35 protein-coding genes and 1 tRNA gene are annotated in these 48,014 nt (G+C 43.2%); 20 read left to right on the top strand and 16 right to left on the bottom strand.

Features of this window, described 5'->3' with window-relative positions; all coding sequences use genetic code 11:
- Positions 1-16 precede the first annotated feature (16 nt).
- Positions 17-1,516: a sodium/proline symporter PutP gene (gene putP / locus CXF65_RS02240; RefSeq protein WP_101210892.1), complete on the bottom strand. Its 1,500-nt coding sequence runs from the start codon at positions 1,514-1,516 to the stop codon at positions 17-19.
- A 518-nt stretch (positions 1,517-2,034) separates the two neighbouring features.
- The gene (locus CXF65_RS02235) at positions 2,035-2,907 is read right to left on the bottom strand and encodes a LysR family transcriptional regulator (RefSeq protein WP_025651392.1); all 873 of its coding nucleotides are present in this window, start codon (positions 2,905-2,907) and stop codon (positions 2,035-2,037) included.
- A gap of 512 nt (positions 2,908-3,419) precedes the next feature.
- On the opposite strand from CXF65_RS02235, the gene leuC reads away from it, so the two are divergent.
- The 6 genes from leuC to CXF65_RS02205 all read left to right on the top strand — a co-directional run bounded on the left by leuC (position 3,420) and on the right by CXF65_RS02205 (position 9,897).
- Positions 3,420-4,838: a 3-isopropylmalate dehydratase large subunit gene (gene leuC, locus CXF65_RS02230; protein ID WP_101210891.1), complete on the top strand. Its 1,419-nt coding sequence runs from the start codon at positions 3,420-3,422 to the stop codon at positions 4,836-4,838.
- Between the two features lie 24 nt (positions 4,839-4,862).
- Positions 4,863-5,327: a hypothetical protein gene (locus CXF65_RS02225; RefSeq protein WP_101210890.1), complete on the top strand. Its 465-nt coding sequence runs from the start codon at positions 4,863-4,865 to the stop codon at positions 5,325-5,327.
- A gap of 46 nt (positions 5,328-5,373) precedes the next feature.
- Positions 5,374-6,024, top strand: a complete 651-nt coding sequence (gene leuD, locus CXF65_RS02220; RefSeq protein WP_101210889.1) for a 3-isopropylmalate dehydratase small subunit — start codon at positions 5,374-5,376, stop codon at positions 6,022-6,024.
- A gap of 126 nt (positions 6,025-6,150) precedes the next feature.
- A complete protein-coding gene (locus CXF65_RS02215; protein WP_101210888.1) occupies positions 6,151-6,867 on the top strand; it encodes a hypothetical protein in 717 nt (238 codons plus the stop codon).
- A gap of 196 nt (positions 6,868-7,063) precedes the next feature.
- Positions 7,064-8,167, top strand: coding sequence for a 3-isopropylmalate dehydrogenase (gene leuB, locus CXF65_RS02210; protein ID WP_101210887.1), 1,104 nt, complete (start codon positions 7,064-7,066; stop codon positions 8,165-8,167).
- A gap of 458 nt (positions 8,168-8,625) precedes the next feature.
- On the top strand, positions 8,626-9,897 hold the full coding sequence (locus tag CXF65_RS02205; protein ID WP_101210886.1) for a L,D-transpeptidase family protein: 1,272 nt from the start codon (positions 8,626-8,628) through the stop codon (positions 9,895-9,897).
- Positions 9,898-10,300: 403 nt separating this feature from the next.
- On the opposite strand, the gene infA is transcribed toward CXF65_RS02205, so the two are convergent.
- The 7 genes from infA to dinB form a co-directional block, all read right to left on the bottom strand.
- The gene (infA, locus tag CXF65_RS02200; protein WP_010199824.1) at positions 10,301-10,522 is read right to left on the bottom strand and encodes a translation initiation factor IF-1; all 222 of its coding nucleotides are present in this window, start codon (positions 10,520-10,522) and stop codon (positions 10,301-10,303) included.
- Between the two features lie 121 nt (positions 10,523-10,643).
- On the bottom strand, positions 10,644-11,483 hold the full coding sequence (truA, locus tag CXF65_RS02195) for a tRNA pseudouridine(38-40) synthase TruA (RefSeq protein ID WP_101210885.1): 840 nt from the start codon (positions 11,481-11,483) through the stop codon (positions 10,644-10,646).
- A gap of 44 nt (positions 11,484-11,527) precedes the next feature.
- Complete coding sequence (locus tag CXF65_RS02190) at positions 11,528-12,613, bottom strand: asparaginase (RefSeq protein ID WP_025651385.1); 1,086 nt, start codon at positions 12,611-12,613, stop codon at positions 11,528-11,530.
- A 176-nt stretch (positions 12,614-12,789) separates the two neighbouring features.
- Positions 12,790-14,445: a FimV/HubP family polar landmark protein gene (locus tag CXF65_RS02185; RefSeq protein ID WP_101210884.1), complete on the bottom strand. Its 1,656-nt coding sequence runs from the start codon at positions 14,443-14,445 to the stop codon at positions 12,790-12,792.
- A gap of 58 nt (positions 14,446-14,503) precedes the next feature.
- Complete coding sequence (locus CXF65_RS02180) at positions 14,504-16,438, bottom strand: FimV family protein (RefSeq protein WP_101210883.1); 1,935 nt, start codon at positions 16,436-16,438, stop codon at positions 14,504-14,506.
- A 136-nt stretch (positions 16,439-16,574) separates the two neighbouring features.
- On the bottom strand, positions 16,575-17,777 hold the full coding sequence (gene queA, locus CXF65_RS02175) for a tRNA preQ1(34) S-adenosylmethionine ribosyltransferase-isomerase QueA (RefSeq protein WP_101210882.1): 1,203 nt from the start codon (positions 17,775-17,777) through the stop codon (positions 16,575-16,577).
- A gap of 452 nt (positions 17,778-18,229) precedes the next feature.
- A complete protein-coding gene (gene dinB / locus CXF65_RS02170) occupies positions 18,230-19,315 on the bottom strand; it encodes a DNA polymerase IV (RefSeq protein WP_101210894.1) in 1,086 nt (361 codons plus the stop codon).
- Between the two features lie 496 nt (positions 19,316-19,811).
- Between dinB and CXF65_RS02165 the strand changes: the two genes are divergently transcribed.
- Positions 19,812-20,057 carry a hypothetical protein gene (locus CXF65_RS02165; RefSeq protein WP_101210881.1) on the top strand — a complete coding sequence of 82 codons (246 nt, stop codon included), beginning with the start codon at positions 19,812-19,814 and terminating at the stop codon, positions 20,055-20,057.
- 67 nt (positions 20,058-20,124) lie between these two features.
- Here CXF65_RS02165 and CXF65_RS02160 read toward each other — a convergent pair.
- Together CXF65_RS02160 and CXF65_RS02155 are read right to left on the bottom strand one after the other, a co-directional pair.
- Positions 20,125-20,210: transfer RNA gene (locus CXF65_RS02160), tRNA-Leu, on the bottom strand.
- Positions 20,211-20,349: 139 nt separating this feature from the next.
- Positions 20,350-21,123, bottom strand: coding sequence for a ferredoxin--NADP reductase (locus tag CXF65_RS02155; protein WP_101210880.1), 774 nt, complete (start codon positions 21,121-21,123; stop codon positions 20,350-20,352).
- Positions 21,124-21,584: 461 nt separating this feature from the next.
- Here CXF65_RS02155 and CXF65_RS02150 point away from each other — a divergent pair, with 461 nt between their 5' ends.
- Both CXF65_RS02150 and CXF65_RS02145 read left to right on the top strand, forming a co-directional pair.
- A complete protein-coding gene (locus CXF65_RS02150) occupies positions 21,585-22,469 on the top strand; it encodes an SAM-dependent methyltransferase (RefSeq protein ID WP_101210879.1) in 885 nt (294 codons plus the stop codon).
- A gap of 104 nt (positions 22,470-22,573) precedes the next feature.
- Positions 22,574-24,376 (top strand): GspE/PulE family protein, encoded by a 1,803-nt coding sequence (locus CXF65_RS02145; RefSeq protein WP_101210878.1) that lies wholly within the window; start codon positions 22,574-22,576, stop codon positions 24,374-24,376.
- Positions 24,377-24,427: 51 nt separating this feature from the next.
- On the opposite strand, the gene CXF65_RS02140 is transcribed toward CXF65_RS02145, so the two are convergent.
- Complete coding sequence (locus CXF65_RS02140; protein WP_101210877.1) at positions 24,428-25,093, bottom strand: acyltransferase; 666 nt, start codon at positions 25,091-25,093, stop codon at positions 24,428-24,430.
- 222 nt (positions 25,094-25,315) lie between these two features.
- On the opposite strand from CXF65_RS02140, the gene CXF65_RS02135 reads away from it, so the two are divergent.
- From CXF65_RS02135 to gspK, 6 genes are all read left to right on the top strand, one after another.
- The gene (locus CXF65_RS02135; protein ID WP_025650824.1) at positions 25,316-26,104 is read left to right on the top strand and encodes a TatD family hydrolase; all 789 of its coding nucleotides are present in this window, start codon (positions 25,316-25,318) and stop codon (positions 26,102-26,104) included.
- Between the two features lie 233 nt (positions 26,105-26,337).
- The gene (locus CXF65_RS02130; RefSeq protein ID WP_025650823.1) at positions 26,338-27,021 is read left to right on the top strand and encodes a TetR/AcrR family transcriptional regulator; all 684 of its coding nucleotides are present in this window, start codon (positions 26,338-26,340) and stop codon (positions 27,019-27,021) included.
- A gap of 204 nt (positions 27,022-27,225) precedes the next feature.
- Entirely contained in the window at positions 27,226-27,933 is a 708-nt protein-coding gene (locus CXF65_RS02125; RefSeq protein WP_101210876.1) for a prepilin-type N-terminal cleavage/methylation domain-containing protein, read from the top strand.
- Between the two features lie 3 nt (positions 27,934-27,936).
- Entirely contained in the window at positions 27,937-28,452 is a 516-nt protein-coding gene (gene gspI / locus CXF65_RS02120) for a type II secretion system minor pseudopilin GspI (RefSeq protein ID WP_101210875.1), read from the top strand.
- Positions 28,449-29,324 (top strand): type II secretion system minor pseudopilin GspJ, encoded by an 876-nt coding sequence (gspJ, locus tag CXF65_RS02115; protein WP_101210874.1) that lies wholly within the window; start codon positions 28,449-28,451, stop codon positions 29,322-29,324. Before gspI ends, gspJ begins: the two co-directional genes overlap by 4 nt.
- A gap of 18 nt (positions 29,325-29,342) precedes the next feature.
- On the top strand, positions 29,343-30,434 hold the full coding sequence (gene gspK, locus CXF65_RS02110; RefSeq protein ID WP_101210893.1) for a type II secretion system minor pseudopilin GspK: 1,092 nt from the start codon (positions 29,343-29,345) through the stop codon (positions 30,432-30,434).
- A 149-nt stretch (positions 30,435-30,583) separates the two neighbouring features.
- Here gspK and CXF65_RS02105 read toward each other — a convergent pair whose 3' ends face one another.
- The 3 genes from CXF65_RS02105 to ychF form a co-directional block, all read right to left on the bottom strand.
- Entirely contained in the window at positions 30,584-31,267 is a 684-nt protein-coding gene (locus CXF65_RS02105; RefSeq protein WP_025650818.1) for a TetR family transcriptional regulator, read from the bottom strand.
- A gap of 117 nt (positions 31,268-31,384) precedes the next feature.
- Positions 31,385-32,806 carry a deoxyguanosinetriphosphate triphosphohydrolase gene (locus CXF65_RS02100; protein ID WP_101210873.1) on the bottom strand — a complete coding sequence of 474 codons (1,422 nt, stop codon included), beginning with the start codon at positions 32,804-32,806 and terminating at the stop codon, positions 31,385-31,387.
- Between the two features lie 173 nt (positions 32,807-32,979).
- Positions 32,980-34,071, bottom strand: coding sequence for a redox-regulated ATPase YchF (ychF, locus tag CXF65_RS02095; protein WP_101210872.1), 1,092 nt, complete (start codon positions 34,069-34,071; stop codon positions 32,980-32,982).
- Between the two features lie 406 nt (positions 34,072-34,477).
- Here ychF and CXF65_RS02090 point away from each other — a divergent pair, with 406 nt between their 5' ends.
- A complete protein-coding gene (locus tag CXF65_RS02090) occupies positions 34,478-36,658 on the top strand; it encodes an ATP-dependent helicase (protein ID WP_101210871.1) in 2,181 nt (726 codons plus the stop codon).
- 44 nt (positions 36,659-36,702) lie between these two features.
- Complete coding sequence (locus CXF65_RS02085; RefSeq protein ID WP_101210870.1) at positions 36,703-37,659, top strand: WG repeat-containing protein; 957 nt, start codon at positions 36,703-36,705, stop codon at positions 37,657-37,659.
- Between the two features lie 118 nt (positions 37,660-37,777).
- Here the strand turns inward: CXF65_RS02085 and CXF65_RS02080 are convergent, their stop codons facing one another.
- Complete coding sequence (locus CXF65_RS02080) at positions 37,778-42,463, bottom strand: AAA domain-containing protein (protein ID WP_101210869.1); 4,686 nt, start codon at positions 42,461-42,463, stop codon at positions 37,778-37,780.
- A gap of 237 nt (positions 42,464-42,700) precedes the next feature.
- Between CXF65_RS02080 and CXF65_RS02075 the strand changes: the two genes are divergently transcribed.
- The 3 genes from CXF65_RS02075 to CXF65_RS02065 are packed head-to-tail and all read left to right on the top strand — an operon-like array spanning position 42,701 to position 48,004.
- Positions 42,701-45,679, top strand: coding sequence for a contractile injection system protein, VgrG/Pvc8 family (locus tag CXF65_RS02075; RefSeq protein ID WP_198551949.1), 2,979 nt, complete (start codon positions 42,701-42,703; stop codon positions 45,677-45,679).
- Positions 45,680-45,711: 32 nt separating this feature from the next.
- Complete coding sequence (locus CXF65_RS02070; protein WP_101210867.1) at positions 45,712-46,458, top strand: hypothetical protein; 747 nt, start codon at positions 45,712-45,714, stop codon at positions 46,456-46,458.
- A 1-nt stretch (position 46,459) separates the two neighbouring features.
- Positions 46,460-48,004, top strand: coding sequence for a hypothetical protein (locus CXF65_RS02065; protein ID WP_101210866.1), 1,545 nt, complete (start codon positions 46,460-46,462; stop codon positions 48,002-48,004).
- The last annotated feature ends 10 nt before the right edge of the window (positions 48,005-48,014 follow it).

Genomic DNA, 48,014 nt, shown 5'->3' with positions numbered 1-48,014 from the left:
GCTATAAATTGTAAGCTTATTTATTTAAGTTAAGCTCCATTTCTTTGTATTTAGCAGATACTGAAGGTCTTGGGCCCCCAGTCATGATACTAACCGCAAAGATTGCAATGGTACTTAAGATAAAGCCTGGAACGATAGCATATAACCAGCTGTTTAATGGTACGCCATTCATCTGGAATGGACCATAAACCCATAGGATCACAGTCAATGCACCGACAACCATACCAGCGACCGCGCCGTTGCGGTTCATACCGCGCCAGATCAGGCTGAAGATAACCAAGGGTCCGAATGCTGCCCCAAATCCTGCCCAAGCGTTAGAAACTAAGTTCAATACTGAGCTGTCGGGGTCAGAGGCGAGCAAGATAGATACGATAGCTACGGCTACAACCGAGATACGACCGACCAATACTTGGCGGGCTTCAGGAGCATCTCTATCAAAGAATAGCTTATAGACATCTTTAGTCAGCGAGCTTGATACCACCAATAGTTGCGAGGAGATGGTACTCATGATCGCGGCTAAAATAGCGGCTAATAAGAACCCTGAAACCAACGGTGTAAATAAAAACTGTGTAAAGACTAAGAAAATAGTCTCAGGATCATCCAAGGTCATTGCGGTTTTTTGTACATAAGCACGACCAGCAAAACCCGTCATTAAAGAACCAATTAAGCTGATAACCATCCAGCTCATACCGATGTTACGTGCCGTTGGGACGTCTTTGACCGAACGTATCGCCATAAAACGAACAATGATATGCGGCTGACCGAAATAACCTAAGCCCCACGCCAGTAATGAGATAATACCAAAGATAGTCATGCCACTAGTGACATTTAATAAACTTGGATCAATGTTTCTAACGGCTTCAGTCGTTGCTGATATACCGCCAAGATCGGTGAAGGCTACGACAGGTACGATCACCATTGCAAATAACATGATGACACCTTGTACAAAGTCAGTCATCGATACCGCTAAGAAACCACCAAATAAGGTATAGGCAACGACGACACCAGCAGTCACCCAAAGACCCGTACTATATGATAAGTTGAGCGAGCTTTCGAAGAGTTTACCACCACCTACTAGACTTGCGGCGGTATAAACGGTAAAAAATAAGATGATAACGATTGCTGATATGACCCGCAGCATGTGCGACTTATCTTCAAAGCGGTTGGCGAAATAGTCCGGTAAGGTAATGGCGTTGTCAGCGACTTCGGTATAAACGCGAAGGCGAGGTGCCACAATGATATAGTTCAGTAAGGCACCGAGTGTCAAACCAAGTGCGATCCACATACTTACGACGCCATCGGCATACATATAGCCTGGTAGGCCAAGGAGCAACCAACCTGACATGTCCGACGCCCCTGCTGATAATGCAGTGACTGCGGGACCTAAATTACGTCCTCCTAACATATAGCCTTCGGTATCATTGGCTTGCTTAAAATAAGCGTAAACGCCAATCCCAATCATCACTAAGAAGTAGGCGCCCAACGATATCAGCACGCCACTAGAAATCCCATTCATATAAACTGTCCTTAACCAACGTTGTTGGCTGTAATTATTTTTAACTATATAAAATTAAGTCTCACAAGATGATGTTCGCAAACAATATCCAAAGACAAAAAAAGCCATTAAGTAGGACATAATGGCTTTCGACTTTTAGTCAGTATTTTCTGTTAGTTTTATATGATTGATACTGTTTTAAGAATAATATTCATAAAATAGTGATTAGAGGACAACAAGTATTGCTTCGTCGAAATCTTGTCTATAGCCCTTATCTGCTAATTTTTCACAAATGCTACTCACTTATAAAATCAATCATTTAAAACCATTAAACCTACTGTTTACCATCATATATTACTCTAAGCCTTCAATATATGACTATCAGTGCTATTATGGTAAATTTATGTTATAAAAAAGCCACACGTATTATAACGTATGGCTGTTTAAAATGCGAACGGCTGACCTAGAGTTATAAATTAATGACCTTTATAAAGCCCGCTAATTTTAGAAATAACTATTTAACATCTATAAAAAATTATTTAATCAATAGGAGCAAGCAAGTCTAACAATGCGGTTACGCTGCTTGATTGGGTAAGCTTTGGATTAATAACCACCCCCAAATAACGCTGCAATTCAATATTATCCGCCATATCTATACGTTCTAAATCTTGACTGACCATCGTTTGCGGCAGTACTGACCAGCCAAGTCCCACAGAGACCAACATCCGGATAGATTCTAGCGGGTTGGTACTCATCGTCGCGTATGGCTTTAGATTGTGCTTGGCAAATTCCGCTAAGGTGATCTGACTGGTAAAAGTATTGGCAGAGGGCAAGATAGCAGGGTAGCGCGCCAATTGCTCGAGCGTCACATTAGATTTGGTCGCTAAAGGCGATAAAGTGCCGGTCATAAAATAGAGCGGATCTGACCATAAGGTATGATAGGTCAAACGCTTATCGTAGACGGGCGGCAAGGTTAAAAATGCGAGTGATAAATCGCCATCGAGCACGGCCTTATGCGCGGTTTCTGAATCGACAAAATGCACTTCTAGTTGTACCGCAGGATAGGCTTGAATAAAATGCTTGAGCACAGGAGCAAGGTGGTGCAAGCCGATATGGTGGCTGGTGCCAATAACGAGTTTACCCGACACAATATGCTTTGAATGCTGGAGGTTTATTTTAAAGTTTTCATAATCTTCAAGCCAACGTTTGGCGTGCGGCAACATTTCACTGGCGGCTTGAGTCGGTACAATACCGCGCCCGACTGTATCAAATAAGGTGATGTTAAATTCATCTTCTAAGTTTTTGATGCGCTTACTGACCGCAGGCTGAGTGATAAACAGCTTTTCTGCTGCGCCTGAGATGCTGCCTGTGTGCATAACAGTGACGAATGTCGTCAAATTCGTGGTATTCAAACCGGTTTCCTTAGCTACGTAACGAGCTATAAATAAAAGTTGGCTAGCCTAATCATAATGAATTAGAAATAAAAGTTTGTGACTATGCAAAAATCATCAATTATTATTATAGGATTAGCCTGCTATAATCACAAGACATCAAGACGTATTATGACATATTTATTATATTAACTTGGTAATTGACCGTATAACACCTATATTGACGACCAATTTTATTGATTTACCCAAAGACCCCTCAAGTAGTATTGATATAGTTGCGTGAGGGACCAATTTAATAGACAGTGCTTTTTAATGGCTTTCCATAAAAAGTGCCTTTGAAGAACAGGTTTGATAAATAGTCTTGATAGACAGTAAATTGAATTTAAAAGACAGCGGTAATACAATGCCACGTTATCGATAGAGTGATTGATTAGACAAGTATGACAATTAGATAAAAGCCTCTAAAACCTAGCTCGCTGTGGTGTGAGCAGGCGCATAGAGTCAGTAATTAGCAACTAATAAAGGATAGCAACATGGCCGGTCAAACGTTATATGACAAACTTTGGAATGCTCACGAAGTCACCAAGCGTGATGACGGTTCGAGCCTGATTTATATCGACCGCCATCTATTGCATGAAGTGACGAGTCCGCAAGCATTTGAAGGTCTGGAGCTGGCCAATAGAGCGCCATGGCGTCTGTCGGCTAACATCGCTAGTCCCGATCATAATGTACCAACGGTGACCAAAGAGCGTTTAGAAGGCGTGCCTGGTATTAAGGATAAGGTGTCGCGCTTACAAGTACTCACCTTGGATGAGAATTGTGCGAAGTTTGATATCGCTGAGTTTACTATCAATGATGCGCGTCAAGGTATCTTGCACGTGGTCGGTCCTGAACAGGGTTTGGTATTGCCGGGTATGACGGTGGTTTGTGGTGATTCACATACTGCCACCCATGGCGCACTTGGCTGCTTGGCACACGGTATCGGTACCTCAGAAGTTGAGCATGTATTGGCGACTCAGTGCTTGATTCAAAAGAAATCAAAAAATATGCAAATCCGGGTCACCGGTAAGCTTGGCGCTGGCGTGACATCAAAAGATGTGGTACTTGCTATTATCGCCAAAATTGGCACCGCTGGCGGCACGGGGCATGCCATTGAATTTGCTGGACAAGTCTTTGAAGACATGAGCATGGAAGGTCGCATGACCGTTTGTAACATGGCCATCGAAGCAGGTGCACGCGTGGGTATGGTCGCAGTTGATGATACGACTATCGATTACGTCAAAGGTCGTCCTTATGCGCCAACCGCTGAGCAGTGGAAGCAAGCAGAAGCTTACTGGCGCACTTTATACTCAGATGCTGATGCCGTATTTGATACTATTATTGAGATTGATGGTAGCGAGATTGCGCCTCAGGTTTCTTGGGGTACGTCACCTGAAATGGTCGTCGATATCACGCAGTCGGTACCGACACCTGAGCAAGCCGTGGATGAAGCGCAAGAAGAAGGCTGGTTGCGCGCTTATACCTATATGGGTCTAACAGCAGGGCAGAAAATTACTGATATCCAATTGGATCGTATCTTTATTGGTTCGTGTACCAACTCGCGTATCGAAGATTTGCGTGATGCCGCCGCTGTTATCAAGGGTCGTAAGGTGGCGGACAATATTAAAGAAGCCATTGTCGTGGCGGGTTCTGGGCAAGTGAAGTTGCAGGCTGAAGCAGAAGGCTTAGATGCCTTGTTTACTGAGGCTGGATTTGAGTGGCGCGAGCCGGGCTGCTCTATGTGCCTTGCGATGAATGCCGATAAGCTTGAGCCACAAGAGCACTGTGCCTCGACGTCTAATCGTAACTTTGAGGGTCGTCAGGGTAATGGCGGTCGTACGCATTTGGTCAGCCCAGCGATGGCAGCAGCGGCAGCATTAGCGGGTCACTTTGTAGATGTACGGACGTTTTAATTTAGAACGGCTGAGAGAACAGAGATGAAAATACTGCTCTTTTTATTTTGCATACTGAGTAGCTCTCACCTAGCGATGGCTCGTGATTACTGTAATGGAAGATTTGCCTATTGTGTCGATGTGCCAAATCAATTGCAATGGTTGCCTGAAGCAGATAATGGTGACGGTCGTCATTTTAAGTTGCCCAACTCCAATGCCGATATTTTGGTCTTTGGCAGTAATACGCCAAGTGTCTTCTTTTATACAGATAGTGATTATCTGAAAGAAAAGCAGCATCGATATAAAACAGGCATGACAGTTACTTATGAGCGGTTAAAAGATAAAACCTATACAGTAAGTGGTTATAGAGAGGATGGTCAAGTTTTCTATCATGTTATTAAGGTTAATAATGGTCAGGAAGTAGTATTACATCTGAACTATCCTGAGAGTGAAAAAACTAAAATGACAAGTATTGTTAAACAAATGGCACGCTCTTTTAAGCTTCATTAAGCAGCTAGAAAATTTACGTTAGTAATCGATATTTTAAGGAAAAACCATGCAAGCTTATAACACCCAAACCGGTATCGTTTGCCCACTCGATCGCGCGAACGTCGATACCGACCAAATTATCGCCAAACAATTTTTAAAATCCATTAAACGTACGGGCTTTGGCGTCAATTTATTTGATGATTGGCGTTATCTCGACGAAGGCTATCCGGGTCAAGATAACAGCACTCGTGTAATTAACCCAGATTTTGTCTTAAATAAGCCCCGTTATCAAGGCGCTACTATATTGCTGGCACGCAGAAACTTTGGTTGTGGCTCGAGCCGTGAGCATGCACCTTGGGCACTTTCAGAATATGGCTTTCGTACTATCATTGCCCCAAGCTTTGCCGATATTTTTTATAATAACTGCTTTAAAAATGGCATGCTGCCAATTGTCTTAGATGAAGCCATTGTTGATACCCTGATGAAAGCAACGCTTGCCAATGAAGGCTATGAGTTGACCGCCGACCTCGAGCGTCAAGTGGTTATTACCCCAAGCGGTGAAGAGTATGCTTTTGAGGTCGATGAGTTTCGTAAGCATTGCTTGCTAAATGGTCTTGATGATATCGGTCTTACTTTGCAGCAAAGCGATGCGATTAAAGACTATGAGCATAAAATGATGCAAAAAACGCCTTGGATATTTAATGACGTTAGAGCATAGAGCGTGACTGATAGACCAGTGGCTATAAAAAACCGATGAACAATAGTAATGCAGCGTTGAGTTATGCTGATGAACTGGCTAGAATGAAGGGTAACTTATCTTCCATATTAAATAGTAGCCGTCATTATGAATAAACAACGTTATGCTGTCTGGACAAGTATGGCTGTCGCTGCAAGTTTATTGTTAACAGGCTGTCAATCATTGACGGGCTATAAACAAATAGACAAAGCAGATAGTGCTAAGGTGCGTGCAGGGAACATCCAACCTGTTGCGGGTGAGGTGAATATTTCTTGCCTAGGTACTTATCATTGTGAAATTGTGCAGATTGACAAAACTTTAGTCATTGCTCCGGATACCCACGAGCCGGTCAGTCCTGACATGCTGGTTACCATGCCCGTTATCGAAGGCGATAAGTCGGCACAAGAACAGATGAGTATTGATATGGCACCGCTGCTGAATAATAATGCGGTCAAAATCGTTCCACTGTCTAAATCTGGTATGCCAGGATTGACCAATTACTACGCACGGGTCAAACCTGCAAAACGCGAAGTACAGGTTAATTTCTATCCAGAAAATAACGTCGGCTATGTTGAGCGTTTTGCGATTATTCATGATTTCGTCGAACCAGGCACTTATCAGTTGCGAGCTTATCAAAAAAAATCTAGTGACAATTCAGGCAGTCTGTTAGACACAGCATCACCCGAGCCTTTATGCATCGAGCTGTCGCAAGATAAAAGTTTGCAGCGTCGATTCTGTAAGCAGTTGGACGCTGAGCATCAAGGAGAGTTTGTAGAGACCAGCATTGTTGAGCAAAAATCTACGCAAGCAAAAACGGTGGCTTGATAGTGATGGCTAGCCTCTCGATTTGATTATTTTGCAACATTTAGCTAAATAAGAAACAACGACCTCTTGAGTACTGACTACCATTGATAATGGTGGTCTATTATTGCATTTGTCGCTAGAGGTCGTTTTTTATAAAGCGGCAATACAGCTTTAGCACTACCAATCAATAAAAAACTATTTACCCAAAAGGATCTGTATGGCAACGATTTTAACATTAGCGGGCGATGGTATCGGCCCTGAAATCATGACTCAAGCCGTTGATGTGCTTAAGGCTGTCAATAATAAGTTTGAATTAGGCTTAACCCTTGAATCTGGATTAATTGGTGGTGTGGCGTTTGATGCCACGGGTGAACCATTGCCAGAAGAAACGCTACAACGTGCGCGTGCAGCAGATGCGGTGTTATTGGGTGCGGTGGGTGGTCCTAAGTGGGATGGTATTGAGCGTAGCAAACGTCCTGAGCGTGGTTTACTTAAAATTCGTAGTGAGCTGGGTTTATTTGCCAATCTGCGCGTAGCCAAACTTTATCCGCAGCTTGTTAATGCCTCAAGTATCAAGCCTGAGATTATCTCAGGTCTGGATCTACTGATTGTCCGTGAATTGACGGGCGGTATTTATTTCGGTGAGCCACGCGGTATCCGAACCTTAGAGAACGGCGAGCAACAAGGCTATAACACCATGGTGTATAGCACCAGTGAGATTCAGCGTATCGGTAAGGTTGCTTTTGAATTGGCAAAAACACGCGCACAGGCTGCAGGTACGCCAGCCAAGGTTTGCTCAATCGATAAAGCCAATGTCTTAGAAGTCACTGAGCTGTGGAAGCAGACGATGATTGAGATGCAGCAAGCGGATTATAATGACGTAGCGTTATCGCATATGTATGCTGACAATGCTTGTATGCAGCTGATTAAAGATCCTAAGCAGTTTGATGTCATGGTGACGGGCAACATGTTCGGCGATATCTTGTCTGATGAAGCCGCTATGTTAACGGGCTCTATCGGTATGCTACCGTCTGCCAGTCTTGATGCTGCCGGTAAGGGTATGTATGAGCCGTGTCATGGTTCAGCGCCCGATATTGCTGGCCAAGACAAAGCCAATCCCTTGGCAACGATATTGTCTGTGGCGATGATGCTACGCTATACCTTTAAACAAGAACAAGCTGCACAAGCGATTGAGCAAGCGGTCAGTGAAGTGCTCGATGATGGCTTACGTACCCTTGATATCTTGGACAGCACTGAGGCAGGCTTGAAGCAAGTAGGCTGTCAAGAAATGGGTCAAGCGGTATTGGCTAAACTGGTATAAATAAACTGCGCTAATAGCTCCTTTACAATATATTTTAATCGTCTGATTTTTCTACTAAAACCCATAAATTGCTCAGCAGTTTATGGGTTTTTTATGCGCCGACGATTCGACATTACTGATGAGAACAATTCAGTCGTAAAATTCAGGATGCGGCACTTACAATACTGATCAGGCAGGCGTTGCATTAACACAGACACCGTAGGATAAGGCGTTTAGTAACACAAAGCCGTTATATGCTCACAACGGAATATGGCAATATTGGTAACTTCCAAATAAGCAGTAATAATGTTATTCCTCCAAAGACTGCTCATTAGCAATGTAAACGATAGATGTAAATAGTGGGTAAGAATAATAAGTACTAATAACGAAATTTCTAGAGCGTGTCCTCATTTTTAGCCTATTTATTTCAGATTGAGGACACGCTTTAATAAAACAAAAAATAATTTTAGGAGCATTACATGTATCAATTGACAAAAATAAGCACTGCGTTATTGGCGATTGGTTTATCAACCACTGTTTTCATAGGTCAAAGCGTAGCAGCAACCACTGAAAATATGACAGCGACCGATGAAAGCACGGCAGCAACCCCTGAAGATACGCAGGCAACCAATGAGACTACGACGACGAATACTGCTAATGTCCCTAACCAAGTCGCCACCAACAGAGATATCATCAACGGAGCTATTCCCAACAAACCTAACCCGAACATGCTTGGTAAGGCCGTGAGAGATGATGCTACTGATATGAGTCCAGTGACCAATGGGGTTAGCCAAAAGCTGACGGGCAACAGTAAGACCGCCGTATCGCTGAATAAATTTTTACCCACGATTAAGTACAGTACAGAAAATCTGCCAGCGACTGCTCAAAAAGTGAATGCAGCCAATTGGCAGGCGGGGGCAGATATCGATCGTAATACGGGCACAAAGTTGCAAGCATTATTAAATTGGCAGCACAGCGGCGTTGGTCCTGTGGATGGCTATTGGGGTAAAAACACCCGTAAAGCCATGCAAGCGTTCCAAAAAGCCAAGGGCTTGACGGTCACAGAGACATTAAATAACGAAACGTGGCAAGCATTAACCAAAAACGACAAACTGCTGGCGCAACCCGTATTGGTCAGCTATCAGTTGAGCGAGGCGGATGTCAATATCAAAACCACGACCATTCCAGCAGCAGCAAAAGAAAAAGCAAAGCTCGAGGGGATGTATTACGAAAGCGTGATAGAAGGACTGGCGGAAAAATTCCATATCAGTGAAAAGTATCTTAAAGCGCTTAATCCCAATGCCAGTTTTAGTGCTGGCGAAACCATCATCGTCTACAATCCGGGTAATCCGAACACCAAGGCTGTCAGCCGCGTGGTCGCTGATAGAACGACTGAAACGCTCTACGCTTACGATGCGCAAGACAATTTGGTCGCCAGCTATCCAACCACCGTAGGCAGCACGGCAACGCCATCGCCCACAGGCACGCACACCGTAGCAGTCAAGGTGCATGAGCCTAATTATACTTATACTGCTGATGATGGTAGTAAGGCGATTATTCCACCTGGCCCTAACAACCCTGTAGGAATGGTATGGATTGGACTAAGCAAGCCCTCGTATGGTATCCACGGTTCGCCAGACCCTGCTCGTATCAGTCGCCAAGCCTCGGCAGGTTGCGTACGTTTGACCAACTGGGACGCGTTAGCGCTGCTAGGCGTCATTCAAAATGGGGCAACCGTAACATTTAAATAACGGTTCAGTATTAGGGCGTGTCTTCAATTCAAGCGCTTGTATCTATATGGGCTAAAAATGGCTAAATTTTGCCAAACATCGTCAAATAGCTGATTAATATCCCAATATTATTTGCGCTATTTTCCTCGTTTGACGGCAATTTATCTCATTTTTATGAGCATTTTTAAAATGAGGACACGTCCTAGTAAATCTTAAAAGCCGGACAAAAAAATACCGCTGTTGAATAGCGGTATTTTTTTATGATAAAAACCAATAACTAGCATATGATAGGCAATAATGAGTAGGTTAGCAATATCATTATTATTATCCGTTAAACCACTCAAGAATTTATATCAGTGCAAACCGTTTATTAATAAAACGTCTCGATACAAATGCCGTTATAACCATTCTAGGAAATAATAATTTAGTTTTTGCCACGATAAGTGATACGACCTTTAGATAAATCATAAGGTGTCATTTCGACCTTCACTTTATCACCCGTCAAGATACGAATGTAATGCTTGCGCATCTTACCTGAGATGTGTGCAATGATTTCGTGTCCGTTTTCTAAACGAACTTTAAACAATGTATTTGGAAGGGTGTCAATGACTTCGCCTTCAAATTCAATAATCTCGTCTTTTGCCATAATTTGTATCAATCAATTAAAAATAAGCCGATATTATACGTAAGTTTGCTGATTAAAGCAATACAGCCCTAGGTTTTTACTTGACAGTCTGTAACTGTTATGTATGTCCATTGAGGTTCATTCAGTCGGGCAAATTTAGCCAAATGGGCGTTAAAGGGGCGTTAGGTAATAGCTGCTGAAAGCGTTCAGGATAGTAGGCGTTAATAAAATACAAGCCATCACCAGAGGCGGTAGGCGGTGCAATGGTACGGTCTTTTTTGGCTAAAATATTTAAAAAATCGCTTGGCTCTAAGTCATGTCTCCCAATAGCATATAATGTGCCCATCAAGTTACGCACCATGTGATGCAAAAAACCATCTGCTTGGATATCAAAAACAATGAACTGACCATGAGCAAATAACCTAGCATGGCTAACGTTACGTACCGGCTGATTAGACTGACAAGCCGCCGCGCGGTAGCTGCTAAAATCGTGAGTACCGACGATATCGGCAGCCGCCAATTGCATCGCCGCCAAGTCGAGTGGCTCATAGATATGCGTTACTTGATGATTTAAAATAGCAGGGCGCTGTGCTTGATTTAGGGTGATATAACGATAACGGCGGGCAATGGCACCGAAACGCGCATGGAAGTCCGCTGGCATCGGTTGAATCCAGCGCAGGGCGATGTCATCAGGCAACAAGCTATTGACGCCGCGCAACCAGTTTTGCGTAGGCCGATAAGCACGGGTAGTAAAATGGGCAATCATATTGCTGGCATGCACACTGGCATCGGTACGACCAGCGGCGATCACTTCTACCGGTTCATTGGCGACCTTACTGATGGCAGTCTCTAGCGCTTGTTGGACACCGAGCACTTCTCGTTGACGTTGCCAGCCATGGTAATGAGTACCCAAAAACTCAACCGCAATCGCTAAGGTATAAATGGGTGAATCGTCAGACGCTATATGCTTAATCTCAGTCATGGTGTGTTCAAAATATATACAGTTGAGTAGGAGGTAGTGGTCTGTTAGCGTTTTTTAATGGTTGTACCAGCTTGGGTGACATTATTCAGCCAGCGCTGTCGACGCCTTGCAGGACTGTCATAGCGCAGCAGCAGCCATAATAAGCGAGCATAAATAGCGGGGATCGTTAAGCGCCCGCCGGCTATTACATGATAATCATACTGCCAACTACCAGCAGCGTAACTATCGCTCACCCCGCCAAAGGGCGATTGGCTGGCACAGATCACCATGTGGCCGCGCTCATAAGCCAGTTGTAGAGCAGCTGCCAGCGCGTCCGAATAGGGGACATTGCCTGCGCCAAATCCTAGTAGCATAATGCCAGAGGGTGGCTGCGACAATAATGCTTGTAGCTGATTGCTCATCACCTCGGTGTCATTAGGCAAACAGTATAAAGCATGGATGCGCACCTGCTCAGCGCGACCTTGAATAGCATCAATTATATCGTATTGGTCATCAAGCCAATGCTGTCGCCGCGTGTCTGGTAATGCTCTTATATAACTATTGGCAGGATAAGCGGCTCGAGAATGTCCGGTAAATGCCATTAGATCATGACTGTGTATCTTTTGCACCGTTTGTGCTGGCCATGACTCACCACCAAAGCAAATTTTAATGCCTGATTCGCCAGCCGCTGCGAGTTTTAAGGCGTCAGTCAGATTGTCCCATGCGTCACTATTGGCATCGACACTATAGTCATGCAACACTTCACTGTCTAGTAACGGGCGCATACTGCCAGTCACAACGATACTAATATCGCTACCGGCGAACGCTTCTGCTAAAAACGCCCCTAAATAACTTAAGGTGTCAGTACCAGTGATTAAGACAAAGCGTCTGTTACCTTGTGCATAGGCGCTTAATAGGAGTGTATAAAAATGTACAAAGTTGCTGGGAGTCAGTTGGCTGCTGTCTTTAATTAATGCATTGTCAAGCCATGAAATCTTAGGTAGATGGCTCGCATTATCTTGCTTAGCCAGCAGTTGTTGCAATGTAGGCAAAAATATTTCAGCAGATAAAGGTGCTAAGGGTCGTCCGTAGCTACCAAAAGTACCACCAGCATAAATGAGGTGAATAGGGTCGGATAAGTTTTTTGTCATAACAGAGGATGGCATAGTATGGACGCAGTCAATGAATGTGAAAAAAAGAGAGGAAAGCTTAGGAATGATAGGTAGTATGATAATAGATATTATAAAGGTTAAATGCAAAAAAAATCAGCAAGTATTTATTCTAAATGATATAGAAAATACTTGCTGATACGAGAAGAGGTTATTGACTATGCGGTGCGGTCGAGTAGCACTTGAGCTTGCTGCTGCTGTTCGCTAGTACCTTGAGTGATGACTTCATTTAGCAAACGTTTGGCACTATCATATTCACCCAACTGTAAGTATTGACCAGCTAGATCTAAAGTGACTTGATTGCTATCCAAGGTTTTAACAAAGTCAAAGTCTGCGGCGAAACGTGAAGAGAAGTCTTCAGTTATTTCGACCTGATTGTCAGTAACAATCTCACTGTCTAGCGCGCTTAAGTCAGGTTCAGCTTCAACGGGTGTCGCTGCCGTTGGTGCATCTGCTAGCGAGTCAAAGTCAAAATCATCACCTATCAAAGTATTGTCATCGAACATCAATGGCATAGTAGGTGTAATGCTAGACTCTTCACGAGTATTTTCTACGTTATTATCATCGAGCTGAAACTCTTCAGAACTATTGTCTTCAAAGCTGCTGTCTTCAAAGCTGTCACTTTCAAGGTCATTGTCTTTAAAGTTGTTCTCTTCAAGGACAAAATCACCAAGATCATTATCTTCCACAAGAGCAGGTTGTTCACTCTCTAAGACATCATCGGTAGGCAGTGATTCATCGATGTCATCTAACGATAAGGTAAGGTCATCTTCGCTATTTTGAGGTGCATCTATAGTGGCTTCATTAGTCGCTTGCTCAGCATCTGCATCCACAGCAGTCTCTAAGTCTGCAAAATCTAAGACAAAGTCTTCATCTTCTAGCGTGATGTCTTCAGACGCGCTATCAATAACAGCGGCATTGACAGAAGGCTCGGTATTATTATCGGCTTGTGCAGGCACATCAAGGCCAAAGTCGAAGTCGCTGATATCATCGTCTTGAATAGTAGGCGTAGCATTGCTAGCGTCTAGAGCCAGATTTTCTTCTTCAGCGATATCGACCTGACTGACCGGCATAATACTAGTAGCAGTTGGCTCGTCAACATCATCTTCTAAGTCACTAAGTGTTAGCTCAAAGGTGTCATCGACGTTTTCAGTGGTAGCGCTGACATCATTAAAATCATCAGATACTGCGGGTTTTTCAGTAGGCGTATCGAGTAAAGAAATCGCACTATCTTCGGCAGAAACGGTATCTTGGACAGTAGGTGTATTATTGACTTGGCTGGCAGGTAAGTCAAAATCTAAACTTTCAAAGTCAGTATTTTGAGTATCTTGCGCCGCGACTGCATGTTGTGCTACTTGATTCTGCTCTTCAACCAGCAAGGCTTTTAGTTCGTCAGCTTGTGCAATGCTTTTTGCATCACTATGACTTTTGATACCGTCATAAACTCTATAAAAGTCATCTGTTTGATTGATGGTCGCGTATATACCCAGCAGCTTAAGTGATAGCTGGCTGTCATTGGGTTTTTCTATGAGACCACGATTGAGGGTTTCGATGGCTTTGTCGTAGCGCTGTTGATCGATAAAACGCTGAGCAACCGACAGATTATCAAACTTGCCTTCGTTACTCGCGTTTTGCTGCGTAGGACGATGCTGATTGGCTCCAGAAGTGGTTACTGGGGCATTGGCTGCCAAGTTTTTACCAGCCTGTATAGGCGCGCGTGCCGATGGTTTTTGCGCTTTATTTTTGCGCATTACCAAGACAGCTATTAGTAAAATAAGCACCAGTCCGGCGATGATATATAGCATATTGTCCATAGTTACTCCCACGCCTACGATCACTGTTTGCAGTACACTGCGCTGATCAGTCAGGCAATTATTGATTGCGTAATTTTTTGAGACGAGCTTGAAGCTCCGCCAGTTTTTGGTTTTGTAATTGCAGTTTTCTAGTATAGCTGTCGAGTGTACTGTTGGTTTTTGACAGGCGCTGCGCTTGTGATGCCGCTTTCTGCCTAGAGGCTTTGAGCGTCGCTAAAGTTTCTGTACTGAGACCATTACCCGTGGTGGTTGCTGCTTTGGCTTGAGTCCCATCGGCGTTGCCATTTTTATTGGCATCGTGACCGGGCGCGAGTACAGAAAAGCGCGCTGTTGGCAATGTCTGAGTATTAGTAATGGCTGGCTTCTCAGGATTTTTGGCTGCTTGAGTTGTCTTAGATGGTTGCTCAGGCGCTGTCTTAGGCATTATTTTTGCCGCTGGTTTTGCTGCCGCTATTTCCTTACCGCTAGGGGTGTTTGCGCTCATTCGATATCGTCTTTGAGCATCAATAGCCGCTTCTAGATTTTGCTGTGATGGCACAACCTCATAGTCGGGTAAGCTCAGCTTAGCGTCTGCTTTGAGTTGATCTGCGTCTTTATTGATAAAAGCATTCGGGTTTTGAGCCTGAATCTGTTTCATGACCGTTTGAACGTCTAGATTGTTTTTCTGAGCAACCTGCTGGGCAATGACCCACAAACTATCGTTACGCTGTACTTGATAGTCAACTGGCGTGCTACTAGCGTTGTTAGTTCCTGTACCATTTGTAGCTGCGACATTGCTATTTACTGTTGGCGTAGCTGAAGCAATCTCGCTAGAGGGGATATGGCTTGGCGCTGTAGTAATAGCGTTGCCAGTATTTACCGCAGGTATAGCTGCAGCGTTTGCAGCATTAGCGTTTGCAACATTGTTAATTGGTAGCGACGATGCAGACGAGTTTACCATGATGCCACTATTGCTCTTATTACTAGGCTGTATCTGTCTTGTGATTTGAATATTCAGAATATCGAACTGTTTATCAGTGATTTCAGCCGTCGTCTCATTATTTACCGCGACATTGTTAGCCATTACTTTATTAGCGATTACTTTGTTTTCGGTAGAATTGTTAGCTGCCTTGACTATAGCGCTGGTATCGTTACCACTAGCAGCCGTTGTCATAACGCTGTTGTCAGTATTTGCACGACCATTGTCCAAACGACTGACCGACTCACGGCTATTATCATTAGCGCCAACCAAAGCAACGCTATCATTGATACTAAAACTGCCATTCAAACGGCCATTATCCAAGCGGCTAGGGGCATAAACAGGGCTATTGCTTTGTAGCGTAGACGCAGTATTTTCCGGCAAGTTTGGCGTAACTGTCGGGGCTTGAATAGAGGCTTGAGCAGTGCGCACAGGCATTTTAGCCGCTGACAATGTTGTTGCAGTTGCTTTTGTTAATTCTGTTGCTTTAGGTGTTGATATCAGTGGTGGCGGCGCACCTCTTCTAACCGTCAACGGTTTGGCATTGGTGGCTGACACGACAGGTAAATTAGGTTTTTTTGCCCCTGTCACGATGTTTTTGGCGGCTTTAATCGGTACGCTCTCATCAAGAGGCATGAGTAATGTCTTAGGAATGACATTACGTTGACCCCCGTCATTAATGGCTAAGACCACATCGGCAAAAGGCTTAGAGACGGGCTGCGTGGTATTGATCAAAACCTGACCGCTGGTCGCTGATGTTGGTCTAAAGCTAACCGTCATCGAATCTGTTGACGTCAGCCCCATTTGTTGATAAATAACAGGATTGGCCAAGCTGGCTGAAAAGTCGGCGGCTTTAATATCAGTGACCATAATGCTGGCAGTCAAGGGTTCGTGCTGTGCAGAGGTGACAACAGTCTTACCGATCGTTGCTGCTTGCGCGCTAGAAGATATAGCCACATAGCCTATGGAATAAAGTAACGCCATCGACACCGCACAATTTACAGTAGTCAAGCGATGAGATAAATGACAAGACATGTGCAGCCCTTAGAATGTGAGTTACCTGTGCTGTTATAACAAAATACGGTTTAGTTTACCAGTTTATTTCATAGACGTTGTTTTTTAGTAGCTACTGTACAGTAATGCTGACTGATAATATTTTAAGTAAAGAGTATTATTTCACTTTTTTATCAAGGAGCATCGCATCGCCATAGCTAAAAAAGCGATATTCAGCTTGGATAGCATGTTGATACGCTTGTTCGATAGCGCCCTTACCTGAAAATGCTGATACAAGCATTAATAGTGTGGACTTGGGCAAGTGAAAATTCGTCAGCAGTCGGTCTATGACGCCAAACTTAAAGCCAGGATATATAAAGATATCGGTGTCGCCTGACCAGCTAGAAAGCGCGTTGCCGTCAACTGCCGTTTTTTGATACGCCGTTTCAAGGACACGCGTCACCGTTGTACCAATAGCGATGACTTGCTTGCCGTTTGCATGGGTTTGATTAATAAGATCGGCGGTTGGTTGTGGCAGATGTGCGTATTCGCTGTGCATGGTGTGGTTGAGTAAGTTATCCGTTTTAACAGGAGCAAAAGTACCCGCGCCAACGTGCAAGGTAACAAACGCTGTATGAATGCCTTTTGCCGAAAGCTTATTTAATACCGTTTCATCAAAATGTAGGCTGGCTGTGGGTGCGGCGACGCTGGCAAGCTTGGCTGGATCATGAAAGACCGTTTGATAACGCGTATTGTCTGTGTCATCAGCATGACGCTCAAAGTAGGGTGGAATGGGCAACTCACCATAAAGCTCTAAATGAGGGAGAATAGACGCATCAAAGGCTAAAATAAACAAATTGTCTTGCCGACCAATCATTACGCAGCCCATATGACCCTCAGCGAGCGTTAATCGCTGCCCCAGTTTTGGCGCTTTACTGGCTTTGACATGGCAAAGGGCCACATGCTCTCTAATAACTGGTTGCTCGTCCGTCGTCACTAAGTGCAGAGTCGCTATATCCAAATCCGAGAGTTCAATCAAACGCTCAATCAATACCTCCACCTTGCCGCCGGTATCCTTTTGACCAAACAAGCGCGCTTTCATAACTTTGGTATCGTTAAATATGATCAAATCGCCCGCATTTAATAAATCAGGTAATTGCGCAAATAAACGATCCTCTACTGGACTGACCTTATCATTACTGTCGGCAGGCAGGTATAACAATTTTGAGGCTGAACGCTCTGACAACGGGTAACGAGCAATCAAGCTATCTGGCAGCTCATAATCGTAATCATCTACGCTCAAATAGTTTAAGCTATCATTGTTTCCATCAATATGAATGGCAGTATTACTATCGGCAACTACAGGGTGAGAATTGGTCATAATCAGTCTTTGAAAGGATAGAATTTTGGCGTAATTGTAGCAGAAATCAGAATATGAAAGGATAATTACTAAAGAATGACTCAGTATAAAAGTTATTTTGATCACCCAAATAGCCTAAGCATTTTTATCAATCACAATTAATCCTATAGTTGTTCCACCAAAGAAATATTAGGGTCTGTTGAACATTCAAATGAGGCACTGGCAGTGGCTATTTTTTAGACAATACGCAGTGAAACTCTTGACGCCTAGTCATTCTAGGTTAGATAATTTCGCCATGTATTGGCAAAAAATAGCCCTGCCCTGAAAGGCTGATACTAAAATCACCCCAAACGTTGTTGTAAACCTAGCTAAGGTCTCGACATTATCGTCGGTTTACGCCTGATTTGATAAAAGGTTTGGGACGATTTTAGCAATCAGTAGTCCTAATATTTGAATGTTCAACAGACCCTAGGTTATTCAAATAAATTTAACTGTGGTAATAATTGTGTGGCAGGGGTCAATGAAGAATAAGTCACCCCAACCAGCCTAATAGGCAGCTCGCGTGGAATGTCTAAAAACAGCTTATCTAACCAGTAGTGAGCATCTATAGCATTCACAAATGCAGTCGATAAGGTGTGTGAGCGCGTAATTTGAGTAAAGTCTGCGTATTTGATTTTCAGTGTAATGGTATAAGCAATCAATTGCTTCTTTTGCATTTGTCTAAATGCATCGTCATTTTGCTCGTAGATTTGTGCTTTTAGTTCGTCGTTATTGTTTAGATTGTCTCTAAATGTGGTCTCAGAGCCTACCGATTTATGCGTGCGCTCAGATTTGACAGGGCGCTCATCACGACCATGAGCAATGTCATGATAAAACTGGCCACGCTTACCAAACTCCTGCACCAATATAGCGGCTGGCGTGCGTCGAAGGTCGGCGCCATTGCTCACACCCATCGCATGGAGGCGCTTGGCAGTTGCTTTGCCAATACCATGAAAGCGCTCGATAGGTAGTGTACTAATAAAAGCATCAGCATCAGCTGGGGTGATAATCGCTGTACCGTTAGGCTTATTAATATCAGAAGCAATTTTGGCTAGCATCTTATTAAATGACACGCCTGCAGAGGCTGTTAATCCAGTTTGTTCTAAGATTTGCGCCCGTAACCAATTGGCCATCAAAGTCGCAGAACCTTGCTGGGCTTGCAAACCCGTGACATCGAGATAAGCTTCATCCAAAGATAACGGCTCAATATGCGGTGTCAAGCGGTGCATGATACTGCGGATATCGCTACTGACCGCACGGTAGACATCAAAGCGTGGTCGCACAAATACTACTTCAGGACAGCGTTTGCGCGCCTCGTAACAGGACATCGCCGAGCGCACACCAAATTTACGGACTTCGTAGCTAGCTGCAGCTACCACGCCGCGACCATTTGGGTCACCACCAACTACTAATGGCTTGCCACGTAGCTCAGGAAAATCACGCTGTTCAACACTGGCATAAAAAGCATCCATGTCGATGTGAATAATCTTACGCAAGCTTGGTTTGATAGAAGCAGTCATGACAACTATTTTACCTGATTTGGTGATTATTTTGGTATTGATTGTAGGAGGTGGGAACGAGCTACGATGATATGCTTGAATGAACAGATCTAAGAAAGTAACAGACATAAATAGCTCTGATTTAAACTTCTAGTGAGTTAGTGTGCCTCTATTGATAGGCTTATCTTTATCATCGCATGAAATTTTTCTTAACAGTTATTTTAATAATTATTCTAATAATTGTGCGGTGACTATCTGGTCATCGATAAATTAATACCGTTTATCATAAATAAATGCTTTTTATATTACAGTTTTACTTCTGAAGTTTTACACTAGAATTTCAACAGAAGTAAACGACTGTTGAAAGGACAAAAAATGCCTTATCCGCTTAGTTACTAAAATAATGATAGGTGTTGTTTATAGCTCAGGCCATGCTTTTAGAGCAAGTAATAGCACAAGTCATCATCGTAAAAAGATGTCTTTTTAATGATGATGCAAGACAATTAAGGAGCTGCTGATGAATAACGAATTAAAAGGGAGCGATTTGACAAGAGCAATGCTGACACGTGGTGATAAAGAGATATGGTGTGCAGTTTGTGATAACAGCGATGAGCAAGCAATGATGGATCATTATGGTAATGATTTTACCGCTTATATTGTCTCATTCTATGACGGATATTTTTATTGTAGCAGCGGAACACCTTGGGGTTACGCAGTACCAATCAAAATAAGTGCTGTCATGCAATATGAGGTAGGAATATAAACATAATGACCAATCATGCTGGCACAAAAAAACCTCCAAAATAGGAGGCTTTATTGTTAATAAATAATGGTACCAGTGGTCGGACTCGAACCGACACGCTTTATAGGCAACGGATTTTGAATCCGTCATGTCTACCAATTCCATCACACTGGCATGTTAGGTGATAAAGTCTATTGTGCCAAACCTTATCGAATTGGGCTACAGTGTTTTCTGTATAGGCTGCGTATTATAGCAGCCTATTTTTGAGCGTCAAGAATTATTTATAATAATTGTGCTTTTAATCACATTAATCTTAACCGACAAAGGCGCGCTCAACCGCATAGTCCGCTTGCACGCCCATGCGTGGCGACACAGTGAGACCAAAACCATCTAAAATCTCAGAGACTTCCGCATTGAATGGCATGCTGCCACAGATCATGACACGGTCATCGTCTTTATTCATCGGTGGCAAACCAATATCTTCAAAAAGTTTGCCTGATTTCATTAAGTCGGTAACACGGCCTTGATTTCTAAATTCTTCACGAGTAACCGTTGGATAGTAGATAAACTTCTCGCGGAACCATTCGCCAAAGATTTCATCGTTGGGCAGCTCATTTTCGAACATGTTACGATACGCCAAATCATCTGCATAACGAACGCCATGCACCAAGATGATTTTATGAAAGCGCTCATAAACCTCAGGGTCACGTGCCAAGGCCAAAAATGGCGCAAGCCCCGTACCAGTGGACAACATATAAAGGTGTTTACCGGGTAGTAGATCGTCTAAGACTAGCGTGCCGGTGGGCTTTTTGCTGACCAATAGCTCATCGCCGACTTTGATATGTTGTAGGCGTGAGGTCAAAGGGCCGTCTTGAACCTTGATAGAAAAGAACTCTAGATGGTCTTCATAGTTAGGGCTAGCAATCGAATAAGCGCGTAGCAGTGGTCTGCCATCGACAGCGAGACCAATCATCGCAAACTCGCCATTGCGAAAGCGTAAGCCATCGTCACGTGTGGTTTTGATGCTAAATAAGGCATCATTCCAATGATGAACCTCTGTAACCGTTTCGGTGCGAAGTTTTGACATAAAGTCCTCGTTAATAAGTCGCTATTTTTATCGTTAAGTGTAAATGAGTATGAAATTAGAATTTTCAATGATAGCTGTTGGACGCTAACCATATATTATATAAGCGGGTAATTATTATTAAAATATTAAAATGACTATAAATGCTCATGCTTTGAAATATTTTTTAGCCAAAAACCAATAATATTGTGAATGTATGAAGCAAGTTACAAAGCATTTTTTTTACATTTATACAAGGAGTCGTAGGCTAGTCATAAGGTTTTTGTCCTCATAAGCACTATAGGTATTGTATGAATGCAAGCCATTCTCAATAAATTTCACGCTCATAATACCAAACTTTAAAATAAAAATCTGTCTAGCAGCCACGATGTACCATGATAAAATGGAATATCGTTAGTGAGTAATTTTGTATGCTTGAGCCAATTGGCTCGATAAAGACCGTTTGTTATCAGTGGAGTGACCATATGTCTGGCGATAATGCCTTGTTGAATGACCAGCATCGAGCACCAATCATTGGCTACCATCGTGCGCCGCTCTCACAGAAGTTTGGTGCGCCAAGACAACCGAATTTGGTGGCGCTGACTAGTGTGATTGAGATGCTAGCGCCTTACGATACGCCAGCGGCATTCATTGGCTTAGACACTTTTAGCCATATTTGGATCAGCTGGCAGTTTCATCACAACTATTTATATAAAGACAATCAGAATCACAAAAACGAACAGGAACATCAAAACGACCAACTTGATACCACAGGTAGCGGTTTTCGACCACAAGTTCGACCGCCAAGGCTTGGTGGTAATCAAAAAATAGGCGTGTTTGCCAGTCGTAGTATGTATCGACCATCCGCTTTGGGATTGTCTGTGGTGAAACTTGAGCGTATTGAGGTGATACAAGGTCGGGTATTAATTATCATCAGCGGTGCTGATATGATAGATGGGACGCCCATTATCGATATCAAACCTTATGTGGCTTATAGTGATGCATTGAGTCATGCAAAAAGTGGTTTTGCGCAAACTGCGCCGCACTTGTTGGATGTGACGATTATCGAGCTGGCTTATGAGCAGTTTTTGCAAATTGTCGCCAATCAAAGTGCGCAAAATGCAGCGGTAGAAAATGCTCAAAATAAGCAATCATCAGTTAAAGCAGTCATTGATAAAACTCAAAAACAGTTAATGATGGCTGATCTAGACACTATCAAAGCCTTAATCGCCCAAGATCCACGTCCTGCCTATCGGCGCACCGAGTTAAATAAGCGTTTTACCATGCGCTATAAATCTGTTGATGTCAGCTTTCAGCTGATAGAATCGGGACAGTTGCAAATAACGGCCGTTGTAGCAGTGACTTCTTAGCATGAAATTGGCGCACTGTATTTATGCTTTATCAAAGCCATGAAAGTGAAAGCTATAAACTGCTGATTTGTGAAATATTTATTGACCAATAAAAGAAGAAAAATATGTCTGCTCAAAAATATTCGATCGTGATTGATTTACGTTGGTGTCTTGATGAATTACTAGCAGATAGAGTAATTGATCAGCGCGGCTATAATCTGGTGATAACCAGTCGCCGTGACAAGGCGCAGCATCCGCTTCTGACGATTAGTGAGTTTGGGTTGCCTAATGATCATGCGTTTGATGATCATGCGCTTGATGGTCATGCTGAGAGTAAATTAACGATAGCATGGCTCAATCAATGGCTAGCGGCCAAAGCAGACATGCCACTTGTGCGTATTGATCCGCTGAAAGTTGATGTGCCAGCCGTCACGCAGCTGATGTCGTTCGAATATGCGCGCTCGCAGCATATTTTGCCGATTGAGGTCACGTTAAATGAAGTGGTCATCGGTACCGATCAGCCGTTTTATACAGACTGGCACTCTAATATAGAAAAGTTAATTAAGTCCAAAAGCTATCGTACGGTCTATATCAATCCTGAACAGATCAATCGCTATCGACAGGAGTTTTATCAAGTCACGCAAGCGATTGCTGGGGCAAACTCTCTACATAAGCGTGCGGCGGCTGATGTCACCAATGTCGAGGCGTTGTTACAGCTTGGCGACAATACCAATCCCGATGCCAATGACCAACACATCGTCAGGGTTGTCGATTGGTTGTTGCAGTATGCCTTTGAGCAACGCGCCAGTGATATTCATTTGGAGCCACGTCGCGAGACCGGAAAAGTGCGCTTTCGTATTGATGGCGTATTACACACCGTTTATGAGATGCCGCTGGCGATTATCGTCGCGGTGACAGCACGGATTAAAATCTTGGGCCGTTTAAATGTCGCAGAGAAGCGCAAACCGCAAGACGGCCGGCTAAAAACCCGTACGCCAAAAGGGTTAGAGACTGAGCTACGTCTCTCTACCATGCCGACTGCTTTTGGTGAAAAGCTGGTCATGCGGGTATTTGACCCCGAAGTATTGGTGCGCTCGTTTGCTCAGCTTGGTTTGTCTGGCAAGCAGCTTGAGACATGGCACGAGTTGACCGCGCATCCAAACGGCATTATTTTGGTCACCGGCCCGACCGGTTCAGGTAAAACGACCACTTTATACAGTACGCTTAAGCAGCTAGCCACAGAACAAGTCAACGTCTGCACCATTGAAGATCCTATCGAGATGATTGAGCCCGCTTTTAACCAAATGCAGGTTAATCCGGGTGTTGATTTGCACTTCGCTGACGGCATTCGCTCTTTGATGCGCCAAGACCCAGACATTATTATGGTCGGTGAGATTCGTGATGCTGAGACTGCTAATATGGCCGTGCAAGCATCGCTGACGGGACATTTGGTGCTCTCGACGTTGCATACCAATGATGCACCCAGTTCACTCACTCGCTTGCATGATTTGGGCATTCAGCCGTTTTTGACCTCAGCGACGATATTAGGCGTAATGGCGCAGCGCTTGCTACGTACGTTATGTCCGCATTGTAAAAAAGCAGTCGATGTTACGCCAGACAGTGAAATTGCGATACAGTGGCAAGAGCTGGTACAGCCTTGGCGCGCTGCTGTACCAGCACAAATTTATATAGCGCAGGGTTGTGAGCACTGTCGCCATACCGGCTATCAAGGTCGCGTTGGTCTATATGAGATTATGCCGTTATCGAATGAGCTAAAAAAACTGGTGGCAGCTGATGCCAATTTGGATGTATTGAAACAACAAGCCTACCGTGAAGGCGTACAGCCGCTACGCTTATCGGGTGCGAAGCGTATCAGTGAAGGGGTGACGACCTTAGAAGAGGTGATGCGTGTGGTGCCGTTACATTAATTTTAAATAGCAAAGTTTGGCATGGTAAAACTAGCCTTATACCCTGAGTCTTTAACGCTCCCAGCGTACATTTTGGCGAATGATTTTTGCAGGCGCGCCCGCCACCATACAATTTGGTGTGGTCACTGGTTTATTGACAAATGCACCGGCTGCAATGATACAACCGCTAGCGATAGTAACGTTTTTAGAGACAGTTACATTGGCAGCAATCCAAATATGATCGCCCAAAATGACGTTAGAGTGAGCAGGATTTAACCTCTTATTAGAGTCTATATCGTAAACCTTGTGGACGTCAGTCGCTCGAATTTCAATACCGCGCGATATCATGCAAGATTTACCAATAGTCACACTTTTATCACGTGCCAGAATATAGCAGTCGATGGCGGTAGTATGCTCACCGATATAAATATGCAAATGGTTGCCAACGATCAATAATTGCCCTGAGAACTTAACTTTTTCTCCAATCGTGACTTGATTGTGACTGCCGTTAATGTCGATTTTTAACTGATTAAATTTGCCGCCCTTACCGATAGTGATGTGATTGCCATGACCTTTACGAATGGTAATGGCTGAATTGCCAATGATGCGTACGTCTTTAGCAATCTTGATATGATTGTTGTGCCCTTTGTCTTGTAACAAAAACCGCTTTTTGTATAGTTGTTTGGGTAATAGGGTTTTTATAATGGGGGAGAGGCTGATGGTTTTTTTATGGTTCATAATAAAGGGCTTATGAAGAGTGAGTAGATGACGCAATGTTTTTGCTAACAAACCGCTTTGATGACGCAATGTTTTTGCTAACAAACCGCTTTTATGATTTATTAACTATCTGATAGTGTATCGTTAAACCTTACTTGAAAACAGCTCGCTTTAGAGCAATAAATAACCCTATTCATTTAACGTTTCAAACCTAATTTTTCTATTTTATTAACGAGATTGTTTATGTTTACTGATAGCCACTGCCATCTTAACCGTTTGGATTTGACCAAGTACGATGGTCAATTATCCGGCGCGATTGCTGCCATGAAAGAAGCCAATGTCACCCGAGCGATGGCCATTATGTGTGATTTTGCTGAATATGATGAAATTGCTAAAATCGTCAGCACTTATGGTGATGAAACGTTAAATCTCGGCATGAGCGTCGGTATCCACCCTTGTGAAGATATCAGCGTATTACAATCAGCGACGGTCGAACGTCTGATAGAAACTGCCGATGCCGAGCATGTGTGGGCCATAGGGGAGACGGGGTTAGATTATTATTGGTCGACGGAGAACAAAAAAGAGCAGCAAGCCAGCCTTGCGCGCCATATTCATGCCAGCCAAAGCTTGAAAAAACCACTGGTCATACACATGCGTGATGCCAAAGAAGATACCATTGATATCCTAAAGGCGGAAGGGGCGGAACACGGCATTATTCATTGCTTTACCGAAGATTGGGAGACCGCGAAGCAGGCGCTAGACTTAGGGTTTTATATCTCATTTTCGGGTATTGTTAGCTTTAAAAGCGCGCAAAATATCAAAGATGCAGCAAAAAATATGCCTAGAGACCGATTGCTTATCGAAACCGACAGTCCTTATTTAGCGCCTGTTCCTAAACGTGGTAGACCTAATGAGCCCGCTTATGTACCTTACGTTGCCAGTTGTCTGGCGGAGATGTATGGCTGTAGTAGCGATGACGTTGGTGCAATGACTGCAAAAAACTTTGAAAATTTACTGGCACAGTATCATTAAAATGGTTATGCTATGACCACTCAGTCATTTATTAGATAGTGTTATTGCTTTACGTTATTTTTAGTTATTATCTCAAACGTAAGCATATGATTATCAATGACTATTTAGCAAACATAAGCATATTCCCCTTGGTAGTCTTCGAGCAGACTTTGTATAGCCTCATACTCTTGTTGCCGACGCACTAATCTATACGATGGTCATATGCTTAATCTTGTCAGGTTTTAGGAGAGATTATGAGTCGTCAGCATCAGTTCAAGGCACGAGAAGAGAATATCTTAGCGATGGCAGAGCAACTGTTACTTGAGTCAGGCGATGGTGATATCACTTTAGACAGTTTGGCAGACCAGCTTGATTTGGCTAAAGGCACCTTATATAAGCATTTCTCCAGTAAAGATGAGCTTTACTTGCGTATTATTATTCGTTATGAAGAGCAGCTGTTTGAGATCAATCGAATTGATGACTGCCCATCGGCTGGTGTGGCCCGTATGATTTTTCAGCAATTATTCAATCCACAAAAAGCCATGCTCCTCAATCAAATCGAAGAGCGTTTGGCAGCATCAGTGACAGGTCTCAATCGCTTGTTTGGTGAGTTGTACGATATTCGCCGTCAGCGTATGAAGCGTTTGATTGATATTATCAGTGCGTATTTACAGGAGCAGCACAGCAATTTAAGTACGCGTGATTACTTGTCCTCGATTTGGGCGATGGGTCAGGGCGGCGCAGGATTATTGAACTCAAGTTTTTATCAGCGCTACTTGGGTCGCCGTGATACCTTGCGTTATGCTTTCGTTCAGCAAATGCTCGAGTTGCCTAGCCATTATCCTGCCGACGATGATGAGGTGATGGATGAGGATATGCAAGAGCTGGTGGAGCAGATCGATACTGAGTCCGAAGAGCATCGTAATACCAATTACTAGCTTGTTATTATGTTTTGAACATAAGCAGCTATTCTTTTATAAAAATCTGTGTTGTTATATTCTGTATGGCAGCACGTTAAATTTATTTTTTAATATGTGTACAGATTTATAGTTTTTATAACTCGTCACGTCTTTCGTCTTGTTTATACCATTCAATATAGCGTTATTTTTTAGTAGGATGACGCCATTCTAGATGACTTCTGTATGTCAAAACCGACTTCCTCGATATCTTCAATACCAGCTCTTCACGCGCCTAGGCATATCGGGCAAGCGGGCTTTACCCTTGTCGAAATTGTAGTGGTTGTGGTCATTCTGTCTATTTTTGCTGGCATGATGAGCTTATCAGTTGGTAGTAGTGAGTCTCGAAAAAACCGTGCCTTTTATGAACACCTTACCGATTCGCTGAGCTACGTTAGGCTATTATCCGCTGAGCGTATGCAGCCGATGGGCTTAAGCTTACAAGCGGATAAACAAGGTCAAGTAAACCCCGTTATTGTCACTTTATCAAATCCTTATATTGCCTATCAAACGGCTGAAGCCGCTTCAGATCGTACGGACAGTCGTGCTAAAAATGCCATGGAGTTGTCTACCGATTTGTCTGGGATGTCAGGTGTGAATGGGGACGTAGCAACGCCAAGTTGGGAGATTGAACCCGAAGTTACCTTACCTGAACTGCCTGCTGGAGTGAGTTTGAGTGTGCAAAGCTTAGATGCTGGTAACGCTGCTGCAAATGCTGGGCAGACTCAAACGCTACAACCTTGGTTTACCGATCAAACGGTACCGCAAATATTATGGTTTGGTACTGGGCAAGCGACACCGGTAACGATTGAAGTGCGTCATGAATCGCGCTTGGTGGGTGAGGTGATTACCATCATGCCTGATGGTAGTATGTCGCTAGGACAAGGACTGTAATGGATGATTAAATTACCTAATTCGCCTGTTAGTTCTGTTAATAAAGCCAGCAAAGCCATTTCATCTGAATCATCAGAAAAGTCATCGTTGAAATCGATACGCGAAAGCGGTTTTACCCTGATTGAAGTGATGGTCGCCTTAGCGATTTTAGCCGTCGTCGCTGTCGCTGCTAGCCGTGCCAGCAGTGCGTATCTCAGCTCGGTTGATGTGTTGCGTACCCGTACGCTGGCTCATTTCGTTGCCCAAAACGCGGCTGCCGATTTACAAATCCAAGAGACATGGCTAACCGCCAATCGCAGCCAAACGCTTAATGCGCAAGGTCGGGATTGGCAGGTGATGATGACAGTCGGCGATACCATTAGCCCCGCCTTAAAGCAGGTGACTATCGCTGTCGCACCTATTATCGATGGACAGACAGGCAGCACAGTGACCGATATTAAGGTGGTCTTGAGTAATCCAGAACAGGATATGGGTAGCCTTGATTTGGCGAGCCCAAATTCAAGTGGAGGCAGCCTGTGAGGCAGCAGCGTGGCTTTACCCTACTTGAGCTGATGGTCGCCATGGCAATATTTGCGATGCTGGCAGTGGCGGGTTGGCAAGTGTTTGATAGCGTGAACCGCGCCCGTGAGCGTGCGCAATTTCATGCTGATAATTTGGCTGTCTTGCAATATACCTATCTACAACTACAGCAAGACATAGGACAAATCATTCCTTACCAAGCACCCAGTACGCCCAGTACGCGAGATATCAGTGTCTCAACGAACACTACTAACAGTGACAGCACTCAAGCCAATATTATAGAGTCTGAGCCTTTTATGAGCTTAGATGGCGAGCATATTAGATTTGTACGCTTCGCAGATCCTGATCCACGCTACCAAAGTAGTGCCAGTGTGCAGCACATTGAATATATTTTTGCCGATGAGCGCTTAATTCGCCGTCAATATACCAGTCTTGCCGCTGGAGATGATAGCGTTAGCTTGGATAGCGTACTGCTAGAAGGGGTGACCGCAGCACGCTGGCAGGCCTATTTACCAGAAATTGCGACCAAATTTCCTGACGAAAACAGCAGTAGCAATAACAACAATACGACTAGAGCCTTTGGGCAGACGGCTGATACAGCGAATAGCCAAGCTGAGGTGCAATTATTGCCAAAAGGTATTGCCGTTAGCTTTACGTATCAAGATATGCCTATCACGTGGCAGTGGGCACTTGCCCCGCAGCCGTCTCCACGTGGTAGTATGCAAAATGCACCAAATAGCAAGAGCGATAACAGCAACGATAATGGCAGTAATGAGGGCAACAGTAATAATACTAATGGTAGCGATACTGCGAACGCTGGTGTGGGAAATGCTAATTTACAAGGTATTGACAATGTGCCATTGGCTCAATAATAGAGGCCGTTTATGTCCATGACAGCGCATTCTCAGCGCGGGGTAGCACTGCTGACTATCCTGCTATTGGTGGTCAGTATTACGGTGGTCGCCGGGGCAATGCTTGCTAGTCAAAAGATTGCCATCAGGCGTAGTGGCTTGTTGTTTGATCAAGATCAACTACTACAAGACATTGACGCCGGTCAGCAATTGGCTATGACTGTGATTCGCGCTGATAATAAGCTAAACGATACGGACAGCGAGCAAGATATTTGGGCGCAGCCGATACCACCCTATGCTCTAGATAATCACAGCATCAACATCGAATTGCGCGACGAAGCCAGTCGTTTTAATATTAATAACTTATATCAAAATGGTGCGGTTAATACCGCTGCGTTAATGGTCTTTCAAAGACTCTTAACACAATTAAATCTAGAGCCTGATATCGCCATTGCGGTACTGGACTATCAAGATGCAGATGGTGAGGTCTATCAAGATGGCGGTGATGAGAGCGTGGTATATTCGCAGCAGCGCAGCGGGGCAGTAGAGGGGATATTACCAAACCAGCCATTTATTAGCATCGATCAGTTACAAGACGTTCGAGGAGTCAGCGCTGAAGTGTTAGCAGCACTGCGCCCTTACCTTAGCGCCGTTCCTTATTATGTGCCTATCAATGTCAATACTGCCAGTCCTGAACTGCTGGCGTCTCTGATGGACGGTGTGACTAGCGAGCAGATGCGTGGGTTGACCGAGATGAGGCGCAAGCAAGTATTGCCATCTATCGATGAATTGTGGCAATTGCCAATATTGGGCGGTTTGAATGAAGAGCAGCGGGCAGCACTAACGCCACTGTTAGCCGTTGATAGTCAGGCTTTTACGGCGCTTATCACGGCAACAGACAGTGCCAATACAGGTCAAACAAAGCAACGTTTTGCAACCGTCTTGATTAGCAAAACCACCACTGATGATGGTGAGGCTAAAAACAGTAGCGATGCTAATAATAGCAGCGATAATAGTAACGATAAAAATGGCAATGATGCCAACAGTATAGGCAATGACAATAAGAGCAAAAAAGCGAAGTCAATTAAAGTTATTACGCAGCGTCTGTGGGCATTTCGGCCGAGTTTTTAGCTAGGGTCTGTTTAACATTTAAATATGGTACTGGCAGTAGCTATTTTTTAGACAATACGCAGTGAAATTTTTGACGGCAATTTATCTCATTTTTATGACTATTTTTGCAATGAAGACACGGCTTAGCACTCAAAGGTTGCATAGATTGCTTAGTCGTCGCTCAGACGAGTCTCTTCGGTAGACTTCCAGTTGTATGCGCCATAAAATAACATTTGTGCTTGGCGAGTACAGTTATGCAGCATCAGGTGTTTCTTTTTTTCAATTTCAGCCAAGTCAGCCTCATCATCATGATCCTCAGAATAGGTCAGCTCTAGCCAATCGATAATCCAAGAGAAGAACATATTGACCCCCGCTTCAGCCAGCAAGCGTCTATCGTAGGCGTTAATATGCGTAAATGCTGGCTGTAAAGCCAAATCTTCTGCTAAGCTTTGACCATGCTTTTTAATTAATTCATTGATTGCTTTGCGCACAGCTTCTGAACCACCATAGCGTTCACTGACCAAAAACTGCCAATAGCAAGGCTGCTCGCTGACCATATATAAAAACAGCTGAATACTCTTAGCGATTTGCCGATCAAAACTTCGCTTACGGCCAATTTGCAGGCTTTCGCTTAAGGTGGCGAGCGTCCCGCCCAACTCTTCAACCACCAAGGCCCGTCCAAGCGATTCCATATCATCGAAATGCCGATAAAATGCCGTCGGTACGACACCAACCTCGCGTGTCACCTGCCTGAGACTGATGGAGCTAAAAGACTGCCCTGTCATACAGAGATCGAGCACCGCATTAAAAAAGGCGTGCCGAGTTTGAAGCTTCTTTTGTTCGCGACTACTCATAATATTTCAAAATTATCCAATAGAGGTTTATCATACTCATTTCAGCGCAAGAATACGACTGAAATAGGCAATGAGTGTAAATTTACTAGACCTGCACTGGTCTTTTAAACCCTTAGTCTAAACCATTTTGCCCCAGTGACCTTGTAGTTCCTGCGCCAATCTATACGCCTCATGGTCATTCATGCCAGTAATAAAGTCCAATATATTTAAAATATTGTGATAGATATTATCTGATAATACCCGTTGATGCTCGTCGAGATACGGTTGTAGCAGTTTTTGTAGGCGCTGCTGCTCAAAGGATATTGGCGCAGTTTTTGCGTTTGTCCAAGCCAAGGGTATAAAGGCATCTAATAGACGATGCAAGCATTGGTTCGCCATCAATTCCATTCGCACTTTGCTTGGGTGATTGAATATTTGCTCACGGGCCAATTGTTTGGCTCGATTAATACCATTTTGCACATTTGTATCACAATGTGCAAATAGACTGCCATTGAGTGTTCCGGCTAGCAGCGACTCACTATTAGCAACAAAAGCATCGGTGACAGTATTGACCAAGCGCATCATCGCGCGCGCTCGTAGTGATGCTAGGCTTTGCCTAACAGACATGTGTGCTGGCAGACTAATATTGCTCGGCCGCTCACCAATCAATTCATAAAATATGGTGGCGACATCGCTATAGGTTAGCATATTCAGATTGATACCATCCTCCAAATCTATCAGTGCGTAGCAGATATCATCGGCTGCTTCTAGCAAATAGGCCAGTGGATGGCGGGCAAAACCATCGTGTTGCTGCGAGCGCGATAGACCCAAACAGGCTGCCAATTCTTCTAACTGAGAGGCTTCACTATAAAAGCAGCCAAATTTTTGTACATTGTTGAGCGAGCTACCTGAAGAAGTGCTGTCAGAAAAATAATTACTGTGCGTCGCTAGCCAAGGGTATTTCATAAAGGCACCCAACGTCGCACAGGTTAGGCGCATACCGCCCTTATCAGGATGATGCTCATTACGGGCGAGTAGCCGGAATCCTTGCGCATTGCCTTCGTAGGCCAGTAAGTCCAATTGCTCATTATTACTCAGATTTTGTAAAATAGCCTGACGATCAGGATGCATAAACCAATCGCGAATGGCATATTCTCCTGCATGACCAAAAGGCGGATTACCAATATCATGAGCGAGGCAGGCTGCTTGAACAATGACACCGACATCGGCTGGCGAGACGCCTGCTGGCAGACCGCTGGCTAATTTATCATGCAGTTTTTCTGCCGCCATTATTCCTAATGAGCGTCCAATACAAGAGACCTCAAGCGAATGGGTTAGACGAGTATGAATCCCCAATTGATTGGTCAATGGATGGACTTGGGTTTTTTGATTGAGCTGGCGAAAGGAGTGCGAAAATACCAGTCGGTCATAATCTTTATGAAAGGATGAGCGCGCGCTGTCTTGCGCTGGTGCTTTTTTATGGCTGCCCAAGCGCTGCGCACTAAATAGTTGTGCCCAATGTACACTGCTGTTAAGCGATTGATAAATATGAGCCGTCATAGTTTATGATCCGTTATTTTTATCATTATTTTAATAATTGCTTTCAGCGGATTTGCTGTTTTTCCAGATAACAGACGTTATTATAATAAAAAAAGCCAGCACAAAGGCTGACTTTTGGTTGTTCTCTACTAAGACTGTGTAAACACGCCATTTGCTTTATTGAACTTTGAAAGTTAGACGTTAAAACGGAAATGCATCACATCGCCATCTTGCACGATGTAGGTTTTGCCTTCCAAGCGCGACTTACCAGCCGCCGCGGCACCTTTTTCACCGCCATACTCGATAAAGTCGTCATACGCAATCACTTCAGCGCGGATAAAGCCACGTTCAAAGTCGGTATGAATCACACCAGCGGCTTGTGGCGCGGTTGCACCAACAGCGACTGTCCAAGCGCGAACTTCTTTGACGCCCGCAGTGAAGTAAGTCTGCATATCGAGCAGGTCATAACCGCCACGAATGACTTGGTCAAGGCCAGCTTCTTCCATGTCCATCTCAGCTAGGAAGTCTTTTTTATCATCTTCATCAAGCTGGGCAATTTCAGATTCGATTTGGTTGCATAGCGCAATAACGATGGAATCTTCGCCAGTCGCGTAGTTGCGTACTGCATCTAGATAAGGATTGTTTTCAAAACCATCCTCAGAGACGTTAGCGATATACATGGTTGGTTTTAGGGTAATGAGACCATAGCTTCTGATGAGTTTTTTCTCATCCGCGTCAAGATTGGCCGCGCGAGCCGCTTTCCCTTCTGCTAGCAAAGGTTCAACCTTTTTGAATATATCAAGTAGGGCCTGCGCATCTTTATCACCGCCTTTAGCCTTTTTAGTCTGGTTGTGAATGGCACGTTCCACTGCTTCTAAATCCGCCAAAGCTAATTCAGTATTGATGGTTTCGATGTCATCAATAGGGCTGACGCGACCATCGACGTGGACGACGTTGTCATCATCAAAGCAGCGTACTACGTGCGCAATCGCATCGGTCTCACGAATGTTGGCTAGGAACTGGTTACCCATGCCTTCGCCTTTTGACGCGCCTGCAACTAGACCCGCGATATCCACAAACTCCATCGTCGTCGGTAGTACGCGTTCAGGATTGACGATGTCAGCCAATTTCTTTAGGCGTGGGTCTGGTACTGGCACGATACCCGTGTTGGGATCTTTGGTACAAAACGGAAAGTTTTCAGCGGCGATACCCGCTTTGGTCAAGGCGTTAAACAAGGTAGATTTACCCACGTTTGGTAGGCCGACGATGCCGCAATTAAAACCCATAACATGCTCTCAATATATGAATAAAATCAGTTGGTACTTAGTCAATATAAGACTTGGTAGTGAGTCATTATAAAACTGAGTTAAATAGTAAATCAAAATTGGGCATATTGTAGCAAATTTACCGGAATAGGGGTGAGGTTGTTGTGCGGTATACTGAGATTTTGTCCGAGTCTTTCAGAGTCATCGCCAGCAATTTTGCTGTTTTATCAATTATGGTAAGCTGTACTATAAAATAATAATTTAGCTGACAAGCGCATTGAAGGTGAGTACCTATAACTCGCTAAACTTTACTAACAATCTTAACTATTAACACTAAAATCCCTTAGCTACATCTCTGCACTGCTGCGTATTAGGTGCTTTATACAGATAAAAGCGGCTAACATAAAATGAAAGGCAAATTCCTATAATGACATCCACTATTTTTGACACGCACCGCTATCACTATCCGCAGAACTTTATGGAGATTAAGCCTAAACTTGCGCGTCTTGAAAAAGCGATTAAAAAGCTAGAGGCAAATCTAATCGACGCCGACGATGCTGCCAATGTTGCGCTGCTGAAGCAAAGGTTAAATAGTGATTTAGGCTTAAAAGTAGATTACGCCAGTGAGCTCAATCCTGACCAACTGCTGGCAGCTACTACTATCGATGGCAAGGTATTGGTCATCGCCGGTGCTGGCTCTGGTAAGACCAAAACATTGACGTATCGTACCAGTTATCTATTAGAGAACGGTGTACCTCCTAAGCAAATATTGCTACTGACCTTTACTCGAAAAGCCGCCAATGAGATTAAGAGTCGCGCAAAAACCTTGCTTACTAACACTTTATCGGACAAAGAGTTGTCCGAGGACATCTTGCCGACCAGCAAAGTGCTAAACGACATCACTAGTGGTACCTTTCACTCATTCTGCAATATGCTATTGCGTCAGTATTCAGGGCTGCTCGGTATCAACCCACGATTTACTATCTTGGATACAGGGGATGCGGAAGACGCGATTGACTTGATTTATAAAGAAAAAAAGTATCCTGCCCAAACTAAGAAACAAGCTTTTCCACGCAAGAAGACCTTACAAAATATCTTTTCAACCTCTAGGAATCGCCGCATTCCTATTCGTAATTTGATCGAAGATAATTATCCTGATATCGCTATTCATATTCCCATTATCGAGCAGTTGGCTGTCGACTTTCACGAGTATAAACGCGCCAATCATCTCTATGATTTTGATGATATTATTAGTCAAGTAGTGCGTCATCTAAAGTCCAACAACAAATTCCGTCAGCTGCTACAAGAAAACTATCGCTATATTATGGTTGATGAATATCAGGATACCAATATTCCGCAAAAGCAACTGATTGATCTTATCTGTGCGCCAGCCTCGGTCTCGCTGATGGTCGTTGGCGATGACAATCAAAGTATCTACGGCTTTCGCGGCGCTAATTACGAGAATATTTTACTCTTCGGTGAGACCTATCCAGAAGCGAGCCTGATTAAACTTGAGCAAAACTATCGCAGTACACCGGCTGTTTTAAATTATATCAATGCCTTATCCGCACAAATCACCTTGGGGTATCAAAAACAGCTCTATTCAAACGCTACTATAACGGGCGAAAAACCGATATTTAGCCGCCTGAGTGATGAAACGAAAGAAGCTAAGTTTATTGCTGATAAGATTATCGAGTTAAAGCCAGATCAGGATTACAATGATTTTGCGGTACTGTGCCGCACGTCTTTTCAGTCCAATTATGTACAGTTAGAATTTATGGAGCGTCATATTCCATTTATCGTGGTAGGGGGTATTAAGTTCGTTGAGCGCCGTCATATCAAGGATGTGTTGGCCTTTATTAAAATTCTTTATAACCCCAATGATACGATTGCATGGCACCGAATTTTGACCTTGTTCCAAGGAGTTGGGGCAGTCACTGCGACGCGTTTGACTCAAGCGATTAATGCTGATAATAATTCTTTTGAACCATTGCTGACGGCAAAGTTTGCCAAAAAAAGTGAGCAACTTGAGCCTTTGTATCATACTCTGACTAAGGCAAGTCAGGAAGAATCAGTCGAGACTATTATTGAGCGTATTTTAGAGTTTTATATTCCTGTCTTAAAAACGATTGAAGAGAACTGGCGTGAGCGTAGCGAGGATTTTCGTGTGCTTAAAAACTTAGCAACAGAGTACAGCAGTCTTGATAATTTCTTAGAAAATCTGGCGCTCGATCCGCCCAATGACTCAGTGGCAACGACCAGTCAGCCTGAGGAAAACGATAAAGACAAAGTGACGATTTCGACCATTCATAGTGCTAAAGGGCTAGAGTGGCCAGTGGTGTTTGTCAATTCACTCGTTGATGGCATCACGCCGCATCATCGCTCTTTAGATGACTTTGAGGAGTTAGAAGAGGAACGAAAATTATTTTATGTCGCCTGTAGTCGTGCCAAGACCAGACTGTATCTGACTGCGCCTGATTACTTCGCCAGTTATTCAGGGTATTTTGACAAGCCATCAAGATTTATCGCGGAGCTGTCTGCCGATGAGGTCACCGTCGAAGCTTCTAAACAGGTGAGAGAGGAGAATGATGATCCAGTGTGGTGGTAGTGTTCGATTAAATTCACGGTAATAGTATTTCGAGGTATTAGGTTTTGTATAAGCAAATAGCTAAAGCTTTATTAGTCCCAATTATTGCTTCAATAAGTAGTTTGCCTGCTTTAGCTGCTGAGGACTGTATGCCGCCGAAGAGTAACTATAGAAATATTCAATGTACTGATAATACGCATCTATTTGTTGCCTATGATGACAATTATCGCCCACAAGCGTTACTCAATATAAAAGGTAAAGTAACAGCTAGTCTCAAAGATTTTGATAAAGTTGAGGCGTGGTTGTACAGCGATGGATTTTTTCCTGTTTTAAAAAACGATCAAGTCGGCTATATCAACGAACAAGGTAAACTGGTCGTACCTACTATTTACGACAACTTAATAGATCCTAATGATAAATATAATGAGGTTTGGGCAAACCCTGTTTATCAAGGTAAAATTGTCGTTGTAAAAGATGGTGCATATGGTGTCATCGATACTAACAATAAAGTTATTCTCAGTTTTGAAAATAACTACGCCATGATGGATTCTTTTAGCAATGATAGGGCTCCTGTTTATGACTTTAATACGGAGTTATGGGGTCTTATAGACACTAACGGTAAAGAAGTTGTTGCCCCGCAATACGACGGTCTGGATGGTCATTTGGGTGGGCACTATGGTTTTAATGAAGGTCTGCTCGGTGTAATTAAAGATGATAAATGGGGATTTGTTACCAAGACGGGAGCTGTTGCTGTCCCTTTCATTTATGATGAAATAAGACCTTTTAGTGAGCAGCTCGCTGGCGTGCGTAAAGGTAATCGTTGGGGCTTCATAGATGGTGCCAATAGAACTGTCATTCCTTTCAAGTTCTCGGACGATAAAGTACAGAGGATGAGCGTTACTTCTTTTGGTGCAACGTATTTCAATTTTAATAATGGTACAGCGCAGATAGAAGAGAAAAGTGATGGTACGTCTGTCTGTATTAATAAGCTAGGTAAAATAGTGGCTTGTAGTGAATGGTGATTCTTTAAGTTTAAGTATAGTTAAGAACAGAAAAATCCGTGCTTTGATAAAAGACGGATTTTTCTTAAGATAATTATGATAGTCGCTATGAACTGAGTATCTAGCAGGCTATAAATGTTTAGGTCTCGGCTTCAATATCGATCTGTGGTGCATCAACAGTCGTGACGATTCTAGATTCAACATACGAGCTGCTATATGCCGTGTCGGTAGTGATTGGATAAATCTCTAAACGTTCTAATTCTGCTAATAAATCTTGGACGACTTCACTTTTACGAGTGACAAAAGTGGATGCAAAGCAGCGCCAGAATTTCCAGCCAGCACGCTCCAAAATACGCTGACGTTGCATATCGCTGTCCCATTTGTCAGGCCCATGATATCTATCGCCATCACATTCAATGGCTAGGCTATTGTCATTTTCACCTTCTACTACCATATCGATTCGGTATGCACCTGCTTTCACCTGTGGGGTGACTCGATAGCCTCTCTCAACCAAAAGGTCAAAGACTTCTGTTTCAAAGGGAGACTCACATTTCTCACGCAAATCAGAAACTTCTGCTTCATCTTGCATGAATGGTCCTTGAAAGTGTTTAATAAGCGCTGATCGGTAGTGATCGGCTTGGCTTAGCTCATCCAACTCAATACTGCGCACCAAATACATTCTATCGCGCGCTCTTGAGGCCGCGACATTCATTCGCTGGGCGAAGGTATCTCTCGTTTGTGCATGGGCAGCTCCGGGTGCCACTACCAATGACAAAAACATGATATCGCGCTCTTTACCTTGAAAGGTTCTGGCATCACCGCAAGCAATATCAAAAGCAGTCATTACTGCTTCATCCAATTCTTTATTGAGTATCTCCATAATATTATGTGCTTGCTTGTTGCCTAGCAATGAGACCACACCGATGGTTTTACCTTTGTAAGCTGGGTCAGAGACGAGGGTTTTGATCTCATCGACGATAAATCTGACTTCTGAAGGATTAATATCAGAGCCTTTAAGACGATAGCCATCGGTGACATAAATATCAACCAATGGAGGATCCAAGCGCTCTGAGGGTTTGGCTTTACGCAAAGGTATCAGCTCATGGTTGTAAAACTCACGTTTAGAGAACTCAATGATAGGTGCCACACTGCGAAAATGTTCTTTTAGCATCACACTGCTATCTGCAAAAACGACTTTGAATAAATCGTAGATTGAACGATCAGGTGACATTTGTGAGCGATAGACAGGGACTTGATTACTCAGATATTGTGCCATCAAATTACGAATCTTTCCGATGTCGAGCCCCACGCCTTCTGGCGATACTTGCTTATCGTCACCAACGATTAACACTTTTTTGGCTCTCATGATGGCTGGCAACGCCGTTAAATCAGACTGAGAGGCTTCATCGATGATAACCAAGTCAAAACTGCCAAACTCTGCTGGCAGGGATTCAGAAATACGATAATGCGGCATAATCCAACATGGGATAGCAGCACTTGCTCCCGCAGAGGCTTCGCGGGCTTCACGGCGGTAATAATGCGCTCCTTTGCCTGTTCCTTTACCGATACGCATAATGGCAGAGCGATATTTTTCTAAAGACGCTCTCACGTTTGGCGTCGCATTTTCTGCGACCTTTAGCCAGGCTCTTTTGGTGATGGCTTCTTGATAGAGTCTTGCAAGATTTACTTCTAAATTGCCACGAGTTTTGGCAAGTTGAACCAACTCTTTGCGACCATCGATGCTGTTTATAAAGTTGGTCAATCTAGCAATTCGCCAAATCTGCTGCCAGTTATCAGGCAGTAAGTCATCAGATGACAGTTTATCAGGTGACAACGTATCAAATGACAACGTATCTTGAGAATTAAGACAAGGCTCATGGCGCAATTGATTTGCCCAAAGTGGCGCACCACTGTCGTCGATAAGCTGAGTAACGGCAGTGACCGTCTGTAAGTCTGTTGCAAGATTATTTACTCGTTGTAGTTCATTCAACAAGTCTTTCCACGTCGTCTCTAACATCTCATCTGACAATGTTTGACTACCGATTTGCTGATTTAAAAAGAGCGTTATTTTTTCACTAATAAAGCCATTACAGTTAGTAAGCTTATTCAGTAAATTTTCTTTTAGCGTGAGACTTTCTGCCAATTTATGTCTCTTTAAGTGTTTTTTAAGAACGCCCTCAATCTCAACTAAAACATCTTTATTATAAGGTGCAGTAGAAATGATATCCCAGCCCAAGAAAATAGCATGTAACGCTTGTCTAATAATGTGTTGTAGGTTGTTGCTACCGACAATGTTTTCATATAAATGAACGGCTGAATTCAAATTAGATAAGTTATCAGGTGCTACGTCGAATATTGGTAAAGACAAGTCATTTGATAATGCATTCCAACGAATAATTAGCGCCTGAGATTTTTTTCTAAAGTCTATATAGCTCGATATATATTGCCAGTCTTCTACAGTTGAGGGTTGCGAAGAGACAATCGTGATAGCTTCAAGGATCTTCTTCTCAGCAGACTTACCAAAAATCCCAGCGATACCAAATGGTTTCTTGCCTTCGGATAAGTTTTTGACCGCGTCAACAAGCTCTGGATTTTTATCAAAACCATCAGCCATCGTGATAGGTTTGGTTAAATAAATGGTTCTCTCATTAAAAAGCGACTTAATCTCATCGTTGAGTACAGTTAGATGAGCGATGATGTCTTGCTTAGTCTCATCAGCTAAGCTCTGCTGAATATGAGTCGTCCAATCCTGCCCAGCCACTGCAATCTTTTGAAGAAGATCAATTAAACGAGAGGTATTAGAAGCAGCATCGTGAGCCATGCTGATAGTGCTATCGTTTTCGTTTGCTAAGCTTGGTAGCGCTCCTTGCTTTTCAGCCTCCTGCGACTCATTGAGATAACTCAAATCCTTGTGCAGTTGTTTTATGGTATTGATAGAAGGGAAGTCTGCAACAGCAGGTGTTTTTTTATCAAGATAATCCAAATCGCTTCCGAGCTTTATTCTTATTTTTCTTAGTTCAGTCATATCGGCATGAGTAAATCTAGGCTTAAATGTCTCTTCTATGCCTAATGTATCTAGAAAGCTTTCGATAAGCTGCCTGTTTTGAGCAACCTCAGTCGCTGCATCTATGGGCTTGATGGTTTCGCTATCTATAACGATATCATCAAGATTTAACCGCGCCCAAGCCGTAATCTTATTGTCAGTACTGGCCAGTTGCGCATGAATGGTATCGATTTGGTTATCAAGCATGACGATATCTTTTTTGTAGGCATCTTGATTGATACTAGATACTTCACTTGATATTTTTTTAATCGTATATTCGAACTGTTTTAAACCCTCATTTTCACTGGTCAGTAGACTAACCGCTAGCGGGCGAATGGATTCAGGCAGTTTTTCTTGCAGCACCTTTAATGCAGGATCTTTCATCGACGTGACTAACACGCGTTTACCCAGCGCTAAATAATGACAAATAACGTTGGCAATAGTATGCGTCTTGCCTGTACCAGGAGGGCCTTGAACGACAACGCCGTCATGGACATTTAGTTGCTGTACGATTTGTACTTGTTCGTCATTGAATGCTTTAGGAAAATATAGCTCAGCTGGCGTGCCTGTATAATTTTCACTGCCGCTGACCATAGATAGACCACGATAAGCGGGTAGTATGATTTCTTTATTTTCTGTAGCAGGCTCGGTCAACATTGCTATAAGAGCATTTGGTAAAGGAAGGTCATCGCTATTTTCAAGCTGAATGGCGAATTTATCTAAATCTTGCAAAAATATATTATTGCTTCTAGGGCGCGCCATAATGACCCATGTATCAGTGACGATAAGGTGATTTTGCGCCTTAGGTATTTTTCGTTCATCTGTAATGGTATGGTCAGGCCAATAAACGCCGGAAGCATCAAGCAAGGTCACTGCTGATTTCAAAATAGGCTCATAGCTACTTGGCAAGAACGGATTTAATAAAACATCCTCTGCTTCATAAAACGCTTTACTGTCTTTTAATAGACTGGCCAAACCTTGGTTCTCATCCATAGAGAAAGGTTCAGTCTCAAGCGTAGAAGGAGAGGGGTTGGGCTTTATAAGTAGAGCCATTGTCTTTTGATCTAATACAATTTCTACAGATTGTGTTAGTAATGGATACTTGATTTGCTCGCTATTCTGTCCATTATCAGTATTTTTTCTTACAGCAACACCGACACCCCAAACCAGCTCAAGCGATTCATCAGCTAGGTTGCCTTGTAGAATTTGATTGAGCTTAAATAACTTTGCATATAGAGCAATACTTTGGCGTACAAGCTTCTCTTGCACTAGCCAAGGCTTCCAAATGTTTTTGAGATAATCATTAAATTCATCTTGTAAAGATTCTCTTTCAGAAAAATCTTTTAAATAAACTTCTTTTTCTGATAATTCTACTTCTACTTCTAATTCTAATGTCTCATCCTGATAGTTGTCCTCGACTTCAAACGGGGTGAATACTTCTTCATAAGCGATAACACCATCATCTATTAAGTTTTTTACATAGATTTTTTCTTTCAATAAAGGCTGATCGCCAAATTTTATTGGAAATGTTAACCAATGTGCTAATAGTGAGCTGTTGGGTTTAGGTGCTGAGTTTTCACGCAATCGCTCTAAACGAAGCCAAACGTCATCGGAGGTATCGTCGGTGATGTTCAGACTGATACCTGGCAAGCCTATCGTTTGTTCTTCAGTACAAGTGAAATCACTGTGTTTAGCAAAATCTTGAGTAGGCGCTTTTTTCATTAAAGCACATTGTTTAATGAATTCAATTTGAGAGGCCAGTCTTTGTGCGTAAATACTCATTTATTAAGTCTTCCAAATCATCAAAAATATTAGCGATTACTTCACTGAAAACACAAAGACCAAACTATAGCATAGAAATTAAAATCAAACTTTTATGTCCTAATAAGTGTATCAATAGTTACTAATACTTGACAATATTTCAATAAACCCTATACTTTTTTCATAGGATAGTCTAGTAACTTTTGTTGGTAATCTATCGGTTTTGCTTTTAATGTCGTAATGATGAGAATCCCTTTTATGCCCTCACAAACTGCCCGTCTACACCAAATCAGCGTTGGCAGTGACATTTTAGCAACTACCTCCCTTTATCCAAGTGCCTTTTTCTGGACAAGTAGCCTCAATCAAAGCTCCTTTATTCACATACTAATGTTCAGTTATGGTTTTTTAGATATCGACGCATGTCTATCTTTAATCAGCACAACTGTCTGTTTAACCACACTATCTGCAGATCGGATGCCTACTTGTCGGACAGGCGTCATTCAGGCAATTCGTTATCAACATTCTGATGGGGCCATGCACTTTTACACCCTTGATGTTGTCACTCCTAACTGGCAATTGACCCAGTCCATCCATACTCGCAGCTTTACCCATCAATCCACCCTAGATATCATCACCAGCATCCTTAGCGATTACGACTTTAACTGGCAGCTCTCAGAGCAACTACTCTCATCAGAGCCACTAACCACACAGCTCGCTATGCGTATGCAGTCTGATGTCAGCGATTATGACTTTATTACCGGCTTGCTTGCCGATATTGGGGTCACCACCTATTGGGTATCAGGTGACTCAGTGGATGAGCTTGGCTATTGGTCTTTAGTCAGTGCGCTAGACGAGAATGAGTTATCACCACTTGACTATAGCTACGAGAAGTCTTCAGTACAGTCTGGTACAGACTCTGTTGACGAGCTACAGATGATCGCCAAGCAGTTAGGCACTCGCACAGTGGTGGTACGCGCCGATGGACTCGCCGCTGATACTATCTATGAAGGCGTAGCAGATGACGACTCTCAGCTGGCACTAGATGATACTGCTGTCTTATTAGGGGCACCATCTCGGGTATATAGCGACGAATCTGCTACCCGCTTAGCTGAGCAATGGGTACGCGCCAATGGCTGCAATAGAGAATATTATAGCGCCACAGGTGCCATGCGTGGCCTAAGTATCGGTAGCAGGGTTAGCATCAACAACCTACCTTCTATTGGCCATTTATCTACATACTGTACCAGCATGACCCTCGTTGGTATTGAGCCTGATAGTGACAGCGTCTCCTACCACAACCAAGTGCTGATAAAAGACTGGATAGCGCGTACCGCAAAGCAAGTAACGCAAACAGCACTTAGCGCCATACCCGAGCATGGCTACGACATCGCTCGAGATACTGGTATCTGGGTAACCGCCACCTTACTAGATGCTGCTATTCCTTACTGTCCCTATCCAAGCCAGCAATCTTTTGTGAGCAGCACCTATACAGGTCTGACCCAAGCTCGTACCGGCGATACCAGCACTTCATCCTCGCCAAGTTACGACTCTAGTGTCACAGATGAGGGTCTACAACAAACCATCACCACCCCTGTTTGGGCAGGTATCAGCCCACATGATTATGGGGTGACACCACCGCTGCGTAGCCTGCAACTGTCCTCAGGCGCCACTCACGGCTGGCAGTTTGCCCCAAGGCTGGGACAATCCGTCCTTTTAAACTACTGGTATGGTGATATCGACAGCCCCGTGATCAGCCGCGCCCTCTATGACGGTATAGGCATGGGCGATAGTGACGACAATGACATCACTAGCCGTGATGCCGGACTATCCAACAGACATAACCTACAAGGCGGATCCTCGCCAAGATGGCATGGTGGTGGTCTGGGACACTCGCAAGTTAATGACGACGATAGTCACCAAGGCTGGATATCAGGCATCGCCCAATACGGACTGACCTCAGATAGTGAGGTCACCCTTCTCTTTGATGACACCCCAAACCAGATTGGCATGCAGTGGAGTGTCAACACCAAAGCCCATGCCAACGCGCAACACCCAACCACAACAGACAAAGCCACCTTCGCCCCTGACGAGCACATCTTAGAGCTTGGCGTCCTGCGTCATCGCTATAGCAATCATCAATCCACGATAAGCGGACAAGGGGTTAACCTCGCCACTGACCATGGATTGCAAGCGACAGCAGATAGCGGCGTACTGCTCTCCACCTTTGGTATCAGGCATAGTCAGACCGAGCATGAGTCAGCGTGGGTCAATGACTCGCGGCAACGGCAATTAAAACTCGGTGCACAGCTGAGTGAGACCTTAGCGGAGGCTAAACAAGCGCACTTGCAATCAACGAAAGAGTTAAAAAGCGCTAACGATTCTATAAAAGCGTTTGAAAAGGCAGCGCAGGTCATCGACGATACCCTGCAAACCGAAGTCCTTGGCGCACCCGATGTATCGATAGTGAGTAAAGAGAGTATTCTGACCTCAGCCAGCAACACCCTAACCACCGCAAAGACCATCGTCCGCCAATCAGGCAGCACGCAGTCGGATGTAGTCGCAGGAAACTATACGCTCACCGCAGATAGTATTGAGTCATTAGCAGGGGTGGGTGGTCAAGCTCAGTTATCGGGTTTACATATCAGTGCCAACACAAAGCCACTAGCGATACAAGCACAGGGCGGTGAGCTACAACTGCATAGCCAGCAAGGTATGACGATCGGTAGTGAGTCAGGACAAGTGAATATCTCCAGTCCTAAGCGCATCAAGTTCCAGACCTCTGCGGGGGCGTCACTGACGATTGATGAGAGTGGCATTAAGCTGGTGTGCCCAGGGGAGATTAAGATAAAAGCGGTGAAGAAGGGTTTGGTAATGGGTGGTAAGGTTAATGCGCCAGTAATTGCTTTGCCGACTTCGGGGTTGTTTAGTAAAGCATTTGATCTTAAAAAATTACTGCCACAAGATTTAATAGACCAAGGCATCAGTTACAAGCTAATTAATCACTCTAAAGGAACAGAGTTTGAGGGTAAACTTGATGAAGAGGGTCAGACATTAAGAGTATTTGGAGATAAAGCTGAGAAGGTTGAGCTAGAGATTCTTGGCAACGTGAACCATAAAGGAGAGATTAAGGTCACTGATGTATCAGATCAGATGGAGTGCAATAATTGCTCTATTGAAGACCTATTTGAAGATTGTGGCGATAATCATGCACATGATGAAGACGACTTTGGCTGTTAGACCTCTTACAGAGTAAATTTATAGGATAACCTATGTACTTATTAAGCAATAAAAATCTATGCTTCTTTTCGATATTCCTCTTTACTATACCATTCATCAGTGTAGCTCAAACCACAAACGAAGAAGATTATCAAAATTATTTAGATAGCATACCACGCGTTCAGCTTAAGATGATTCCTAATCCAAAAGAAGAAGTAAACGAATCTTTCAACCAAACCAATGAACCAGATTCAGTGAGCTATATCGATAAACTAAATAAAGAACTGGCAATCGATAAAGTTCCTTTTCGGTATGTAGATTATGAGTATAGCGATGGGAAATTCACTACTTATCCATTTGAACTGGTGAATGAGAAATTGCCAACGATAGAAGGTAGTAATCCTAATTATGATAAAAGATACGACAAAGCCTTTCAAAAAATGATTTCCAAACTCGTCAACCCTATAGATCTTGCTAAAAAAGAACTTTATGCACTGGGTTCTCAAAATGCAGGAGTATATATACAAGATATAAGCACTAATAAAAAGTATGTATTCAACGAGATTTGCTTCGATAATAAGTGTGCTATAGGGCAAGTATTCTATATCTTTAATCCAACCAATTATAATATGACAGGTATGCTATACGATGGTTGTTCATTTATCAAAGATAATATAACGGGTAATGATCAGCGTACTAAAGAGCTATTACGAAAATATATTGATAAACAAGATCCTCTGAATCATAGCTACGCTCCTAATGCTTGTAAAAAACAGTTATCAATAACGGGGGAAAAGTAATATGAGCTCACTAGTAAAACCAGTTAAAGATGTTACTTATACTCCTGATAGAGTCGGCTACATTAGAGCGGTTTCTAGACAAGAATCATCCTCAGATCTACGCTATTCTTATACTTATAAGGGTAAAAACAAAGAAGGCGGGTATGTAGACAATCCAGCATCTGTTAGAAGGCTGAACCCTTGGGACTATGTAGGGCTATTCCAATTTTCTGAGATAGCACTAGAAGATGTAGGTTGTTATAAAAAAGACAAAACTAGAAATGGTGAACATCAGGATTGGGGAAACAAAAAAGATAAATATTGGACTAATAAGTACGGTGCTTCATCATTTGATGTCTTTAGAAATAGTGGTGAAATACAATTGAAAGCAATCCAATATTGGATTGACCGCTTATGCAACTATATGAGAAATATAAATGCAAATGAATTTTATGGTAAAACTATTACAGAAGCGAAAGATCTTGATCCTTTTGAAGTAACAGAATCGGGAGTCATTGCAGCTAGACACCTAAAAGGTGATGATGCTGTAGTAGATTTTCTGACATCAAATGGAAAAATTAACAAAGTTGACGGTAATAAAACCAGTGTTGGTAAATATATGAGCTTATTTGCTCATTACAATATTCAAACTTGTTGTAAACGAAAGATATACGTAAAGATTGTAGATGACAAGAAGGTGGGCATTGCTAACAAAGAAGTTGAAATTAGCTCTGAATACAAAGGTACATTCAATCTAGGTAAAATAGTAGTTACTCATAAAACAGATAAAGATGGCAATTTACCCGTAATAGTCAGACATCCGAAAGCGAAAATTCAGTTAAAAATAGATGGTAAACTAGTTGAAGCTATAGTCCAAAAATCAGATCAGGTACAAGGGTATGAAATAGTCTACTTAGGTAAACACAACTATTCATCTAAACTATCAGAACATGAAAAATTGGAAGCTACTAAAGAAAGTAAAGATACCGATAGCAGTACCAATAGCGTTGAACCAATTGGATCAAATCAACACAGTGAAGGTAGCGATAATAATGAGAAAATTGATGAAGTCACCTTTAACATAAAACTAGTAGAAGCAGACACGGGCAAACCATTGCCAAAAGCAACCTACCACCTTGAGTATAAAAACAATATCAAACCGCATCGAACTGACAGCTCAGGTATTGAGTCAGGTATAAAAGCTGATATTAGCCAATCTATCAGTGTTTATCTTGATGATGACGGCGGTAAAAAGCAATCAATCTACAGCATGGCATTTCCAGTGACAGGAGACTTGAACGGACAGACCAAAGTACTTAAAGTTCCTGTCGTAACCCTACAACTTATATTCATTGATAAAAACAAAAAGCCTGTACCTAATTACGAGTTTAAAACCGTCTACCGTGGGCGTACCTCTGAGATTAGAAAAGCCAATGCAAGAGGCATAGCCACTGTTAAAGCACTGGCGGGACAGCAACTAAAAGTCATTCATGTAGCCGCAAATAAATTTACCAGTAGGACTTACGCAACCACCAATTCAGGCGAGCGTAACTGCTCGCACAGATAGTTATCAAGTA

It is taken from the genome of Psychrobacter sp. Sarcosine-3u-12 (genome assembly GCF_002836005.1).
GTDB classification, from domain to species: domain Bacteria; phylum Pseudomonadota; class Gammaproteobacteria; order Pseudomonadales; family Moraxellaceae; genus Psychrobacter; species Psychrobacter okhotskensis.
The sequence above is the reverse complement of the archived record's forward strand: the minus strand, read 5'-3'. Positions and strand labels throughout refer to the sequence as shown.

What these genes read in the sequence shown, in the direction of transcription:
- leuB (WP_101210887.1), top strand. Translation starts at nt 7,064, where the DNA reads ATGGCAACGATTTTAACATTAGCGGGCGATGGTATCGGCCCTGAAATC.
- CXF65_RS02215 (WP_101210888.1), top strand. Translation starts at nt 6,151, where the DNA reads ATGAATAAACAACGTTATGCTGTCTGGACAAGTATGGCTGTCGCTGCA.
- leuD (WP_101210889.1), top strand. Translation starts at nt 5,374, where the DNA reads ATGCAAGCTTATAACACCCAAACCGGTATCGTTTGCCCACTCGATCGC.
- CXF65_RS02180 (WP_101210883.1), bottom strand. Translation starts at nt 16,438, where the DNA reads ATGTCTTGTCATTTATCTCATCGCTTGACTACTGTAAATTGTGCGGTG.
- CXF65_RS02125 (WP_101210876.1), top strand. Translation starts at nt 27,226, where the DNA reads ATGTCAAAACCGACTTCCTCGATATCTTCAATACCAGCTCTTCACGCG.
- leuC (WP_101210891.1), top strand. Translation starts at nt 3,420, where the DNA reads ATGGCCGGTCAAACGTTATATGACAAACTTTGGAATGCTCACGAAGTC.
- CXF65_RS02135 (WP_025650824.1), top strand. Translation starts at nt 25,316, where the DNA reads ATGTTTACTGATAGCCACTGCCATCTTAACCGTTTGGATTTGACCAAG.
- CXF65_RS02225 (WP_101210890.1), top strand. Translation starts at nt 4,863, where the DNA reads ATGAAAATACTGCTCTTTTTATTTTGCATACTGAGTAGCTCTCACCTA.
- CXF65_RS02145 (WP_101210878.1), top strand. Translation starts at nt 22,574, where the DNA reads ATGTCTGCTCAAAAATATTCGATCGTGATTGATTTACGTTGGTGTCTT.
- CXF65_RS02140 (WP_101210877.1), bottom strand. Translation starts at nt 25,093, where the DNA reads ATGAACCATAAAAAAACCATCAGCCTCTCCCCCATTATAAAAACCCTA.
- CXF65_RS02190 (WP_025651385.1), bottom strand. Translation starts at nt 12,613, where the DNA reads ATGACAAAAAACTTATCCGACCCTATTCACCTCATTTATGCTGGTGGT.
- CXF65_RS02070 (WP_101210867.1), top strand. Translation starts at nt 45,712, where the DNA reads ATGTACTTATTAAGCAATAAAAATCTATGCTTCTTTTCGATATTCCTC.
- CXF65_RS02150 (WP_101210879.1), top strand. Translation starts at nt 21,585, where the DNA reads ATGTCTGGCGATAATGCCTTGTTGAATGACCAGCATCGAGCACCAATC.
- dinB (WP_101210894.1), bottom strand. Translation starts at nt 19,315, where the DNA reads ATGACTGCTTCTATCAAACCAAGCTTGCGTAAGATTATTCACATCGAC.
- putP (WP_101210892.1), bottom strand. Translation starts at nt 1,516, where the DNA reads ATGAATGGGATTTCTAGTGGCGTGCTGATATCGTTGGGCGCCTACTTC.
- CXF65_RS02105 (WP_025650818.1), bottom strand. Translation starts at nt 31,267, where the DNA reads ATGAGTAGTCGCGAACAAAAGAAGCTTCAAACTCGGCACGCCTTTTTT.
- CXF65_RS02205 (WP_101210886.1), top strand. Translation starts at nt 8,626, where the DNA reads ATGTATCAATTGACAAAAATAAGCACTGCGTTATTGGCGATTGGTTTA.
- gspI (WP_101210875.1), top strand. Translation starts at nt 27,937, where the DNA reads ATGATTAAATTACCTAATTCGCCTGTTAGTTCTGTTAATAAAGCCAGC.
- CXF65_RS02185 (WP_101210884.1), bottom strand. Translation starts at nt 14,445, where the DNA reads ATGGACAATATGCTATATATCATCGCCGGACTGGTGCTTATTTTACTA.
- CXF65_RS02075 (WP_198551949.1), top strand. Translation starts at nt 42,701, where the DNA reads ATGCCCTCACAAACTGCCCGTCTACACCAAATCAGCGTTGGCAGTGAC.
- CXF65_RS02130 (WP_025650823.1), top strand. Translation starts at nt 26,338, where the DNA reads ATGAGTCGTCAGCATCAGTTCAAGGCACGAGAAGAGAATATCTTAGCG.
- ychF (WP_101210872.1), bottom strand. Translation starts at nt 34,071, where the DNA reads ATGGGTTTTAATTGCGGCATCGTCGGCCTACCAAACGTGGGTAAATCT.
- CXF65_RS02090 (WP_101210871.1), top strand. Translation starts at nt 34,478, where the DNA reads ATGACATCCACTATTTTTGACACGCACCGCTATCACTATCCGCAGAAC.
- CXF65_RS02065 (WP_101210866.1), top strand. Translation starts at nt 46,460, where the DNA reads ATGAGCTCACTAGTAAAACCAGTTAAAGATGTTACTTATACTCCTGAT.
- CXF65_RS02100 (WP_101210873.1), bottom strand. Translation starts at nt 32,806, where the DNA reads ATGACGGCTCATATTTATCAATCGCTTAACAGCAGTGTACATTGGGCA.
- CXF65_RS02080 (WP_101210869.1), bottom strand. Translation starts at nt 42,463, where the DNA reads ATGAGTATTTACGCACAAAGACTGGCCTCTCAAATTGAATTCATTAAA.
- CXF65_RS02155 (WP_101210880.1), bottom strand. Translation starts at nt 21,123, where the DNA reads ATGTCAAAACTTCGCACCGAAACGGTTACAGAGGTTCATCATTGGAAT.
- infA (WP_010199824.1), bottom strand. Translation starts at nt 10,522, where the DNA reads ATGGCAAAAGACGAGATTATTGAATTTGAAGGCGAAGTCATTGACACC.
- CXF65_RS02165 (WP_101210881.1), top strand. Translation starts at nt 19,812, where the DNA reads ATGAATAACGAATTAAAAGGGAGCGATTTGACAAGAGCAATGCTGACA.
- queA (WP_101210882.1), bottom strand. Translation starts at nt 17,777, where the DNA reads ATGACCAATTCTCACCCTGTAGTTGCCGATAGTAATACTGCCATTCAT.
- gspK (WP_101210893.1), top strand. Translation starts at nt 29,343, where the DNA reads ATGACAGCGCATTCTCAGCGCGGGGTAGCACTGCTGACTATCCTGCTA.
- truA (WP_101210885.1), bottom strand. Translation starts at nt 11,483, where the DNA reads ATGACTGAGATTAAGCATATAGCGTCTGACGATTCACCCATTTATACC.